Annotated in this window: 50 protein-coding genes, 1 tRNA gene, 1 pseudogene and 1 riboswitch (1 of these 53 running past the window's edge); of the genes and pseudogenes, 33 read left to right on the forward strand and 19 right to left on the reverse strand. The window is 66.4% G+C overall.

Going from position 1 to position 56,855, the window contains the following annotated elements:
* Positions 1-353 precede the first annotated feature (353 nt).
* From MLE18_RS09915 to MLE18_RS09925, 3 genes are read right to left on the reverse strand one after another with little or no spacing between them, the layout of a single operon-like run.
* Entirely contained in the window at positions 354-851 is a 498-nt protein-coding gene (locus MLE18_RS09915) for a hypothetical protein (protein ID WP_243438643.1), read from the reverse strand.
* Positions 852-894: 43 nt separating this feature from the next.
* A complete protein-coding gene (locus MLE18_RS09920; protein WP_243438644.1) occupies positions 895-1,842 on the reverse strand; it encodes an ABC transporter ATP-binding protein in 948 nt (315 codons plus the stop codon).
* Positions 1,839-2,816 (reverse strand): ABC transporter ATP-binding protein, encoded by a 978-nt coding sequence (locus MLE18_RS09925; RefSeq protein WP_243438645.1) that lies wholly within the window; start codon positions 2,814-2,816, stop codon positions 1,839-1,841. Before MLE18_RS09925 ends, MLE18_RS09920 begins: the two co-directional genes overlap by 4 nt.
* 71 nt (positions 2,817-2,887) lie before the next feature.
* On the opposite strand from MLE18_RS09925, the gene trmFO reads away from it, so the two are divergent.
* Positions 2,888-4,216 carry a methylenetetrahydrofolate--tRNA-(uracil(54)-C(5))-methyltransferase (FADH(2)-oxidizing) TrmFO gene (gene trmFO / locus MLE18_RS09930; protein WP_272881585.1) on the forward strand — a complete coding sequence of 443 codons (1,329 nt, stop codon included), beginning with the start codon at positions 2,888-2,890 and terminating at the stop codon, positions 4,214-4,216.
* A 160-nt stretch (positions 4,217-4,376) separates the two neighbouring features.
* On the opposite strand, the gene MLE18_RS09935 is transcribed toward trmFO, so the two are convergent.
* The 6 genes from MLE18_RS09935 to MLE18_RS09960 form a co-directional block, all read right to left on the reverse strand.
* The gene (locus MLE18_RS09935) at positions 4,377-5,153 is read right to left on the reverse strand and encodes a substrate-binding periplasmic protein (protein ID WP_243438646.1); all 777 of its coding nucleotides are present in this window, start codon (positions 5,151-5,153) and stop codon (positions 4,377-4,379) included.
* A 24-nt stretch (positions 5,154-5,177) separates the two neighbouring features.
* Positions 5,178-5,897 (reverse strand): orotidine-5'-phosphate decarboxylase, encoded by a 720-nt coding sequence (pyrF, locus tag MLE18_RS09940; RefSeq protein WP_243438647.1) that lies wholly within the window; start codon positions 5,895-5,897, stop codon positions 5,178-5,180.
* On the reverse strand, positions 5,897-8,128 hold the full coding sequence (locus MLE18_RS09945; protein ID WP_243438648.1) for a DUF3536 domain-containing protein: 2,232 nt from the start codon (positions 8,126-8,128) through the stop codon (positions 5,897-5,899). Before MLE18_RS09945 ends, pyrF begins: the two co-directional genes overlap by 1 nt.
* Before the next feature lie 36 nt (positions 8,129-8,164).
* Entirely contained in the window at positions 8,165-10,474 is a 2,310-nt protein-coding gene (locus MLE18_RS09950; RefSeq protein ID WP_243438649.1) for a hybrid sensor histidine kinase/response regulator, read from the reverse strand.
* Between the two features lie 247 nt (positions 10,475-10,721).
* A complete protein-coding gene (locus MLE18_RS09955) occupies positions 10,722-11,600 on the reverse strand; it encodes a DNA polymerase III subunit delta' (RefSeq protein ID WP_243438650.1) in 879 nt (292 codons plus the stop codon).
* Between the two features lie 19 nt (positions 11,601-11,619).
* Positions 11,620-12,900, reverse strand: coding sequence for an adenylosuccinate synthase (locus MLE18_RS09960; RefSeq protein WP_243438651.1), 1,281 nt, complete (start codon positions 12,898-12,900; stop codon positions 11,620-11,622).
* Positions 12,901-13,106: 206 nt separating this feature from the next.
* Between MLE18_RS09960 and MLE18_RS09965 the strand changes: the two genes are divergently transcribed.
* The 4 genes from MLE18_RS09965 to MLE18_RS09980 all read left to right on the forward strand — a co-directional run bounded on the left by MLE18_RS09965 (position 13,107) and on the right by MLE18_RS09980 (position 17,995).
* Positions 13,107-14,459: an SAM-dependent methyltransferase gene (locus MLE18_RS09965; protein ID WP_336605571.1), complete on the forward strand. Its 1,353-nt coding sequence runs from the start codon at positions 13,107-13,109 to the stop codon at positions 14,457-14,459.
* Positions 14,460-14,836: 377 nt separating this feature from the next.
* Positions 14,837-15,721 carry a phosphate ABC transporter substrate-binding protein gene (locus tag MLE18_RS09970; RefSeq protein WP_243438652.1) on the forward strand — a complete coding sequence of 295 codons (885 nt, stop codon included), beginning with the start codon at positions 14,837-14,839 and terminating at the stop codon, positions 15,719-15,721.
* A gap of 12 nt (positions 15,722-15,733) precedes the next feature.
* Positions 15,734-16,585, forward strand: a complete 852-nt coding sequence (locus tag MLE18_RS09975; RefSeq protein WP_243438653.1) for a phosphate ABC transporter substrate-binding protein — start codon at positions 15,734-15,736, stop codon at positions 16,583-16,585.
* A gap of 54 nt (positions 16,586-16,639) precedes the next feature.
* Positions 16,640-17,995 carry a TAXI family TRAP transporter solute-binding subunit gene (locus MLE18_RS09980; protein WP_243438654.1) on the forward strand — a complete coding sequence of 452 codons (1,356 nt, stop codon included), beginning with the start codon at positions 16,640-16,642 and terminating at the stop codon, positions 17,993-17,995.
* A 311-nt stretch (positions 17,996-18,306) separates the two neighbouring features.
* Here MLE18_RS09980 and MLE18_RS09985 read toward each other — a convergent pair whose 3' ends face one another.
* Positions 18,307-18,690, reverse strand: a complete 384-nt coding sequence (locus MLE18_RS09985; RefSeq protein ID WP_243438655.1) for a hypothetical protein — start codon at positions 18,688-18,690, stop codon at positions 18,307-18,309.
* Between the two features lie 122 nt (positions 18,691-18,812).
* Between MLE18_RS09985 and MLE18_RS09990 the strand changes: the two genes are divergently transcribed.
* From MLE18_RS09990 to MLE18_RS10025, 10 genes are all read left to right on the forward strand, one after another.
* Complete coding sequence (locus MLE18_RS09990; RefSeq protein WP_243438656.1) at positions 18,813-20,090, forward strand: IMP cyclohydrolase; 1,278 nt, start codon at positions 18,813-18,815, stop codon at positions 20,088-20,090.
* 420 nt (positions 20,091-20,510) lie between these two features.
* Positions 20,511-22,634 (forward strand): ribonuclease catalytic domain-containing protein, encoded by a 2,124-nt coding sequence (locus MLE18_RS09995; protein WP_243438657.1) that lies wholly within the window; start codon positions 20,511-20,513, stop codon positions 22,632-22,634.
* Between the two features lie 3 nt (positions 22,635-22,637).
* Positions 22,638-23,234 carry a glycerol-3-phosphate 1-O-acyltransferase PlsY gene (gene plsY, locus MLE18_RS10000; protein ID WP_243438658.1) on the forward strand — a complete coding sequence of 199 codons (597 nt, stop codon included), beginning with the start codon at positions 22,638-22,640 and terminating at the stop codon, positions 23,232-23,234.
* A 119-nt stretch (positions 23,235-23,353) separates the two neighbouring features.
* Positions 23,354-23,515: riboswitch (cobalamin riboswitch) on the forward strand.
* A gap of 218 nt (positions 23,516-23,733) precedes the next feature.
* Positions 23,734-24,411, forward strand: coding sequence for a radical SAM protein (locus MLE18_RS10005; RefSeq protein WP_243438659.1), 678 nt, complete (start codon positions 23,734-23,736; stop codon positions 24,409-24,411).
* A gap of 1 nt (position 24,412) precedes the next feature.
* Positions 24,413-26,500, forward strand: a complete 2,088-nt coding sequence (locus MLE18_RS10010) for a ribonucleoside triphosphate reductase (protein WP_243438660.1) — start codon at positions 24,413-24,415, stop codon at positions 26,498-26,500.
* Between the two features lie 260 nt (positions 26,501-26,760).
* Positions 26,761-26,883, forward strand: a complete 123-nt coding sequence (locus MLE18_RS17955) for a hypothetical protein (RefSeq protein ID WP_272881586.1) — start codon at positions 26,761-26,763, stop codon at positions 26,881-26,883.
* A gap of 83 nt (positions 26,884-26,966) precedes the next feature.
* Complete coding sequence (locus MLE18_RS18185) at positions 26,967-27,194, forward strand: DUF2188 domain-containing protein (protein ID WP_419714890.1); 228 nt, start codon at positions 26,967-26,969, stop codon at positions 27,192-27,194.
* Between the two features lie 117 nt (positions 27,195-27,311).
* Positions 27,312-28,004, forward strand: a complete 693-nt coding sequence (locus tag MLE18_RS10015) for a FlgO family outer membrane protein (RefSeq protein ID WP_243438661.1) — start codon at positions 27,312-27,314, stop codon at positions 28,002-28,004.
* Between the two features lie 253 nt (positions 28,005-28,257).
* Positions 28,258-29,373, forward strand: coding sequence for a serine hydrolase (locus tag MLE18_RS10020; RefSeq protein WP_243438662.1), 1,116 nt, complete (start codon positions 28,258-28,260; stop codon positions 29,371-29,373).
* A gap of 128 nt (positions 29,374-29,501) precedes the next feature.
* Positions 29,502-30,872: an NAD-dependent succinate-semialdehyde dehydrogenase gene (locus tag MLE18_RS10025; protein WP_243438663.1), complete on the forward strand. Its 1,371-nt coding sequence runs from the start codon at positions 29,502-29,504 to the stop codon at positions 30,870-30,872.
* An 8-nt stretch (positions 30,873-30,880) separates the two neighbouring features.
* On the opposite strand, the gene MLE18_RS10030 is transcribed toward MLE18_RS10025, so the two are convergent.
* Positions 30,881-32,068 (reverse strand): GGDEF domain-containing protein, encoded by a 1,188-nt coding sequence (locus MLE18_RS10030; RefSeq protein ID WP_243438664.1) that lies wholly within the window; start codon positions 32,066-32,068, stop codon positions 30,881-30,883.
* 307 nt (positions 32,069-32,375) lie between these two features.
* On the opposite strand from MLE18_RS10030, the gene MLE18_RS10035 reads away from it, so the two are divergent.
* Positions 32,376-33,509, forward strand: a complete 1,134-nt coding sequence (locus MLE18_RS10035) for an MFS transporter (RefSeq protein WP_243438665.1) — start codon at positions 32,376-32,378, stop codon at positions 33,507-33,509.
* Between the two features lie 107 nt (positions 33,510-33,616).
* Entirely contained in the window at positions 33,617-34,696 is a 1,080-nt protein-coding gene (locus MLE18_RS10040) for an NAD-dependent epimerase/dehydratase family protein (RefSeq protein ID WP_243438666.1), read from the forward strand.
* Positions 34,697-34,876: 180 nt separating this feature from the next.
* Here the strand turns inward: MLE18_RS10040 and MLE18_RS10045 are convergent, their stop codons facing one another.
* Entirely contained in the window at positions 34,877-35,395 is a 519-nt protein-coding gene (locus MLE18_RS10045; RefSeq protein WP_243438667.1) for a hypothetical protein, read from the reverse strand.
* Between the two features lie 476 nt (positions 35,396-35,871).
* Between MLE18_RS10045 and MLE18_RS10050 the strand changes: the two genes are divergently transcribed.
* The 4 genes from MLE18_RS10050 (at position 35,872) to MLE18_RS10065 (ending at position 38,776) form a co-directional block, all read left to right on the forward strand.
* Positions 35,872-36,108, forward strand: coding sequence for a hypothetical protein (locus MLE18_RS10050; protein WP_243438668.1), 237 nt, complete (start codon positions 35,872-35,874; stop codon positions 36,106-36,108).
* 71 nt (positions 36,109-36,179) lie between these two features.
* Positions 36,180-36,395, forward strand: coding sequence for a hypothetical protein (locus tag MLE18_RS10055; protein ID WP_243312079.1), 216 nt, complete (start codon positions 36,180-36,182; stop codon positions 36,393-36,395).
* A gap of 9 nt (positions 36,396-36,404) precedes the next feature.
* Positions 36,405-37,139 carry a lysophospholipid acyltransferase family protein gene (locus MLE18_RS10060; protein ID WP_243438669.1) on the forward strand — a complete coding sequence of 245 codons (735 nt, stop codon included), beginning with the start codon at positions 36,405-36,407 and terminating at the stop codon, positions 37,137-37,139.
* Positions 37,124-38,776, forward strand: a complete 1,653-nt coding sequence (locus tag MLE18_RS10065) for a ribonuclease J (protein WP_243438670.1) — start codon at positions 37,124-37,126, stop codon at positions 38,774-38,776. Before MLE18_RS10060 ends, MLE18_RS10065 begins: the two co-directional genes overlap by 16 nt.
* A 154-nt stretch (positions 38,777-38,930) precedes the next feature.
* Here the strand turns inward: MLE18_RS10065 and MLE18_RS10070 are convergent, their stop codons facing one another.
* Positions 38,931-39,584, reverse strand: a complete 654-nt coding sequence (locus tag MLE18_RS10070) for a periplasmic heavy metal sensor (RefSeq protein ID WP_243438671.1) — start codon at positions 39,582-39,584, stop codon at positions 38,931-38,933.
* Positions 39,585-39,924: 340 nt separating this feature from the next.
* Between MLE18_RS10070 and rpsB the strand changes: the two genes are divergently transcribed.
* The 5 genes from rpsB (at position 39,925) to uppS (ending at position 43,567) form a co-directional block, all read left to right on the forward strand.
* On the forward strand, positions 39,925-40,701 hold the full coding sequence (gene rpsB, locus MLE18_RS10075) for a 30S ribosomal protein S2 (protein ID WP_243438672.1): 777 nt from the start codon (positions 39,925-39,927) through the stop codon (positions 40,699-40,701).
* Between the two features lie 2 nt (positions 40,702-40,703).
* Positions 40,704-41,312 (forward strand): translation elongation factor Ts, encoded by a 609-nt coding sequence (gene tsf / locus MLE18_RS10080; RefSeq protein WP_243438673.1) that lies wholly within the window; start codon positions 40,704-40,706, stop codon positions 41,310-41,312.
* A gap of 248 nt (positions 41,313-41,560) precedes the next feature.
* Positions 41,561-42,274, forward strand: a complete 714-nt coding sequence (gene pyrH / locus MLE18_RS10085) for a UMP kinase (protein ID WP_243438674.1) — start codon at positions 41,561-41,563, stop codon at positions 42,272-42,274.
* A 10-nt stretch (positions 42,275-42,284) separates the two neighbouring features.
* Positions 42,285-42,839, forward strand: coding sequence for a ribosome recycling factor (gene frr, locus MLE18_RS10090; RefSeq protein WP_243438675.1), 555 nt, complete (start codon positions 42,285-42,287; stop codon positions 42,837-42,839).
* Positions 42,839-43,567, forward strand: a complete 729-nt coding sequence (uppS, locus tag MLE18_RS10095; RefSeq protein WP_243438676.1) for a polyprenyl diphosphate synthase — start codon at positions 42,839-42,841, stop codon at positions 43,565-43,567. The genes frr and uppS overlap by 1 nt, the downstream gene beginning before the upstream one ends.
* A gap of 209 nt (positions 43,568-43,776) precedes the next feature.
* On the opposite strand, the gene MLE18_RS10100 is transcribed toward uppS, so the two are convergent.
* Positions 43,777-45,150 (reverse strand): sensor histidine kinase, encoded by a 1,374-nt coding sequence (locus MLE18_RS10100; protein ID WP_243438677.1) that lies wholly within the window; start codon positions 45,148-45,150, stop codon positions 43,777-43,779.
* Between the two features lie 115 nt (positions 45,151-45,265).
* Here MLE18_RS10100 and MLE18_RS10105 point away from each other — a divergent pair, with 115 nt between their 5' ends.
* A complete protein-coding gene (locus MLE18_RS10105) occupies positions 45,266-47,005 on the forward strand; it encodes a PAS domain S-box protein (RefSeq protein WP_243438678.1) in 1,740 nt (579 codons plus the stop codon).
* A gap of 24 nt (positions 47,006-47,029) precedes the next feature.
* Positions 47,030-47,106 (forward strand) — tRNA-Pro (locus MLE18_RS10110).
* Positions 47,107-47,317: 211 nt separating this feature from the next.
* Here MLE18_RS10110 and MLE18_RS18190 read toward each other — a convergent pair.
* Together MLE18_RS18190 and MLE18_RS18195 are read right to left on the reverse strand one after the other, a co-directional pair.
* Positions 47,318-47,521, reverse strand: a complete 204-nt coding sequence (locus tag MLE18_RS18190; RefSeq protein WP_419714891.1) for an integrase core domain-containing protein — start codon at positions 47,519-47,521, stop codon at positions 47,318-47,320.
* Positions 47,522-47,528: 7 nt separating this feature from the next.
* A pseudogene (locus tag MLE18_RS18195) lies at positions 47,529-47,856 on the reverse strand (transposase); the annotation flags it as partial.
* A 103-nt stretch (positions 47,857-47,959) separates the two neighbouring features.
* On the opposite strand from MLE18_RS18195, the gene MLE18_RS18200 reads away from it, so the two are divergent.
* The 5 genes from MLE18_RS18200 to MLE18_RS10140 all read left to right on the forward strand — a co-directional run bounded on the left by MLE18_RS18200 (position 47,960) and on the right by MLE18_RS10140 (position 55,114).
* Complete coding sequence (locus MLE18_RS18200) at positions 47,960-48,091, forward strand: integrase core domain-containing protein (RefSeq protein ID WP_419714892.1); 132 nt, start codon at positions 47,960-47,962, stop codon at positions 48,089-48,091.
* A gap of 1,144 nt (positions 48,092-49,235) precedes the next feature.
* Positions 49,236-51,131, forward strand: a complete 1,896-nt coding sequence (locus MLE18_RS10125) for a hypothetical protein (protein WP_243438679.1) — start codon at positions 49,236-49,238, stop codon at positions 51,129-51,131.
* A gap of 365 nt (positions 51,132-51,496) precedes the next feature.
* A complete protein-coding gene (locus MLE18_RS10130) occupies positions 51,497-52,804 on the forward strand; it encodes a hypothetical protein (RefSeq protein WP_243438680.1) in 1,308 nt (435 codons plus the stop codon).
* Positions 52,788-53,897: a pyridoxal phosphate-dependent aminotransferase gene (locus MLE18_RS10135; RefSeq protein ID WP_243438681.1), complete on the forward strand. Its 1,110-nt coding sequence runs from the start codon at positions 52,788-52,790 to the stop codon at positions 53,895-53,897. Before MLE18_RS10130 ends, MLE18_RS10135 begins: the two co-directional genes overlap by 17 nt.
* Positions 53,894-55,114, forward strand: a complete 1,221-nt coding sequence (locus MLE18_RS10140) for an MFS transporter (protein ID WP_243438682.1) — start codon at positions 53,894-53,896, stop codon at positions 55,112-55,114. The genes MLE18_RS10135 and MLE18_RS10140 overlap by 4 nt, the downstream gene beginning before the upstream one ends.
* 67 nt (positions 55,115-55,181) lie before the next feature.
* Here the strand turns inward: MLE18_RS10140 and MLE18_RS10145 are convergent, their stop codons facing one another.
* The 3 genes in view from MLE18_RS10145 to MLE18_RS10155 are tightly spaced (each overlapping or abutting the next) and all read right to left on the reverse strand, a layout consistent with a single transcriptional unit that may run on beyond the window.
* Positions 55,182-56,000, reverse strand: coding sequence for an FAD binding domain-containing protein (locus MLE18_RS10145; protein WP_243438683.1), 819 nt, complete (start codon positions 55,998-56,000; stop codon positions 55,182-55,184).
* Complete coding sequence (locus MLE18_RS10150) at positions 55,997-56,482, reverse strand: (2Fe-2S)-binding protein (RefSeq protein ID WP_243438684.1); 486 nt, start codon at positions 56,480-56,482, stop codon at positions 55,997-55,999. Before MLE18_RS10150 ends, MLE18_RS10145 begins: the two co-directional genes overlap by 4 nt.
* Positions 56,479-56,855 carry the final stretch of a xanthine dehydrogenase family protein molybdopterin-binding subunit gene (locus tag MLE18_RS10155; protein ID WP_243438685.1) on the reverse strand. The gene runs 1,867 nt beyond the window's last position, so the window shows 377 of its 2,244 coding nt (coding positions 1,868-2,244); the start codon falls outside the window, past its right edge; it ends in the stop codon at positions 56,479-56,481. The genes MLE18_RS10150 and MLE18_RS10155 overlap by 4 nt, the downstream gene beginning before the upstream one ends.

Raw genomic sequence — 56,855 nt, forward strand, 5'->3', positions numbered from 1 at the left:
CACAGCCGCCGCTTTGAGAAGCAGATACAAAGCAACACGCCACATGGGCCAGCCGAACCAAAAATACCATCCTTCCGGAAGCGAATAAGCCCCAAAATACGATCCGTAGGGGATTCCTCTCACAGTACACCTCCAAGAGAGCGCGGAGAGGTTCCAACTCCGCTCGACAAAACTTCATGCTAACTGAATACATGCTAATCTATTTTCAGAAACAGCTCAAGAATATTTTGCACCCGCCTCTCTCCGGCCTAAAGCAATGCCATCCCCTCCCACGTTGCACAAAAAAGCGGGAGCCAACCGGCTCCCGCTGCATCCATTCTCATCTTCACCCGGGCCTTGGCCCGGCAACCGCGCTAGTGCACGGTCTTCTCGCCCGCGGGCGTATCCGCCGCCGAGGACTCCATCAGCCGCGTCCTGTAGGCGGCCACCTGCTCCAGCTTGTTCCACTCGGTGAACATCTCCAGCCAGGTGTCGAAGTCCACGTTGTGCTCGTCCAGGTAGTTCTCGTGGCCCTTGAGCCACAGACCGAACATGTGCAGTTCGATGCGGAAGTCCTTGGAGTCGATGGTCTTGGTCACAACGCCGGGGCCGTAGCGCTCGCCGTCGTAGAGGCGGCAGACGAACGCGCCCACGTTCTGGCAGGAGGACTCGTAGGTCAGCTCCTGGTTGTTGGTCTCGTCCAGCAGGGGGGCCAGGTCCGGGTGTTTCTTGCGGCACTCCTCCACCACTTCGGCGGGAACCTCCAGGAAGGTTTTCCCGTCGCGCTCGACGGTGTAGTAGAATCTGGCCCAGTGCTCGAAGCTGAACACGCGGGAGAGGTCGCAGATGACGTTGTTGCAGGCGTTGGACATGCTCTATCGCTCCTTAACGTGATATCGAAGTGGTGTGTGCGCCTCAGGCCCGGTGGCAGCGCACAAGATGCCCGGGCGCGGCCTCCCGCATGGGGGGCTCCTGGGCGCAGTCCGGCCCGGCCAACTGGCACCGGGGGACCAACGGGCAGGCCCCGTCCCCGGCGCGCTCCCGGGCCTCGGGCGCGGCCCCGCGCTCCTGCCTGACGGCCGGGTCCGGCACGGGGATGGCCGCCAGCAGCATCCGCGTGTAGGGGTGCAGGGGCGCCTCGTACAGCGTCGCCGCGGGAGCCAGCTCCACCAGCCGCCCCGCATACATCACGGCCACCCGGTCGCTCAAGTGGCTGACCACGGCCAGATCGTGCGAGATGAACAGGTAGGTCAGGCCCAGGCGCTCCTTGAGGTCCTGGAAAATATTGATGACCTGGGCCTGGATGGACACGTCCAGGGCGGAGACGGGCTCGTCGCAAACCACCAGCCTGGGGTTCAGGGCCAGGGCCCTTGCGATGGCCGCGCGCTGGCGCTGGCCGCCGGAGAACTGGTGCGGATAGCGCCCCGCGTGGTCGGGGGAGAGGCCCACCATGTCCAGCAGCTCGGCCACGCGGGCCCGGCGGGAGGCCTTGTCGCCCACCTTGCGCGCGTCCAGGGCCTCGCCCACGGACTGGGCCACGGTCATGCGCGGGTCCAGGGAGGAGAACGGGTCCTGGAAGACCATCTGGACCAGCTCCGGCAGGCGGTCCGTCACCCCCTCGGTGCTCCAGAGGTCCATGCCGTCCATGAGCACCTGGCCCGAGGTGGGCGCGTCCAGGCGCACGGCCATGCGCGCAAGCGTGGACTTGCCGCAGCCCGATTCGCCCACCAGCCCCACGGTCTCGCCGTGGGCCACGGCCAGGTCCACCCCGGCCACGGCGTGCACCGGCACGGCCCGCGAGAAGGCGCCGCGCCGCACGTAATAGGTCTTGCGCACGTCGCGGAACTCCAGGCAGGCGCTCATGCCCGGCCCCCTTCGACGTGCAGCCAGCAGCGCGCCTCGCGCCCGGGCTCGGGGCGGAACACGGGCGGGATCTCCCGCGAGCAGCGCTCCATCACGAAGGGGCAGCGCGGGTGGAAATGGCAGCCCGAGGGCAGCGCGGTGAGCGGCGGCACGCTGCCCGCCACCGGGGTCAGGCGCTCGTGGCGCGAGCCCAGCCGGGGCAGGGAGGCCATGAGCCCCTGGGTGTAGGGATGCAGCGCCTTGACGAACAGCGCCTCCACGGGGCTGACCTCCACCAGGCGGCCGGCGTACATCACGCCCACGCGGTGGCAGGTCTGGGCCACCACGCCCAGGTTGTGGGTGATGAAGAGCATGGCCAGCCCGCGCTCGGCGGCCAGCCCGGCGAGCAGCTCCAGGATCTGCTTCTGGATGGTCACGTCCAGGGCGGTGGTGGGCTCGTCGGCGATGAGCAGGCGGGGGCCGCAGCCCAGGGCCATGGCGATCATCACCCGCTGGCGCATGCCGCCGGAGAGTTCGTGGGGGTAGGCGCGCAGCACGGCGCGCGGGTCGGGCAGGCCCACCTGGTCCAGCAGCTCCAGGCAGCGGGCCTCGGCCTGCTTCTTGTCCAGGCCCTTGTGCAGCAGCAGGGGCTCGGCCAGCTGGACGCCCACGCGCATCACGGGGTTGAGCGCGGTCATGGGCTCCTGGAAGATCATGGCGATCTCGGCCCCGCGCAGGGCGCGCAGCTCATCCTGGCTCATGGCGGTCAGCTCGCGCCCGGCGAAAAAGGCCCTGCCCCCGGAAATCCTGCCAGGGCGCGGGATCAGCCCCAGGATGCCCAGGGAGAGCACGGTCTTGCCGCAGCCCGATTCGCCCACGAGCCCGAAGACCTCGCCGGGGGCGAGGTCGAAGCTCACGCCGTCCACTGCCGGGGCCAGGCCCCTGGCGGTGTCGAATGCGGCGCTGAAATCCTGAAGGCGCAGAAGCGGGTCCATTTTTCCCTTGTGAGCCAGGCGTTCGGCCCGTACACCTACGGCTTTCGTAAAACTTAGGCAAGGAGCGCGCGTTGAGCCTCAACACCGTAGCGATTGTCGGCGGCGGCCTGGCGGGCTGCGAATGCGCCATGGCCCTGGCGCGGGCCGGGGTGAAGGTCACCCTGTACGAGATGCGCCCCCTGCGGCGCTCCCCGGCGCACACCGGGGACGACCTCGCGGAGCTGGTCTGCTCCAACTCCCTGCGCTCCGACGACCCTGACGCCGCCATCGGCCTGCTCAAGCGCGAGATGGAGTCCCTGGGCAGCGTGGTCATGCGCGCGGCACGGGCCACGGCCGTTCCCGCGGGCAAGGCCCTGGCCGTGGACCGCGAGCTTTTCGCCCGCGAGGTGACCCGCCAGGTGGAGGCCGAAGCCAACATCACCCTCGTCCGGCAGGAGGTGGCCTCCCTGGACGACCCGGCCCTGCAAGGCTTCGACGCCGTGGTCATCGCGGCCGGGCCCCTGGCCAGCGAGAGCCTGGCGGGCAGCCTGGCCCAGGCCGTGGGCGCGCAGAGCCTCTATTTCTACGACGCCATCGCCCCCATCATTTTCACCCACTCCATCGACTTCAGCAAGGTGTTCTCCGCCTCCCGCTGGGAGGAGGGCGAGGGCGACTACCTCAACAGCCCCATGGAGAAGGACGAATACCTGGCCTTCCACCAGGCCCTGCTGGACGGCGAGAAGGTGGTGCCCCGCGAATTCGAGAAGGAGATCCACTTCGAGGGCTGCATGCCCGTGGAGGCCCTGGCCGAACGCGGTGTGAAGACCCTGGTCTTCGGCCCGCTCAAGCCCGTGGGTCTCACGGACCCGCGCACCGGCAGGCGGCCCTACGCCGTGGCCCAGCTGCGCCCCGAGAACGCGGAGAAGACCTGCTACAACCTGGTGGGCTTCCAGACCAAGCTCAAATACCCCGAGCAGGAGCGCATCTTCAGGATGCTGCCTGGGCTCGAAAATGCCGAGTTCGCCCGCCTGGGCTCCATCCACCGCAACACCTACGTGGACGCGCCCAAGGTGCTCACGGACGGCCTGGAGCTGGCCGCCCGCCCCGGGGTGTTCCTGGCCGGGCAGATCACCGGCGTGGAGGGCTACCTGGAGAGCGCTGCCTGCGGGCTCTGGCTGGGCCTGCACCTGGCCCACGGCCTGAGCCTGCCCCCGCGCGAGACGGCGCTGGGCGCCCTGCTGGGGCACCTGCGCACGCCCGTGAAGAAATTCCAGCCCTCCAACGTGAACTTCGGCCTGAGCCCCGACCTGACCGAGCGCGCCAAGAAGGACAGCCGCAAGGCCCTGTACGCCGCGCGGGCCAGGGCTGCCTGGAAGCAGTGGATGGAAGGCGGAGAAGAACCGGAAGAGAAGCAGGAATAGAAGCAGGAAGAAAAGATCGGGGCGCTGCCCCGAACCCCGCCGGGGGGAGGCCCTCCCCCCGGACCCCGGCGATGGGGTGGTCCGGGCTGGCAAGCAACCGGGCTGATCCACCGAACCGTCCTGGGGCCATGCGATCACCACCGACAGGAGCCGAACAGGCTCAGGGATCGACCTCCAGGCCGAAGCGCACGGCCAAGGCCTCATACTCGCCCGAGGCCCGCAGCGCGCGAACGGCTTCATCGAACCGCTGCAGCAGGGCCTTGGCGCCCGGATACCTCCGCGAGACGATGAGGCCCACCGGCCGCCTCTTGAACTCCTTGACCGTGACGAGCCTGAAATCCCTGCCTTGCGGGTCGATGTGCACGGAGTGCAGCAGGACGTCCTGGTCGTCCACCACGCAGTCCAGCCGGCCGGTGCGCAGCATGTCGAGCAGTTGCTCCGTCCTGGGCGCCTGCTTCACCGCGACGCCCGCCCCTTCCAGGAGTGACGCCTGGACGCTGCCGATCAGGGCTCCGCAGGCCAGTCCCTTCATGTCAGCCAAGGTAAGGCCCCCCGCCAGAAATTGCCGCAGCTTCGCGTTGTCTTCCCGAACCAGGGCCGCCGATAGGCCATAGAACAACGGTTCGGTGAAGTCGTAGTTTTCAGCGCGGGCGGGGGTCCGGGCATAGGGGAACGCGGCGAATGCCGCACCGGAAGCCACGCCCGCCTCGGCCCTGGCCCAGGGGAGGAAATCAAAGCGCGGCTCGATGCCCGCCTTGGCGCACACGGCGGAGACCAACTCCACGACGAAGCCGTGGCCCTGCAAAGCCTCGGAAGTGTAGGGCCGCCACTCCCCGGTGTTGAACACCACGGCCTGCCCTGCCAGGCATGGGCCGCAGGCCGCCAGCAGGACAACACAGACGCCCAGCGCCACATCGAGCAGACGGCTCGCGGCCATGAAGCACCTCATTGTTGACGCGGCCTATCCCGCGCTCATGGCCTCCAACGTCTCGCCCACTTCCTCGAGCATCCGCTTCGCGGTCTCCACGGGTGCGTCCGACTGGCTGATGGGCCGCCCCACCACCAGGTGGTCCGCACCGGCGGCAATGGCCCGCCCCGGGGTCATGACCCGGCGCTGGTCGTCCTTGCCGTGCTGGGCGGGGCGGATGCCCGGGGTCACGATCAGGAAGTCCGGCCCGTAGGCCTTGCGCAGCAGGGAGGCTTCCCTGGCGGAAGCCACCACCCCGGCGCAGCCCGCGCCCAGGGCGATGCCCGCCCTGGCCTCCACCAGGCTCTCCACGCTGCCGGGAAAGCCCAGCTCGGCGAGTTCCTCCTGCCCGTAGCTGGTGAGCACGGTGACGCCGAGCACGCCCACGCCCCCGGCCTCGGCCACGGCCGCCCGGGCCACGCTGGAGACGTGGGCGTGGATGGTGGCCAGGTGCACGCCGCGCAGCGCGGCCTCGCGCATGGCCAGGCCCGTGGTCTGCGGGATGTCCAGGAACTTGAGGTCGAGCATGAGCTTGTGCCCGCGCTCCAGGATGCGCTCCACCAGGGGGAAGCCTTCGGCCAGGAAGAGCTGCAGCCCCACCTTGAAGTAGCCCAGGCTGCCCTCCAGCGTGTCCACCCAATGCAGGGCCCTGGCCGCGTCGGGCACGTCGAGCGCGAAAATGATCCTCTCGCGCAGGGGAATGTCTTTGGTCATTACGCAAATCCGATGAGTTGAGCGAAGGCGCGGCCCGCGCCGGCGTGCAGGGAGCCCTCCCAGAGGACGTTCTGAACCGCCCACCAGTTTTCCGGCAGGCCCAGTTCCCTGACGCGCAACGCCATGCGGCACAGCGCCTCCCAGTCGGGAAGGCCGGTGCAGATTTCCTGGAGCGCGCGCCGCCTCACCCGCTCCATCAGCCCGTCGCGCTCCCAGCCAGAAACGGAGGCCTGGACCAGGAACACCCGCAAAAGTTCGCCCTGTTTCGGCGAAAGGTCAAGCCCCCACAGGTAGGCCCAGGCAAGCTGCTGCCACATGCCGGCCCAGAGCTGGGCCATGATCAGGGTGGTCTGGGCCTCCTGCAGCTCCGCGACCAGGTGCGCGCCCTGGCCCATGCGCGCAAGGGCGCACTCCCAGGCGATTTCCGACGCCTTCCCCGCCCAGGCGTTGGCCAGCGCCTGCCGTTTGTTCACCGGAAGGACAGCCGGCAGGAACTCCTCACATCCGGCGGAGTGCTCCACGCTCACGGCGCACAGCAGCGGATCCTCTCCGTTGACGGGACGCCGCCATTCCCAGCTGGCTTCGTCCTCACCGCTCTCCAAGGCCCAGGAGATGCGCACCGTGCCGCTGGAGGCGCTCTGCGCCGCCACCTCCACCCCCACGCCCGGCCAGGAGACGCAGACGCTGCGCTCAGGCTCGGGGAAGCGCTCCTCCAGGTGCAGGGTCAAGAGCGCCTGTGCCGTAAGGGAGGCCTCGGATTCGCGCCTGGGCGCGACCATTGTGCGCCAGATCACCTCGGCGTTGCCGTACTCCGGCAGGTTCGACACCGCCTGGCGCAGGACGGGCAGAAGCTCCGGCTCCATGTCCGGGCCGCCGGTGCGCCGCGCCAGCTCCATGGAGCGCAGGGCGAAGGTCAGGGCGTTCACGGGCTCGATGCGGGAGACCTCGTCGAAGAACCAGGCGCAGCTGGCCAGGGAGGCCAGTCCCCACTGCTGCATGGAGAGCAGCCTCCAGGCCGTGGCCTGCTGCGCGGCGGGCAGGCCCTGGCGGAAGTGGCCCTTGGCGAAGGCCTCCTGGCTTGAGAGCCCGGCCAGCACCTTCCCATAGGCCACCAGGGCTGAGCGCGGGTCCTTGAAGCACTCGGCCCCGCGCAGGAAGTAGTGCGTGTCCGTCGCGTCCTTCACGCCCTGCAGGGCCCGGCGCAGGGGGCCGCGCCAGCGCTGGTGCCAGCCGGGATGCCCGCCGGTGGTGCAGCCGCAGTCCGAGCGCCAGCGATCCACCCCGTGGGCGCAGCTCCAGGCCGAGGGCTCGTGCAGCCGCACCTGCATGGCGGGCGGGTTGGCCTCCAGGTAGGCGGCAAAGTTGGTCAGGGCCACTTCGTCGCGGCCCTGGCGGGCCTGATCAAGCACGAAGGCCAGGGCCATATCGCCGAACTTGAAGTGGTGGCCGTAGGTCTCGCCGTCGGTGGCCAGGGCCAACAGGCCCGGGGAGCAGGCTCCGGAGAGCCGCCGCCAGAAATTCTCGCCGTCCGCCAGCAGGCCCTCGAAGGCCACCGCCTGCGAGAGCGGGCCGTCGTAAAAGAACACGCTCACCGTGCGGCCGGAGGGCAGCTTCACCAGGTAGGGCTGGCGGATATCCAGGCTGGAGGCGTCCACGGGGCTCCAGACCGGCTCCCCCAGCGAGGCAACGGCCTGGGCCTGGCCGGGGGCCAGCACGGTGAAGCGCACCCCGTGGCGGGCCAGCGCCTCAAGCGAGGCGGTGTCCACGGCGGTCTCGGCCAGCCACATGCCCTCGGGAGCGCGGCCGAAGCGGGCCGTGAAGTCGTCCACAGCCCAGGCCACCTCAAGCTCCTTGTCCAGCTCGCTGGCCAGGGGCAGGATCTGGTGGTGGTAGACCTGGGCCATGGCGTTGCCCTTGCCCAGCCTGCGGATGCTGGCCGCGTCGGCCTCGCGCATGAGCCGCACGGTGTCCGGGTCGGCCCCGGCCATCCAAGAGAGCAGCGTGGGCCCCGCATTGAAGGACATCCACTCGTAGCAGTTGAGCAGCCCTGTGATGCGCCCTGAGCCGTCCAGCCGTCTGGCCCGGGCCAGCGGCGCGTAGGATTCGCCTGTGATGCGCTGGTTCCAGTTCAGGCTCGGGGCGGCGCTGCCTTCGGGAAGGATGGCGCCCAGCCAGGGGTCTTCGCGGGGAGGTTGGTAGAAATGGCCGTGGATGCAGAGATGCTTGCGCATGGTTGGCCCGGAGGGGGCGGGCGTGGTTGCTCCAGGTCAGCTGAGCCTTCGCCGGGCAGGGTTGCCCATGACCCTGGCCAGCACCATCTCCAGGTGCTCGAAATCCACGGGTTTCGCAAGATAATCGTTCATGCCGGCGGCCAGCACGCGCTCCCTGTCGCCCGGGAGGGCGTGCCCGGCGAGGGCGATGATGGGGATCTCCGCCTTGAGCCCCAGATCCGAATCGGACCGTATGACCCTGGTGGCGGTTATGCCGTCCATCTCGGGCATCTGGAGATCCATGAGCAGGCAGTCGAAATCCTCCTGGGAGAGGGCCTTGATGGCCTGGCTGCCGTTCTCCACGATGGTGGCGCGGTAGCCCAGGCTTTCGAGCATGTCCATGGTCAGCACGGTGTTGATGGGGTCGTCCTCGGCCAGGAGCACGCGGCCCGCGCCCCGCGGAGCGGCCAGGGTGGCCGGTGCGTGATGCGGGGCCTCGATTCCGGGCGGAGCCGGGCGCGCGGGGATGGTGACGGACACCGTGGTCCCCCTGCCGGGGGCCGAGGCCATGTCCAGGCGGCCGCCCCACAGGGACACGAGGCGGCTGACGATGGCCAGCCCCAGGCCCGCGCCCTGGTAGCGCCTGGTATGCGAGCCGTCGGCCTGGGTGAAGGGCTCGAAGACGCTGCGCAGCTTGTCCGGCCCGATGCCGATGCCCGTATCCGACACCTCGAAGCGCAACAGCGCGGCGCCGTCGGACGTTTCGCCCGCCATGCCCACCTTGAGGGTGACCGAGCCGCTCTGGGTGAATTTCACCGCGTTGCCCACAAGATTGAAGAGCGCCTGGCGCAGCCTGCCCCCGGCCCCGATCATGGTGCCGGGCAGCCCCGCCTCGGGCACCACGGCGAGCAGGATGTCCTTGTCCTGGGCCTGGTGGGAGAAGAGCTGCGCCATTTCGAAGAGCAGCCCCGCCGGGGAGAAGGGTTCCTCCGCGAAGCCCGCCCCGTCCGACTCCAGCGAGGAGAAGTCCAGAATGTCGCCCAGCAGGATATACAGCGACCGTCCGCACTCCAGGGCGTTGCCCACCCAGTCCATCTGGCGCGGCTCCAGTTGGGAGCGTTCCAGCAGCTGCAGCATGCCCAGCATGCCGTTGAGCGGGGTGCGTATCTCATGGCTGACGTTGGCCAGGAACTCGCCCTTGGCCCGGTTGGCCGCCTCGGCCGCGTCCCTGGCCTCTCTCAGGTCCCGCTCCGTGTTCTGCTGGTCGGTCACGTCCATGACCGCCGCGAGCACCACCTGCCGCCCCACGGGGTCTTCCGTGAGGAGGGCGTTCAGGAGCGCCCGGCGTTGCTCCCCGCCCTTGAGCCGCAACAACACCGGGACCTTCCGCATGGACAAGCCGGACCACAGCCCCCGCAGTTGTCCGGGCTCCATCAGGACCAGCCGTTCGGCCTCCATGCCCACCAGGTTCTCGCGCGAATAGCCGCCATGCTCGCAGAGCATGCGGTTCACGTCGCTCAGCCGGCCGTCTTGGGTCACTGAGAACATCATCACCGGCGCGGCCTCGAACATCTGCCGGTACCATGTGCGGCTGACACGCAGCTGCCTGTCGCGCTCCTCAAGGGAATCCATGACCTTGCCGATGGACTCGGCAACCGCCGAGAACTCCTCGATGCCCTTGTAGCCGGGGCGCTCGCCGCGCTGCAAGGCGTCCCTTATGCTCTCCAGCGGCTCGGAGACCGTGCGCCGGGTGTAGTGCAGGTAGGCAAGAAGCCCCACGAGCAGGAACGCCGCCCCCCCGAGGGATATGTTGCGGATGTCGGCAGCCATGAACTGGTAGCCGGTGCTCACGTCGCCCAGGACCACCCGCCACCCCCAGGGCTGGAAAGCAAGCTCGATGGCGTGGCCCGTGAGGCCATCCATTTTCATGGGCATGGTGGTCATTTGTTCCGTGAGCTCCACGGGCACCCTCAGGCCGCCCGGGGCGTGGCGCAACAGTTCGGAGCCGTTGGCGTCCAGCACGACAGCTGGAACGTCCTCTATGCGGTAAAGCCTGAGGAGCCTGTCCAGGGCCTGCCGCCTGGCTCCGCGTTCCGCGGCCGCGGCCTGGGCCTGGGCCTGGGCGGGATTCTGGGTGGAATTCTGGGCCAGCTTCTGAGCCAGGGCGCGCATGGACGCCATCTCAAATTCGTTGCTCTCCGTCAGGATGTTCCTGGTCTCCCGGGCGTAGCTGCGCAACTGGTGATCCGCGTGGTCGGCGACCACTTCAGAGATGAGGTTCAAGGCCACGGCCAGCAGTCCGCCCCAGAGGAGCAGCACTCCCCCCACCACGGGTATGGCCAGACGACAGAAAAGGCGGTTGCGCAAAGAATGTCTCCCCTGGCGCGTCAACTGGATTAAGCCCTCGGCAACCTGTGACAGCGTACAGCAGCGGATCACGGAGGCCGAAATTCAGGCGTTTGAATATACCCGCCGGATACGGTCGATATTATTATACCCCAATCGGATGAAAAAAAACAAGAGAGAATCCGATTAAGGGCATGACCTTCAACATTGCCGGGGTTTTCAGGGAGTTGGCTGGCGGGGGGGGCCTGACAGGCGGGTTTCCGGGCGCTCAGCGCACCCAGAGGGCCACGCGGGTGGCCATCCACTCGATGGACAGGGCCGGGTTGGCCTGGCCCACCAGGGCCTCCTGGGTGGTCTCCAGCAGCAGGTCCAGGCTGCGCAGGCCCTGCAGGCCCAGACGCTCGCCCAGGAACCGGCCCAGTCTGGAGCACTCCCGCCCGGCCAGCACGTCGGCCAGTTCCTTGGAGAGGGCCAGCACCACGGCCAGGGCCACGTTGCGCGTCAGGCGTGTCTTGGCGGAGGTCAGGCCGAAGAGGCCCTGCCCGGTGCGCCAGAAGCGTTCCAGGGCTTCGAGCCATATGGTGTTGTCGCAGGTCTCGGAGTCCACCGGGCAGGCCAGGGAGCCCCCGGCCTCGGGCCAGGCCAGGGTGAGCGTCCAGGAGCGGGAGACGAGGGTGGGGAGAAGGCGCTCGCGCTGCGGCGCCAGAAGCAGGAAGCAGTTGCCGGGGCGCGGCTCCTCCATGGACTTCAGCAGCGCGTTGGCCGCCGACGGCGTGAGGGCCTGGGCCTCGGTGAACACCACCACGCGGTGGCCGGAGCCGCGCGGGGGCTCGCCCACCTTCTGGCGCACCTCGCGCACGTCGTCCACCTTGATGGACTGCTCCGCCCCGTCCAGGAAGATGAGGTCCATGAAGATCTTGTCGCGTATCTGCACGCAGGCCGGGCAGGCTCCGCAGGCGCCTGCCCCCGGGCTCGCCCCGGAACCGGCGCAATTGCAGGCCGCGGCGAAATAGAGGGCGGCCGCCTCCCTTTCGGGAGCCAGTCCGCCCTCCAGCACGAGCACTTGCGGGGGGTTCGCCGCCAGCCGGTCAAGCTGCAGGCGGGCGCGGTCCTGCCTGGGGCCGAGTCCGAAGAACGCTGCGTCCATGCACTGACCGTCCGTGGGGTTAGCCCCTGTAGATGGTCTGCTCCCGGTCCGGGCCGACGGAGATGACGCTCACCGGGGCCCCGGCCAGCTCCTCCACCCGCTGCAGATACTTGCGGGCGGCCTCGGGCAAGGATTCCCAGGTGCGGCAGCCGGTGATGTCGTCCTTCCAGCCGGGCACGGTCTCGTAGATGGGCTCCACGTGGGCCAGCGCGCCTTCGCGCTGCGGCGGGTAGAGGATGGTCTCTCCCTGGTAGAGGTAGCCTATGCAGATCTTGATCTTGTCCAGCCCGCCCAGCACATCCAGCTTGGTCACGGCCAGGCCGGTGGTGCCGTTGAGGCGCACGGCCTCGCGCAGGAGCACGGCGTCCAGCCAGCCGCAGCGGCGCTTGCGGCCGGTGGTGGCCCCGAACTCGGCGCCCACGCTCTGCAGGTGGTCGCCCTGGGCGCAGGTCAGCTCCGTGGGGAAGGGGCCGGAGCCCACGCGGGTGGTGTAGGCCTTGACCACGGAGATTATGGAGCCCATGTCCTTGGGGCAGCAGCCCGATCCGGCCGCGGCGTTGCCCGCCAGGCAGCTGGAGGAGGTTACGAAGGGATAGGTGCCGTGGTCGATGTCCAGGTGGGTGCCCTGAGCGCCCTCGAAGAGCACGCCTTCGCCGCTCTTCAGGGCCTCCTGCACCATGCCGGGCACGTCGGCCAGGTAGGCGGCCACGCGCTTGGCCAGGGGCCTCAGGTCCGCCAGGACCTTGGCCGGGTCCAGCGGCTCCAGGCCGTAGAGCCCCGCCAGCAGGGCGTTTTTCTCCTTGAGGGCGTGGGCGACCTTCTCGGCCAGCAGCTCCTCGTCGAGGAAGTCGCCGGCGCGGATGCCCACGCGCGACGCCTTGTCCTCGTAGCAGGGGCCGATGCCGCGCCCGGTGGTGCCGATCTTGGCTCCGGCCTTGGCGGCCTCGCGGGCGGCGTCGAGCATCTTGTGATAGGGCATGATCACATGGGTGCGCAGGCTCACGGCCAGGCGCGCGGGGGACATGTCCACGCCCTTGGCGGCCAGCTTGTCCACCTCCTGCAGGAAAACCTCGGGGTCCAGCACGACGCCGGCGCCGATCACGCAGCGCTTGCTCTGGTGCAGGATGCCGGAGGGAATAAGGTGCAGCACCGTCTTCTCGCCGCCCACCACCAGGGTGTGCCCGGCGTTGTTGCCGCCGTGGAAACGGACGATGATCCCCGCCTTTTCGGTGAGGAGGTCCACGATCTTGCCTTTGCCCTCGTCGCCCCATTGGGCGCCGTGCACCACGATGCCAGCCATTGCTCCTCCAGGAGTGTGGCCGCGCGAAAGCCTTCTCCGCGCGGCCGCCGGGGTTCGCAGGACGCCCCCGGACCTCGGATGATATTGTTGCCCCGGCTTGCCCTGGCCGGGGCGGGAAGTTAGCACTTTCACAAAAGGCTTTTTTGCGTAAAAAACCGCACCAGCGTTGTCAACGAAATACCTTGGCCGCCGGGAGGCCGACACACATGGATTTCACTGTCTATCTCGCCCCAAAGGGCTTCGTGAACGAGCTCGTCTACGAGCTGGGCGACGTTTCCGAGGTGGTGGACCGCCTGGTCTTCGCCCCCGGTCCGCCGCGCCGCGTGGCCTGGGCCCAGAACATCTGGCTCAACCCCAGGCGCATCCCCATCACCTCCATCGGGGACGGCGTGGCAAAGCTCAAGTCCCTGCAACGCAACTGGGCCTTGTGGTCCGTGCGCCACCACCGCCGGGCCAAGCTCATCGAGGAGCAGCTGCCCGCCGTGCGCCCCAAGCCCGTGGCCATCGGCACCCAGCCGCCCCGCTCGCCCCTGGGCTCCTGGACCATGCTGGACCGCGACACCATCATCGCCTCCCCGGCCTGCTCCAGCCCCTTCCCGCACGGTGAGGTGGAGTTCCTGGAGAACAAGGTCGATCCGCCCAACCGGGCCTACCTCAAGCTCTGGGAGCTGTTCACCCTGCTGGAGACCGCGCCCAAGCCCGGCAGCTTCTGCCTGGACCTGGGCGGCAGCCCCGGCGGCTGGACCTGGGTGCTGGCCAGCCTGGGCTGCAAGGTGCTCAGCGTGGACAAGGCCCCGCTGGAGCCGCGCATCGAGGCCATGCCCGGCGTGGAGTTCCGCATGCTCTCGGCCTTCGCCCTGGACCCGCGCGAGACGGGCCCGGTAGACTGGCTCTTCAGCGACGTGATCTGCTACCCGGACCGCCTCTGGCGGCTGGTGGAGCGCTGGCAGAACTTCGGCAAGGCCCGCAACTTCGTGTGCACGCTCAAGTTCCAGAACCCCACGGACCACGAGACCGCCGCGAAATTCTGGGGCTTCCCCGGCTCGCGCCTGGTGCACCTCTACAACAACAAGCACGAGCTGACCTGGGTCTACCTGGATCCCGAGGAATACCCGGACTTCGCCCCGCCCGACAACAGGACCCCCCTGGCCAGCCCCTTCGTGGCCCCGAGCGACCGCCCGGTGACAATCGACACGCCCCCGGCCCCGCTGGACGGCGAGGAGGCCCCCGCCCCCGGGGCGGAGCCTGCCGGGGACGCGCCGGATGCGCCGTCCGATAACGCAACGAGCCCTGCGCCCGCATCCGATGCCCAGACGGCCGGGGAGGACGGCGACGCGCCCAAAGCCCGGCCCGCATCCGAAGATATGTCCGGCGCTGAACCCGGCGCCCCCTCCGATCCGGCGGCCACATCCGAGGCCCAGCCAGAGGCGCCGTCCGGCGAGGCCTCGAAAGTCCCGGCCGCCCTGGAAACGCAGCCCGGCGGGGCAGTTCCCGCTTTAGGGGACGCCGAAGCCGGGGAGGGCAAGCCCCTCCACCCAGGGGGAGGCGAAACCAAATAAGCTGCAATGATGCTCGCCCCGGCCTGCCTGGAGGATCAGCCACCAGGCCTGGCCGGGTTTTTGCCGCCATCGAAGCCCCCCTCGGGCTGCTGGCGGCCCTCTTCCCACAGGTCGCCGCGTGGCGGCGCGCAAACTCGACGGCCGGCAGGCCGCTTCGGCCCGAGCCGACACCACCGATTCCTTGCTCCTGATCGCGTATTTCGTAATTCTAACGAGTTACGTGATGTTTAGGCGGCTATATATTTTCCTGTAATATTTCGCCTTCCCCGGAACGGCACTTTCATATTAAGCTGCTCCCCTACGCTTTCTGCAAGCTGCCTCCGACGGCAGCCGCGACCGGCGTCGTTCTCCAACCTACCGCATCCGAGGTTGTACCAATGCTCCAACACTCCTCATGGCGCGAAGCCCTCCCGGGCCTCCGTCGCGGGCTGGCGCTCATCGCCCTGGCCGCAGCCCTCGTCCTCCCCGCGGCCATCCAGGCCTTGGCGGCCGGTGGCTCGCAGAGCGTCCACGTCGCGGGTTCCAACACCCTGCGCCTCTTCACCCAGCTTTCTGCCGAGCAGTACATGCGGGAGAACCCCGGGACCATAGTCACCGTTGCGGGCGGCGGCACCGCGCGCGGGGTGAAGGCCTTGATCGACGGCACCGCCGAGGTCGCGTTGATTTCCTCTGAAATCCCGGAGGAGCTGGAGCGCAAGGCCAAGGCCGAAAAAATCCACCTCAAGACGATCCCCCTCAGCAGCGACGCGGTGGTCCCGGTGGTCAATCCGCAAAACCCCGTGTCGGCCCTCACGATGGACCAGCTCAAGAAAATCTACTCCGGCAAGATCACCAACTGGAAGGACGTGGGCGGCGACAACGCCCCCATCGTCGTCACCACACACGACGGGGTCTCCGGCACCTACGAGCTCTGGAAGGACAAGGTCCTGGGTACGGACGCGGCCATCACCCCCCAGGCCAAAACCCTGGAGATGCAGCCCATGCTGCGCGCCGTGGCCGCCGACAGGAACGCCATCGGCTACGTGGCCTGGAGCCTGCTCAACGACAACGTCAAGGCGCTCACCGTGGATGGATTCGCGGCCGACAGGGAGACCATCCTGAACGGCGGCTACCCGCTGATGCGCGTCCTGGCCGTGGTCGTCAGGGAAAACCCCTCAGAGGGGACGCAGGCTTTCGTCCGCTTCCTGCAAGCTCCCGGCAAGGGCCAGGAGCTGGCGAAGCAGCTCAGGATGCTCCCGATCAGCACCAACCCCGCCCAGTAGGAGGCCGCCGCAATGTCCGCACCCATTTCCTCGAGCCGCCGGACCGGCCGCGCCGCGCGGGCGCTCCTCCGTTTCAGCCTGCTTGCCGTGCTGTGCCTCTCCCTGCTTGGTCTGGGCTGCCAGCGCGAAAAGGCCGACAGGTCGCTGCTCATAGCCGGGTCATCCACTGTGCAGCCCTTCGCCAAGCATCTCAGCGAGGCCTTCGCCGCCAAGAACGAGGGCCTGCGCGTGGTGTGCGACGGCGGGGGCTCCACCGCCGGGCTCCTGGCCGTCAAGACCGGGGCCATCGACGTGGCCGGCCTCTCCCGCGACATGAGCCGCAGCGAGGACAGCGACAAGGTCCGCAACTTCCTCCTGGCCAAGAACGCCATCGCCATCATCGCCCACCCCGACAACCCGGTGTCCAACCTGACCATGAAGCAGGTCAAGGACGTGTTCTCCGGGCAGGTCACCAACTGGAGCGAGCTCGGCGGGCCGGACATGCCCATCGCGCTGCTTTCGCGCAAGTCCTCCTCCACCACCCGGCGCGGCCTGGAAGAGGCCGCCCTGGAAGGCGAGGACATGGCCAAGGGCGCCAAGCTGCTCGAAAGCGGCAAGCTGATGGCCGGGGAGATCCAGGCCAACCCTTGGGCCATCGGGTACGCCGCGCTGCCCGACCTGGGCGGGGAGATCAAGGTGCTTACCATCGACACGGTGGAGCTCAACCGCGAGACCGTGCTCTCGGGCCGCTACCCCCTGGCCCGGGCCTACTATTTCGCCATCGGCCAGACCGCCACCCCCTGGGCAAAGCGGTTCGTCGAGTTCGCCATCAGCGGCGAGGGCCAGGCCCTGCTCGAAAAAGAGCAGCTCGTCCGCGTCTACTAACAGCCCGGAACATTACGCGGAACTCGCGCAACCCAAGGTTCTCAAGGAGCGACCATGGCGTCAGAAGCTCAAGACGTACTCAACAAATATCTCGTCAGACTGCAGAAAAACGTCTGGTTCAGGCGCGTGCTGGGCGGCCTCATCGTGCTGGCCCTGGCGGGCTGGTGCGGCTACTCCGTCTGGGAGCTCTGGCCGCGCAGCTACACCCTGCGCATCACCGGCGGCGACATCCTTGGCAACCGCCACAAGCTGGCCACCGTACTGCGCCAGGAGGCGGCCAAGCGCTCCATCAACCTGGTGATCGAGCCGATTTCCGGGTCCTTCGCGGCCCTGGAGGCCGTGGACAAGGGCGAGCTGGACCTGGCCATCATCCAGGGCGGCCTGGACGTGCACCTGCCCAACGTCCGGCACGTCACGGCCATCATGCCCGAGGTCGTCCACCTGCTGGTGCGCCCCGAGATCAAGGACATCAAGGACCTCAAGGGCAAGGTCATCAACATGGGCTCCAAGGAGGGCGGCACCCGCATCGTGGCCCAGACCGTGCTCAACTTCTCGCAGCTCGAACACGGGGTGGACTACGCCGAGACCAACTTCTCCTCCGAGAAGCTGACCGCCCTGCCCCCGCGCAAGATGCCCGACGCCATCTTCGTGCTCTCCACCCTGCCCTCCTTCCTGGTGGAGCACCTGATCAAGCACTACGGCTACCAGATGATGGAGCTGCCCTTCCCGGCCTCGCTGTCCCTGCGTTTCGGCTGGGTCGCCAACGCCACGATCCTCAGCTACACCTACAGCGTCAACCCGCCCATACCCGCCAAGGACATCAAGGCCCTGGGCGTGAACATGTTCATGGTCGCCAACGCCAAGTGCCCGCCAGCGGCCGTGGCCGATCTGCTGGAAGTGCTCTTCAGCGTGGGCATGGAGACGTCGCTGCGCCAGAAGCTCGACCCGAAACTGGTCACGACGCCCTCGGGCTTCCCGATCTCGGAAGGCACCACCGCCTACCTCAAGCGCCAGGATCCCGTGTTCTCGGAGAAGACCTGGAAGAAGGTCCAAGGCATCTTCGGCCTGGTCATGAGCCTTGCGTCCGGCTTCCTGGTGATCACCCGCTGGCTCATGGGCGCGGGCTCCACCAGGGAGGAGGCGGACAGGGAGTTCAAGCGCTATCTGGGCGAGGTGGCCGCGCTGGAGCGCGAGCTTACCAGGCTGGAGGGCTCGGGCGGCGCGGACGAGGCCGCGTTGGCCGCGCTGGCCCAGAAGGCGGACACGCTCTACGCCACCGGCATCGAGCGCTACACAAAGATGAAGATGGGCGACCCCAACCTGATGACGCGCTTCCTGCTGGCCATGCAGGAGACCAGGGGCCGCATCGAGCGCGCCCAGGAGCACCTGGAGCCCAAGGCCGCTGTTTAGGAGAGGCCGAAATAACGAACGAGGAAGGGCCCGCGCTTATGGCGCGGGCCCTTTTGATTCTCCGCGCCTTTCACGGCAGCTGGCAAGGGGCGGATGCGAGGTGCGCCCGTCATGCGCGAGGTTTGACGCGTGGGGGGCCGGGAAGCGGCGACCGCAGATGATCGTCACGCGCGCCGGGCTGGGGCGACGGTAATTCTTGTGCTCTATCCGGAATAACTGGAGCAGACAAATCGGGGCAGGGCCTCCGGCGGCCAAAGGGACTTCGTCCCTCCGGACTCCCCTTCGACTACGCGCCGGGAGCGAATACGGGGCTACTGGCCGTCGTCCTCGGATTCGTCGCGGGTGACGATGGTTTCGCTCATGGCGTCCTCCTTGTGCTTGAAGGAGAGCACCCTGCCCTTGGGCTTTGGCGATACGTGGCTCTGGGGGGCGTGGCCGGGCTGGTGCACGGCCTCGATGAGGGATTTTTCCGGCTGGGCCTCGCCGGGGGCGCGGCCCTCCGACCAGTGCAGGTTGAAGAGCTGGTTCTTGAAGCGCACGGCCTGGATCATGGAGAGGATCAGCACGGACTCCTCCCAGCGGCGCGAGGGCTCGAAGCGCTTGACCTGCTCGGCGTACTTCTCCCACAGGTTGATCAGCGACGCCTCGTCGTAGTTGTTGAGCTGTTTGGCCAGCTTCACGAGCACTTTTTCCACACGGCCTCCACGTTCGTACCCGCACCGCCTAGCACGAAAAACCGGCGCGGCCAATGCCCGTTTGCCGCCCACTCCCTGCTGTGCTAGGGTGCCCACCTCAGCACGCCATACCGGAGCAGACCATGAGCGATCTCAAGAAGATGTACACCACGATTTCCGAGGACCCCTTCCCGCAGGACATGACCATCACCATGGGCGGGCAGACCCTGACCTTCACCAAGCGCAGCTGGACCATCGACGGCGAGGCCAAGGGCCTGCGCTACGGCGAAAACCCTGACCAGCCGGCCGCGCTCTACCAGCTCACCTCCGGCGCGCTGGAGCTGGGCGGAATCCGCTTCAGGGGCGCGGGCCAGGGCCTTGTCTCGGCCATCACCGAGGAGCACCTGATCCAGTCCGGCAAGCACCCGGGCAAGACCAACCTCACCGACGTGGACAACGGCCTGAACATCCTCCAGTACCTCTCGGCCAAGCCCGCCGCCGTGATCCTCAAGCACAACAACCCCTGCGGCGCCGCCTGGACGGACGAGGGCCTGGCCACGGCCTTCGAGCGCGCCAACCTCTCCGACCGCATCGCCGCCTTCGGCGGTGCCATCGTGGTCAACCGCACCCTGGACAAGGCAACGGCCGAGCGCATCGTGGCCAACTATTTCGAGGTGGTGGCCGCCCCGGACTACGAGCCCGCCGCCCTGGAAGTGCTCAAGACCAAGAAGAACCTGCGCATCATCGCCCTGCCCGGCATCGCCCGCCTGTCCGAGATGGTGGGCCAGCCCTTCCTGGACATCAAGTCGCTCATGGACGGCGGCATGGTCATGCAGTTCTCCTTCCGCAACCGCATCCTGAGCCAGGACGACTTCATCCCGGCCCAAGGCTCCACCAAGGACGGCAAGACCTTCATCGCCCGCGCCCCCAGCCCGCGCGAGGCCGACGACCTGCTCTTCGCCTGGGCCGTGGAGGCGGGCGTGACCTCCAACTCCGTGATCTTCGTGCGCGACGGGGCCACCGTGGGCATCGGCACCGGCGAGCAGGACCGCGTGGGCGTGGTCCAGCTGACCATCCACAAGGCCTACACGAAGTACGCCGACCTGCTGGCCTGGGAGCGCCACCAGCTCTCCATCCACGAGCTGCGCGAGAAGGCCGCCGCGGACACCTCCCTGGCCAAGGTCCTGGAGGGCATCGAAGCCCAGACCAAGGCCGACCGGGGCGGGCTGCCCGGCTCCGTGCTGGTCTCGGACGGTTTCTTCCCCTTCCGCGACGGCGTGGACCTGGCCCTGGCCCAGGGCGTCACGGCCATCGCCCAGCCCGGCGGCTCCATCCGCGACTGGGAGGTGGTGCAGGCCGTGAACGAGGCCTCGCCGCAGGTGGCCATGGTCTTCACCGGGCAGCGCTCCTTCAAGCACTAAGGCGCTTGCCGCGAAGCCGTTTCGGGTGTCCAGAGGGGCGAAGCCCCTTTGGCCGCCGGAGGCTTTCCTGTTTCCAGCCCCCGCGAAGGAAGGAAAGCCCTGTATATTCGCCACGTTTCAATCGCGGCGGACCGTGCTGGGGCCTGCCGGTGCCTCCCCCGCGTCGAACTGGCTGATGTTCTTCAAATACAGCGGACAGTTCGACGCGGGGGAGGCACCGGCAGGAGCCGAGAACAGCGAAAAGCCTCGCATGGTTGCAGTGTTTCAGACGCGGTGAACCGTAGCGGGTCCAGCCGTGACATATGGAAGCCTCCGGCGGCCAAAGGGAGTTCCTCCCTTTGGGATCCCTCCCGGCTTCGCGCCGTGCGCAGTGAATACAGTTTATGACGGGCGGCCCGTCCCGGCCGCCGGAGAATGTTTTTGACCAAGCATCCGTCCATACAGTCCATGGCCAGCGCAGGCTGCATCGTGGAGTTCCTCCAGGGCAACGAGCCCCAGCTCGCCTGGGTGGAGCAGGCCACGGGGGACAAGCTGCACCTGTTCACCCTGAACAAGCGCGAGAGCAAGCTGGCGGCCTCGCGCATCCTGCCCTGGATCGGTCCCCGCTTCGAGGGCGCGCACAACCGCGAGTCCATCCTGGAGAAGCTGCGCGAGCACTCCCGCCTGCGTGAGGAGCTGGCCCAGGGCATCGACCCGCTGGAGATCTGGGAGCTGGCCCAGGGCGAGGTCACGGTGTCCTCCCCGGCCTGGTTCGCGGGCCTGAGCTTCGAGACCCCGGACGTTGACCGCGTTGCCGCCATGGGCCGCGCGCTTTTGGCCGTGAAGACGCACTTCAAGTTCCAGCCGCCCAACTTCGAGGTCTACCCCGCCGAGGTGGTGGAGCGCCGGCTGGCCGAGCAGGCCGCCGCGCGCGAACGCGAGCTGGTGGTCACCGCCGGGCAGTCCTTCTTCCACGAGCTGTGGACCGGCTGGGCTTCGGGCAGGCGCAAGGACGCAGCCAAGCTGGCCGCCCAGCTGGACCCGGCAGCGGCCGCCAAGCTGAAGGAGATGCTCAAGGCCCTGCTGGCCGACCAGGAGAGCCCCCAGTGGGCACCGCTGTGGCAGCAGCTGCGCAAGGGCCTGCCCGAGCACCCGCAGCAGCCGCTGATCCTGGCCCAGGAGTGGGGCTTGGTGCCCCCGCACCACAACTTCCTGCTGGACCAGGCCGGGTACGATCCCGGCGACGCCTGGAGCGAGGCGTTCTCCGGCGAGATCGAAGCCATGCGCGCCCGGATAGAGGCCATGCGCGGCGAGCCGGACCCGGCCCGCTTCCTGAGCGTGGACTCCCCCACCACCCGCGACATCGACGACGCCTTCCGCGTGGAGCCCCTGCCCGGCGGGGGCTGGAAGGTGCGCATGGCCCTGGCGCGGCCCACCGCCGCCTGGAATTTCGAGAGCCCGCTGGGCCAGGCCGTGAACGACAGGGCCACCAGCCTCTACCTGCCGGAGCAGACCAGCCACATGCTCCCCGAGGCCCTTGGCTGCGGCCTGCTGAGCCTCAACGCCGGGCAGGTCAGCCCGGCCCTGCTGCTGGACTGGGAGCTGGACGCCCAGGCCGCGCCGCAGAGCTTCGAGCCCCGGCTCGGCTGGGTTCGCGTGGAGGCCAACCTGACCTACGAGTCCGTGGAGCGGGGGCTGGAGTCCGGCCAAGGGGACCCCGACGTGGCCGCCGCCCACCAGGTGGCCCAGGCCCTGCGCGCCGCGCGCATCGTGCGCGGGGCAGTGATCCTGGACCGGCCAGAGCCCAAGATGTCGCTGTGCGGCCCGCCCGAGGCCCTGCGCGTGGAGCTGTGCAGGCAGGAGGAGCACCCCAAGGCCCAGATGACCGTGAGCGAGCTGATGATCCTGGCCAACGCCTCCATCGCCGCCTGGGCCAGGGAGCGGGAGATCCCCCTGCTGCACCGCGTCCAGGACGTCTCCATCCCCCACGGCTACGCCGGGGTCTGGACCAGCCCGGTGGACATGCACCGCGCCGTGAAGCAGCTCAGCGGGGCCACCCTGGAGGCACGCCCGGGCAGGCACGCCTCCATCGCGGCCGAGGCCTACGCGCCCATCACCTCGCCCCTGCGCCGCCTGAGCGACCTGGTGAACATGGCCCAGGTGCAGCATTTTCTGGAATCCGGCGACCCGCAGCACAGCCGCGAGGCCCTGGCGGAGCTGCTGCCCCGCATCGCGGCGCGCCTGGACGCCGTGGGCCAGGTGCAGCGCTTCCGCCCACGCTACTGGAAGCTCCTGTTCATGCAGCAGAACGCCCGCGAGCGTGAGTTCGAAGCCGTTGTGGTCGAGGAGTGCGGGCAGCTGACGGCCTTGAGCCTCACGGAGCTGCAGATGTACGTGCGGGTGGGCCGCGAGATGCTCGGCGGCCATGCCCAGCCCGGCCAGCGCTTCTGGGTCAAGCTCGGCAAGGTGGACCCGCTGACCAACGAATTCCGCGTGATGAGCGCGAGAGAGGAAGAAGAAAAGCCCGACGTTGGGGACTGGTTCCCCATGGACGGCAAGGAGTAGACCATGTTCGCCAAGATCGCCTGGCTGGCCCTGGCCTATCTGGCCGGCTCGTTCCCCTTCGGACTGTTCATAGCCCAGGCTGCCCGGGGCATCGACCCGCGCACCGCCGGCAGCCGCAACATCGGCGCCACCAACGTATCGCGCCTGTGCGGCACCAAGCTCGGCGTGCTGACCCTGGTGCTGGACGCCCTCAAGGGCCTGCTGCCCGTGGCCGTTGCCTGGCAGATGAGCTGCGGGGGCTTCTACCCTGGGCTGGTGGCCCTGGCGGCCGTGGCCGGGCACATGTTCCCGGTGTTCCTGCACTACAAGGGCGGCAAGGGCGTGGCCACCACCATCGGCGCGTTCCTGGCGCTTTCGGTTCCCGCCACGCTGGTCTCCGTGGGCTTGTGCATTGCCGCCATCGCGATCTCGGGCTTCGTCTCGCTGGGGTCGCTGCTGCTGGCGGTGAGCCTGCCCTTCACGGTCTGGTGGTTCGGGCCGGGCAGCGTGGTGCCCGTGACCTTCGCGGTCTCCGGACTGGTGGTCTGGAAACACCGGGAGAACATCGAGCGACTGCGCCAAGGCACTGAAAAACCTTGGAAAAAGAAAAAGGAAGACTGAGCCGGAGCGCGAGCTGCCCGGCCGTTATCGGCTGAACCGCAGCCCGCTCAAAAAAAAGCCCTGCTGTATCAAAGGGTTGTAATTTGTCTCTTGACAGATTTCTCTGGTAATCTGTAAGAATAATTCCTGTACGCCCCGGGAAACGGAAGACGGTGCAAGTCCGTCGCAGGCGCGCTGCTGTAACCGGCACATGGGCGGAGGCCACTGGGTAGACACCTGGGAAGGCCTCCGGGCACCACCCCGCCGGAAGCCAGAAGACGTCCCTGGGGAGATCAGGCCATGCCCCGCGAAACGGGCACGGGCTCCCGCGAATCGCCCGCCGGAAATGATCCGGCGCGCGTCCACCACCTCGCACCGGGCGTGCTGTTTTTTATCATTTTGACAACTCCTTTATTGTCGAGCCGTTGCAGTTTTTGCATTGTAAGCGTTGCATATCACGGCGCATTTTTCTCTTTTTGCGTGCGCCCCGATATGCTAGCGGTAAGGGAATCGTTCGCCTATGGAAAATCTCGCCCGCACCCTGACCACGGCCCCGTGCCCCGGAGCGCCCCTGGCGCCCGAGGCGCGTCTCAGGGCCTTCACGCCCTTCTCCCTGTGCGACTGGCCGGGGCGCAGCGTGAGCGTGGTCTACCTGGGCGGGTGCAACCTGCGCTGCCCCACCTGCCACAACCAGAGCCTGGCCTTCACCCCGGAGAAGCACCCCGAACTGGACCGCAAGAGCGTCCTACGCACATTGACACAGCGTTCGCGTTGGCTTGACGGCGTGGTGGTCTGCGGGGGCGAGCCCACGCTGGACCCAGGCCTGCCCGGCCTCGTGGGCAGGCTCGCCGGGCTGGGCCTGCCAGTCAAGGTTGACACCAACGGCATGCTGCCCGGGGTGGTGGAGCACATTTTGGCCCTGCACCCCGGCACGCTCTTCGCCGTGGACGTCAAGGGCCCCTGGGAGCGCTACCCGGAGCTGACCGGCGGCGCGGCAAGCCCGGAGGCGGCGCGCGCCGCCCTGGAACGGATTTTCGCCCTGGCCGAGGCCCGGCCCGGCTCGTTTCTTTTCAGAATTACGCTCGTTCCGGGGCTTACCCCGGAGGATGTCCGGCGGGTGCGCGATTGCCTGCCCCCCGGCCACGAGCTTACGGAACAAACATACATCCCCCCGAAGTTCGAGGGGAAGGGAGCCTGACATGCCCCAGCAGATAATGAAGCGCGACGGATGCCTGGAAACCTGGTCCCTGGAGCGCATCGCCCAGGCCATCCTCAAGGCCCTGCGCGCCAGCGGCGTGCAGGACCCGCTGCTGGCCAAGCGCCTGGCCCGCAAGGTGGAGGAGAAGCTCGAGGGCGTCGACGTGCCCATACAGGAGCACGTGCAGGACATGGTCGAGCGCGTGCTCATGGACTCGCGCATGTTCGAGGTGGCCAAGCGCTTCATCATCTACCGCGAGAAGCGCCGCACCCTGCGCGAGCAGAAGGCCGCCTTCCTGGACATCGCGGAGACCATCGACAACTACATCTCCAAGGCGGACTGGCGCGTGGCCGAGAACGCCAACATGAGCCACTCCTTCCAGGGGCTGATGCTGCACCTCTCCGGCACGGTGCAGGCCCGCTACGCCCTTGAGAAATACCCTGAGGAAGTGCGCTCCGCCCACGACCACGGGTATTTCCACATCCACGACCTATCCTTCGGCCTGGCGGGTTACTGCGCGGGCTGGAGCCTGCGCGACCTGCTGCTGGAGGGCTTCAACCTGGAGGGCCGCTCCTCCGCCGGCCCGGCGCGACACTTCGACTCGGCCCTCGGGCAGATGGTCAACTTCCTGGGCACGCTGCAGAACGAATGGGCCGGGGCCCAGGCCTTCAACAACGTGGACACCTACCTGGCGCCCTTCATCCGCCACGACGGGCTGGACTACCGCCAGGTGCGCCAGGCCGTGCAGAAATTCGTGTTCAATCTGAACACCACCTCGCGCTGGGGCGGCCAGACGCCCTTCACCAACCTGAGCTTCGACCTCACGCCCCCCAAGCACATCGCCAAGGAGGCCGTCATCATCGGCGGCACGCTGCAGGACGCCAACTACGGCGAGTTCCAGGCCGAGATGGACATGTTCAACCGGGCCTTCCTGGAGGTCATGGGCGAAGGCGACTACGCGGGGCAGATCTTCTCCTTCCCCATCCCGACCTACAACGTCACCGAGGACTTCCCCTGGGATTCCGAGATCGGGGCCAAGCTCCTGGACCTCACCGCCCGTTACGGCGCGCCCTACTTCCAGAACTTTATCAACTCCGACCTCTCCCCCGAGGACGTGCGCTCCATGTGCTGCCGCCTCCAGATGGACCTGCGCGAGCTGCGCAACAAGGTGGGCGGCCTGTTCGGCGCGGGCGACCTCACCGGCTCCATCGGCGTGGTCACGCTGAACCTGCCCAAGCTGGCCTACCTCTCCCACGGCGAGGAGGACTTCCTGGACCTGCTCACCGAGTACGCCACCATGGCCAAGGACGCCCTGGAGTTCAAACGCAAGATGATCCAGGAGCACCTGGACCGCAAAATGTTCCCCTGGAGCGCCCGCTACCTCAAGAACGGCTACAAGGGCCACTTCGCCACCATCGGCCTGGTGGGCGGGCACGAGGCCTGCCTGAACATCCTGGGCAAGGGCATCGAGACCGAGGCGGGCGTGCGCCTGATGACCCGGGCGCTGAACCACCTGCGCGAGCTGACCTCCCGCTTCCAGGAGGAGACAGGCAACCTCTACAACCTGGAGGCCACCCCGGCCGAGGGCACCAGCTACCGCCTGGCCAAGATCGACAAGTCGCTCTACGCCGACATCCAGGCCTCGGGCGACGGCACCCCGTACTACACCAACTCCACCAACCTGCCCGTGGGGTTGAGCCAGGACGTCATCGCCTCGCTCGAGCACCAGAACAAGCTGCAGCCGCTCTACACCGGCGGCACCGTGTTCCACACCTTCCTGGGCGAGGCCGTGTCCGACCATGAGGCGCTCAAGAACTTCATCGTGCGCGCCTTCAGGATGACCAAGATCCCGTACCTTTCCATCACGCCCACCTTCAGCGTGTGCAAGGAGCACGGCTACATCTCCGGCGAGCACCACTTCTGCCCGAGCTGCGGCAAGGATGCCGAGGTGTTCACCAGGGTGGTGGGGTACTACCGCCCGGTCTCGCGCTGGAACAAGGGCAAGCAGGCCGAGTACGCGGACAGGGTGACGTACCAGGGAGTGTGCGAGGCCGAAGTTGCCGCGCAGGCCAAGGAAGAGACCGCGTAGGCTGTGAGCGGCGAATCCTTGCAACGGGCCGCCCGAGAGGGCGGCCAAGAAACATGGATTCTTGATCTGGGATTAACCCAAGAATGATGAGGAAAGCCCTCCAGATGTTGGCGCATCTGAAGGGCTTCTGAAAAAAACTTCCCCGAAATCCAAACCAGGGCCGGATCGGGGACTCAAGGTGGAAAGAACCACTAATCAGGGGTGAATTTATCACTCCGGTTCCTTTCCGTCAAGAGAGGCCAGAAGAAAGGAGGTTCCCCATGAGTTCTGAAAAAGAACGCGCAGGGAAACGCCTGATCTTCCGCTGGACGCGCATCGACAAGCGCACCGGGAAGGTCATCCGTGCACACCGCCGCCCCTTCCCCATGTGGGTGGACGCGTAGGCTAGCCCGGCTGGCAGGACTCAGCTTGGGAGGAGGCAACTCCTTCCAAGCGGCTTTAGTACCCTCTAACTAGGAAAGGACACATGAAGAAACAAAACCTCTACGTAGTTAAGCATGGTGACGACTGGGCTGTCAGACGTGAAGGAGCCCAGCGGGTCTCCTCCACACACAGCACCCAAGCTGATGCCATCAATACAGCCAGGGACCGTGGGATTAATCACGGAAATACTTCGGTCAGAATTCAGGACTCCAAAGGTAAATTCCGTGATGAAAGGACCTATGGGCCTGACCCCAATCCTCCGAAGGGTTAACCTGTCTTGAATGCGGGCCGCCCACCTGGGCGGCCCTTTCATTGGAGCTAGCCCCCTCCCCCCCGCCTTGCGTCCCGCCTCGTATCGCTGTATGGTCCGCGCGGTTTGGAGGCCCCTATGCCCATACGTGCCCTCTCGCTCACATTCGTCCTCGTTCTGGCCTTGGCCGTATCCGTGATCGGCGGTCCCGCCGCCGCGCAGCAGCCCCCGCAGGCCAAGCCCTTCAAGATCGCCATCCTGGAATTCGACGCCGTCACCGACGAGGCCCTCAAAGAGAACCTCGGGCGCGTCACGGCGGAGTTCCTCATCACCAGCGCGGTGAACTCCGGCTCCTTCAGCGTGGTGGAGCGCGCCGCGCTCAAGAAGGTGCTGGACGAGATGCAGTTCGGCCAGGGCAGCAACGCCCCCGGCACCGTGGCCCAGGCCATCGGCTCCATGGTGGGCGCGCAGGGCGTGCTCACCGGCTCCGTGGCCAAGACGGGCGCGTCCGTGCGTCTGGACGCCCGGCTCGTGGACGTGGCCACCGGCAGCATCGTTGCCGCGCGCAACGCCTACGCCAAGGGGGACCTGCGCTCCATCGCCACCGCGGCGGAGCTGCTGGTGAGCCAGCTGGAGGGCGACCTCTCGCGCCTGACCCCCCCGGCCCCCAAGCCGGAGCCAGACGTCAAGGCTGAGGCCAAGCCCGAGGCCAAGCCCGAGCTCAAGCTGGAGCAGAAACAGCCCGAAGCCAGGCCCCAGGCCCAGGACGATCAGGCCCGCAACGTCCCTCCCCAGGGGGAGCAGGCCCCGGCCTCCTCCGCCCAGCAGTGAGAGGCCGAGCTCCAGTTTTTGGATGCAGTAACGATTGCAACGCTTGCAATCCGCTCGTGCAGCCATTGCAGCTGCACAGAAAGTGGTTGCGCGGCGCGTTGCACTTGCGCTAGGAAAACCCCAGTCCGTTGATCGGAGGCTGGCGCATTCCTCCACCGGGCCGCACAGCGAAGCGACCGGTTCCCGGAAAACGCCGCGCCGCCGTACCATAAGCGACGTCAACCGGCCACGCGCCGATATGGAGACCGATGGAATGCGCATTTGGAAGGTGTTCGCAACCCTCTTGACCATCCTCAGCCTGATCCTGCCAGCCGACATCACCCTGGCTGCATCATCCAAAGACGGCAAGAAAAACTCCTCCCACTCCCAGACGCAGACCAAGAAAGCCTCCTCCCCCGCCAAACAGGCCAAGAGCAGCGGCCAGAAACAGTCCACATCCTCCAAGCCTTCTGAATCAAAAGCCAAGCACGGCGGCAAGAAAGCCACCAAAAAGAACTCTAAGGCCCAGGCCCTCGAGGCCAAGGCCCCGGTCAAGGTGGTTGCGCAGCCCGAGTCCAACAAGGGCGAGTTCGGGGTGGACACCAAGGCCGCCCTGGTCATGGACATGGAGACCGGGCACATCCTCTTCGCCCAGGAGCCCGACCTGGCCATCCCCCCCGCCTCCCTGACCAAGGTCCTGACGCTCTACATCCTCAACGAGCTCATCCAGTCGGGCAACCTCAAGCCTGAGCAGGTCATCCCCGTCAGCCAGGAAGCCAGCCACGCGGGCGGCTCCACCATGCGCCTGCGCACCGGCGAGCAGGTCACGCTCGACGAGTTGATGAAAGGCATCGCCATAGCCTCCGCCAACGACGGCTGCGTGGCCGTGGCCGAATACCTGGGCAAGGGCGACACCCACCCCTTCGTTGAGGCCATGAACCGCAAGGCCAAGGAAATCGGCATGGCCAACTCCCAGTTCTTCAACCCCAACGGCCTGCCCGCCGACGGCCAGTTGACCACCGCGCGCGACATGGCCCTGCTGGCCCAGGCCTACCTCAAGCGCTTCCCGCAGACCCTGACAATGCACTCCATGACCGAATTCACCCACAACAACCGCGTGCGCCACAACTCCAACAGCCTGCTGGGCAAAGTGGAGGGCGTGGACGGCCTCAAGACCGGCTTCGTCTGCGCTTCGGGCTTCAACATCGTGGTCACGGCCCGGCGCGGCGACACCCGCCTGGTGGCCGTGGTGCTCGGGGCCAAGAACCGCCGCATCCGCGAACGCGAGGCCACCCGCCTGATCGAGGAGGGCTTCAAGATCGTGGCGGCCCAGAAGCAGCACGAGGTCAAGCACGTGGCCATGAACCCCGGCGCCAGCTCGCCCCAATAGCGCCGCCCCCGCCCGCGCGGGCGAACATCCCTGCCATCCGACGAAGCGCGCCGCATCACGCGGCGCTGGACGTCCGCCCCGATACGCAGTAACCGGAGCGCCCGGCCTGCGGGTTGGAGGTTTTCCCCATGGACAAGTCATTCACCAGCGTCAACCCAGCCACCGGGGCCGTGATAGCCAGCTACGGCGAACACACGGACCAGGAGTTGGAGGCCATACTCACTCAAAGCCACGGCGCGCTGCGCTGCTGGCGCAAGTTCCGCATGGACGAACGCGCGGCCTGCCTGCACAAGCTGGCCGATATGCTGGAGGCCGCCACCGACGAGCTTGCCGCCCTGATCACCGCCGAGATGGGCAAACCCGTGGGCGAGGCCCGGGCCGAGATCAAGCGCTGCGCCTCGGGCTGCCGCTTCTACGCCGACCACGCCCCGGAGATGCTCGCCCCCGAGACGCCCCCCGGCGCGCCCGAGGACGCCCAGATCGTCTACGACCCCATCGGCGTGGTGCTCGGGATCATGCCCTGGAATTTCCCCTTCTGGCAGGCCCTGCGCTGCGTCGCGCCGGTGCTCATGGCGGGCAACAGCTTCCTGCTCAAGCACGCGCCCAGCGTCACGGGCTGCGCCCTGGCCATCGAGGACCTCTTCGCCCGCTGCGGCGCGCCCGACGGCCTGCTGCGCGTGTTGCGCATCAGCGAGGAGCGCGTGGCCTCCGTGATCGAGGACAAACGCGTGCGCGCCGTGAGCCTCACCGGTTCCTGCCGGGCCGGGTCCGCCGTGGCCGCCGTGGCCGGGCGGGCCATCAAGAAGTGCGTGCTGGAGCTGGGCGGGTCGGACCCGTTCGTGGTGCTGGAGGACGCCGACCTGCACCTGGCCGCCACCACGGCCGTGGCGGCGCGCTTCTACAACGCGGGGCAGACCTGCGTCTCGGCCAAGCGTTTCCTGGTGGCGCGCAAGGTGGTGCGGGAATTCGAGGAGAGGATGGTCCACGCCGTGGGGCTGCTCAGGATGGGCGACCCCTGCGACGCGGCCACCCGCGTGGGCCCAATGGCCCGGGCGGACCTGCGGGACACGCTGCACGCCCAGGTGAGCCGCTCGGTGGAGATGGGCGCGAAGATGCTGCTGGAGGGCGGCCCCGTGGAGGGGCCGGGCTTCTTCTACAGCCCGGTGGTGCTGGGCGACGTGCGCCCCGGCATGCCCGTGTTCGAGCAGGAGGTCTTCGGCCCCGTGGCCAGCATCACCAGCTTCTCAAACCCGGAGGACGCCCTGCGCCTGGCCAACCAGACCCCCTACGGCCTGGGCGGCAGCGTCTGGACGCGCAACGCGACCCTTGGCCGCAAGCTGGCCAGCTTCATCGAGGCGGGCACCGTGGCCGTGAACGCACTGGTGAAGTCGGACCCGCGCCTGCCCTTCGGCGGGGTGAAGAACTCGGGGTTCGGCAGGGAGCTGGGAAGGCAGGGATTGCTCGAGTTCGTCAACGTGAAGGTGCTCAGGATTCCGTAGCCCCGGGCTCAGCCCCGCCCGGGCGACTGGGCTCTCACCCGGTTGCGGCCGTCCCGCTTGGCCTCGTAGAGGTAGGCGTCGGCGCGCAGCAGCAGCCCCTCCACGTCCTCGTCGCCCGTCAAGGAGGCCACGCCGAAGCTGGCCGTGGCCGCCATCTCGCCGGCCTGCCCGGCCCGCTGCCCCTCAAGGCATTCGCGCAGCCGCTCCGCCGTCTCCATGGCCCCAGCCAGCCCGGTCTGGGGCAGCAGCACCGCGAACTCCTCGCCGCCCCAGCGGGCCGCCACGTCCGCCTGGCGCAGCACCTTCCGGCAGGTCTCGGCCGCACCGCGCAGCACGTCGTCCCCCGCGGCGTGGCCGAAGGTGTCGTTGATGTCCTTGAATCCGTCCATATCGAAGAGGATCACGGAGAGCGGCTGCCCGTAGCGTTTTGCCTGGCGCGCGGCCTGGCTGGCCAGCTCGGAGAAGTGCCGCCGGTTGAGCAGGCCCGTCAGCCCGTCGTGCTGAGCCTGCTCCCGGAGCTGCTCCTGGGTCTGGAGCAATTCTTCCTCCAGGCGGCAGCTGGTGAGCGTGATCAGGCAGAAGACCATGACCACGATGCTCAGAATGTTCCCCGCCAAAAGGGGCAGGATGCCCGAACCCTGGCGCAGGATTTCCGAGTCGGGGTTCATGGACCAGACCATGATCCCCCTGGCGACAAGGAGCGCCGCCAGTACGCAGAAGCACCCCGAAAGAAGCCTTTGGATCGGCAGGCACCGGCCGTGCGAGCCCCGCAGGGCGTCCAACCCCGTACGCACCATCAGCGCGCCCATGGTCAGGCTGTTGAGCAGAACGCGCATGTGGAGGTCGTTCTTGAGGAAAAGAAAACCCAGCACCACTGCGTACATCATCAAGGCGACGAGGAGGTTCTGACGCTGCCGGACGCGGTCCCTGTCGAAGCCGTAGAACCGGGCCAGCCCGCTGTAGAACAGCAGGATGCTCGCGAAGTAGAGCCCGTTGGTAAGCACCACCGAGGGTATCTCGCCGAGAATCCCGCGGGCGTAGAAGCTCCCCCCGGCGAAGACCCAGCAGACCAGGGCGATGGTCCAGGAGCGGAACCCGGGATAGGCCGTGCGCAGGGTGTAGGCCAGCACCATGATCATCGCCATGGCGAATTGCAGCAGGAAGCCCAGGAGCAGGGCGGTGTTCAGGTCGATCATCGGATGGGCCGGGCTGATGGTCCGGCGCGGCGGGAACTTCGCTGAGCCGCACGGCGCGTCTCGCCGGTGGCATCCAGAAAACAAGCCGCATCCGCAAAGGCGGAAATAACGCAGGATGCGCATTCCATGAATGACGTCTAAAACCCGCGCCGCGCGCTGTCAACATGACCGCCAGGGCGGCGGCCCGCTGCGTGACAGACTCCCTTCCCCGGACTTGCGGCGGCGGACGCCTTCAGGCTCGACCGGGGCGCCGTTTTCTGGCAGGAATCTTCGGCCTACACGCAGCTTTCGACCAACAGGCGGCCTAATGTCCATACCCCAGCGCCGGATGTACCTGTTCCTGCTTGTCACCGCAGTGGCCTCCCAGATCGGGATGCAGGGCTGGGTGACGCTCATCAACAACTTCGCGGTGGAGGCCGCGGGGCTCGGCCCCTTCGAGATGGGCATGGTCCACTCCGTACGCGAGATCCCGGGCTTTCTCTCCCTGCTGGTCATCTACCTGCTGCTGCTCATGAGCGAGCACCGCGCCGCCGCGCTCTCCGTGCTGGTGCTGGGGGTGGGCGTCTCGGTCTCGGGGCTGGCGCCCAGCTTCTGGGGCGTGGTGTTCACCACGCTGCTCATGTCCACGGGCTTCCACTTCTTCGAGCCGCTCAACCAGTCGCTCTCCCTGCAATACTTCAGCCTGGAGATGGCCCCGGTGATCCTGGGGAGGCTCCGGGCCGCCTCGGCCATCGCCAACATCGCGGTGGGCGTGTTCATCTACGCCCTGGCGGGCAGCCTGGGCTACCCCACCCTGTTCGGGCTGGTGGGCGGCTTCGTGGCCCTGCTGGGCCTCTGGGCCCTGTTCCAGGACCCCTCCGACAAGGACATGCCCCCCCAGCACAAGAAGATGGTCCTGCGGGCCCGCTACTGGATCTACTACGCCCTGACCTTCCTCTCCGGGGCGCGCCGCCAGATCTTCATGGTCTTCGCGACCTATCTGCTGGTGAAGAAGTTCGAGTACTCCCTGGCCGCCATGAGCGCGCTGTTCGTGGTCAACAACCTGGTGGCCTGGGTGGCCAACCCGATCATCGGGCGCATGATCAACCGCTTCGGCGAGCGGGCGCTCATGACTATCGAGTACGTCTGCGCCATCCTGGTGTTCATCACCTACGCCTACACCGAGTCGCACATCGTGGCCGGGGCCATGTTCATCCTGGACAGCCTGGCCTTCAACTTCGTGGTCTGCATCCGCACCTATCTGCAGAAGATAGCGGACAAGCCCGACATCGCGCCCTCCTCAGCCGTGGGCTTCACCATCAACCACGTGGCCGCGGTGTTCATCCCGGCGCTGGGCGGCTGGCTCTGGACCTTCAACTACCGCATCCCCTTCATCACGGGCGCGGCCCTGGCCGTGGCCTCCCTGGCCCTGGCCCAGCTGGTGCGCACGGAGAGGGCCTGATCGCGGCCCTTCCCTTCCCGGCCCGCACCTGATACGCGGCCCACGAAACCAAGCCGCACATCACATCCGGCCCGCAAGGCGCGGGCCGGCTCCACGCAGAGGGAAACATGAAGAAATACGACGGCGCCATCCTGGTCACCGGCGGAGCCGGGTTCGTGGGCTCCAACCTGGCCATGACCTTCAAGGCCCGCTACCCGGAGCAGGAGATCATCGTCCTGGACAACCTCAAGCGCCGGGGCTCGGAGTTCAACCTGGGCCGCCTGGCCGACGCGGGCATCCGCTTCGTGCACGGCGACATCCGCAACCCCGAGGACTTGAGCTTCGAGTCCAAGATCGACCTGCTGCTGGAGTGCTCGGCCGAGCCCTCCGTGCTGGCCGGGTTCGGCGGCAGCCCCGAATACCTGATCAACACCAACCTCACGGGCACCATCAACTGCCTGGAGGTCTGCCGCAAGCACAAGGCGGACGTGGTGTTCCTCTCCACCAGCCGGGTCTACGCCTACGACCCGCTCAACGCCGTGCCCGTCACCGAAGGGGCCACCCGCCTGGTGTGGTCCACCGAGGACGGCCCCCAGGGCTGGAGCCCGCGCGGCGTGGCCGAGGACTTCCCCATCTACGGGGCCAAGTCCATGTACGGGGCCACCAAGCTCTGCTCGGAGTTCGTGCTGGAGGAGTACCGCGCCATGTACGGCGTGCGCGGAGTGGTCAACCGCTGCGGCGTGATCGCGGGGCCCTGGCAGTTCGGCAAGGTGGACCAGGGCGTGTTCTCGCTGTGGATGCAGGCCCACTATTTCAAGCGCAAGCTCAAGTACATCGGCTTCGGCGGCTCGGGCAAACAGGTGCGCGACCTGTTCCACCCGGCTGACCTCTTCGATCTCATCGAGCTGCAGCTGGCGGATTGGAACAAGGCGGACGGGGGCATCTTCAACGTGGGCGGCGGCCTGGAAGTGAGCCTCTCGCTTCTGGAGACCACCATGCTCTGCGAGCAGATCACCGGCAACCGCATCGAGGTGCTGCGCGACCCCGAAAACCGCCCGGCTGACATGGCCATCTACCTCACGGACACCGCCAAGGTGCGCGAGACCTTCGGCTGGACGCCCAAAAAGAGCGCCCGCGACATCCTGACGGACCTGTTCGACTGGGTGCGGGAGCACGAGAAGGAGCTGGAGCTGCTGGGGAAGATGTAGCGCAGCGGGCGAACACGCTTCACAATGGATCAGCCCCGCGCCGACTCTACGGCTGCGGGGCTTTTTCTTGCCCGCCGAAAAGGCTTCCAGCAGGCTCGCCGGAATGCCCGGGCATCCAAAAATAAAAAGCCGCCGCGGGGTCACCCCCGCGGCGGCTTGGAACTCGAAGCGAAGCGGCCGTTACTGCCGCACGGACCTCTCGAAGCGCGACTCCTTGCGTTCGATGAGGTAGCGGGCGAAGTCCGAGGCGTCCATGAACACCACGTCGGGCGAGCCCTGGGTGGCGGCGATGGGCGCGAACTGGCCGAGCATCCCCGCGTCCTCGTGGATCCACCACTTGCCGGCCGGGATCTTCGTGCCGCAGCAGGGGGTGGTCATATCCTTAGCGGCGTAGCCCCAGCGCTGGCCCTTGAACTTGGGCATGTTGGTGCACACGCTCTCCACCAGGGCGTCGATGTCCGCGTCGGAGATTTCGGACTTGCGCTTCCAGTAGTCCAGGCGGCGCACCTCCACGGCCAGCTTGCGGATCTCGCCGTACAGCTCGTCCAGGGTGGGCGTGGCGTGTGAGAAGGTGCGGCGGCGCTGGGCCGGGTCGGTGACGTAGAAATAGGCGTAGCCGCCTTCAGGCTCGTCCTGCCCGGCGCGGGCGACTTCGAAGCCCTTGGGCAGCACGTCGGCCACCAGGCGGCGAAGGTTCATGGGAACTTGGTTCATCGCTATCAACCTGATATATATGCAAATTTGCTTTACATGCGTTGTTCAGCAGGAGGTTATTATGCACTTTTTGATTACTTGTAAAGGTCACAACAGTGACATTCGCGCGGCGGGGCCTGCAAAAGAGCAATTCTTCCGTTTTTGCGGCGTGCTCGCCGGGTAATGCTCCAATTGCTTCCGCACCTGGCCGGCGGCGACAAAAACCGTTTCAGCCTTCGTATGGAGAATCCGGGAGGGCGTCCGCCCTTTGGAAAACCCATGCCAGGCCGGACATGCTCTTGAGTTTCGGGCTCAAGCAGCGAGTGCCCTGAGAGGCTGCTCCACCCGGGCAAAACAACGTGCGACCGGCCGGCGTCGCCCCTTCTGCTTCCGCGACCATGCCCATGCTGGGAAACCGCTCCCACGCCCTGCCCCGTGACAACTGGCCTAAAAAAACCTACCAATATCCCCGGAGGACGACCATGAAGTACATCATCTTCGAGGATTTCGCGGGGCATCCGGCCCCGATTCTCTTCCCCGGCCGAGTCAGCCACGGCGAGATGCGCGAACTCGTCCCCTATTCGTCCGTTCTCTCGGCCGGATATGTGGAGTTCGCGGGCGGAAGCCTGAACGTGCACGGCCACTCAGTTTCGCTGGGCGTCAAGTCCCGCGCGGCGGACCTGGAGATCATCCTGCGCCACCTGGCCCCGGAGGCCTAGCTTTTTGCTCGTGCGGAGGGTAGAGACCCGTTGTTCACATCAAATCCGCACCCAATCGCAAGGAGAATACCGTGGAAGAAGAAACCTTCGAGATCGATCCCCAGGATCTGCTGCTGGAAAACGCCATGCGCGTGGTCTTCAAGGCCGCCGAGCTGCTCGACGCCGACGACCTGACCCCCGCCCAGCTCAAGGACCTCTCCGGCGCCCTGCGTGACGCCACCGAGATCGTCGTGACCATCGAGAGCGCCTGCGGCTGCGACCACGACCACGAAGGGGACGTCGCGTAGCGTAACCCGATGACGATTCTGTACCGCATCACGTATCTGGCGTTCTTCCTGCCCCTGCTCATCGCCGTGTCCTGCCTGTGCTGGCTCACGGCCGGGATCGGGAAGAACGCCCCCGTGGCCCACTGGTTCATGTGCCTGTGGGCCCGGTTTTCCCTGGCCGTTTCGGGCGTTGAGGTCCGCGCGGACCTCTCCGCCCTGAAGCGGGGCGTGCCTTGCGTGTTCCTGGCCAACCACCAGAGCCAGTTCGACATCCTGGTGCTGGTGCACGCCCTGCGTGACTGGAACGTGCGTTTCGTGGCCAAGGAGAGCCTGTTCAAGATACCCATTTTCGGGCCAGCCATGCGCCGCACCGGGCACATCCCCATCCTGCGGGAGAACTCGCGCAAGGCCATGAAGTCCATCGACGACGCGGTGGCGGCCGCCAGGAAGGGCATCTCCGTGGTGGTCTTCCCCGAAGGCACCCGCAGCAACGACTTCAGCCGCCTGGGCGAGTTCAAGATCGGCGGCATGATCATGGCCCTCAAGTGCGGGCTGCCCGTGGCCCCGGTGATCGTCTCCGGTTCGGGAGACGTGCTGCCACGGGGCAAGTGGATGCCCAAGCCCGGCGTGGTGCACGTCAAGGCCCTGCCCGCCTTCGACCCGGCCGAGCGCTTCACCATCCGCGAGCGCGAAGCCTTCCGCACCTGGCTGCAGGACTACATGGGGGCAGCATACCAGGAGGTTCGCCAATGTCCGCCGCGGTGACCATCTATCCCCTGGGCGGCCTGGGGGAGATCGGCATGAACTGCATGGGCCTGAGCTGCGACGGCAGCCTGGTCATGGTGGACTGCGGCCTCATGTTCCCCGAGGACTACCTCTTCGGCGTGGACGTGGTCATCCCCCGGTTCGATTTCATCCTGGCCCGCAAGGAGCAGCTCAAGGCCATCGTGCTCACCCACGGCCACGAGGACCACATCGGCGCCCTGCCCTGGCTGCTGCCCTACGTGGACGCCCCCATCTACGGCTCGCCCTTCACCCTGGCCCTGGTGGCCAAGAAGCTCGAGGAGCACGACCTGCTCAAGCACGCGGACCTGCGCCCCGTGCAGAAGAACGAGCGCGTGGAGATCGGCCCGTTCGCCTTCAATTTCTTCCAGGTCTGCCACTCCATCGTGCACAGCTACGGCCTGGGCATCGAGACCCCGGCCGGGCGCATCGTGCACACCGGGGACTTCAAGATCGACCGCTATCCGCTGGACGGCCACCAGACCGACCTGGACGCCTTCCGCGGCTTCGCCGAGCCGGGCGTGCTGTGCATGATGTCGGACTCCACCAACGTTGAGCGCGAAGGCTTCGCCCTCACCGAGATGGAGATCAAGCAGAGCCTGGGCGAGATTTTCCGCAAGGCCACCGGGCGCATCGTGGTCACGCTGTTCTCCAGCCACATCCAGCGCATGCAGGAGATCTTCGACCTGGCCCACGACACGGGCAAGCGCGTGGCGGTTTCCGGCAGGAGCCTGGCCACCAACATCGAGCTGGCCCGCGACCTGGGCTACCTGCGCATGCCCGCCGGGGTCTGGGCCGACATGGACGAGCTGCCCGCCATGCCCCTGGACAAATCCGTGCTTTTGGTCACCGGCTCCCAGGGCGAACCGCTCTCGGCGCTCTCGCGCCTGGCCACCGGCGAGCACCGCCAGCTGCGCGTGCACCCGGGCGACCTGGTGCTCATGAGCTCGCGCTTCATCCCCGGCAACATCCGGGCCATCCACAAGCTCATCGACAAGCTCTACCGCCAGGGCGCGGAGGTGCTCTACGAGCGCGTCCAGGGCATCCACGCCTCGGGGCACGCCCACCAGGAAGAGCTGGCCATCATGCTCGACACCGTACGCCCCAAGTTCTTCATCCCCGTGCACGGCGAGTACCGCCACCTGGTCAAGCACCGCCGCCTGGCCCTGGAGCACGGCGTGGCCCCGGAGCGGGCCATCATCATCGAGGACGGCCAGCCCATCACCTTCCTGGGGGAGGGCGGCATCCGCCTGGAGGACCCCATCCTCGTGGAGCAGGTCTACGTGGACGGCAAGGGCGTGGGCGACGTGGGCCAGAGCGTGCTCAAGGAGCGCCAGCTCCTGGCGGGCGAAGGCATGGTGGTGGTGATGCTGGTGTTGGACGACAAGACCGGCGAGGTGATGATCGGCCCCAACCTGATCTCCAAGGGCTTCGTGTTCGAGCAGCAGTATTCCCACGTTCTGGAGGACGCCAAGTGCGTCATCCTGGACACCATCGACAGTGTGCCCCCCGGCAACACGGACAAGCTCAAGGAGCGAATCCGCTCCTCCCTGCGGCGCTTCTTCCGCAAGGTCCTGGAGCGCGACCCCGTGGTGGTGCCGGTGGTCATCTCGCTCTAGCGCACGGGCCGCCGCGAGGCGCGGCCACTCTCCGCCTTGCCCACCCTTCAGTTCCCGCAGCACGGAACGGCGCTGCGGAGCCCAACGCAAGACGGGCCACGACTCAGCGCCGTGGCCCGCCAATGCGAGGGATGGAGGGAAAATCCGCTATCAGTTAGTTGTGGGAGCCGTGCCCGCCGGGCTGGGCGCCGCCGGTCTTGGGCTTGTCGCCGCCGTGGCCCCCGTCATGGCCCGAGGAATGGTCCATGCCGCCCATCATGCCGCCCATTTGGCCGCCCATCTTGTCCATCTTGCCGCCCATCTTGTCCATCATGCCGGACATGCAGCCTTCCTTGCCGCCCATGTTGTCCATCATACCGTCCATGCGGCCCCAGGTGGGAATGCCTTCTTTCTCCAGCTTGCGGCGCAGGGCCACCTCGGCCCCGAGCAGCTTCTCCTCCTGAGAGGCGACCTCCTTGACCAGGGCGGCCACGGCCTTGTCGTCAGCGTTCGGCATGGCCAGGAGCGCGTTGAGCTCATGGCGCTTGGCCTTGAGCATCTCCTTGTGGGCCACGACTGTGCGGCCTTCGGTGAGCCAGATCTTGCGGGCGGTCTCCTGCTGGTCGGCGGGCAGGTGCTTCATCCAGCCAGGCAGGCCCGGGGCGTAGGTCTGGGGCTTGGAGGGCGTGGACGCAGCGGCCGGAGCCTGGGCCTGCGGGGCGGCCTTGGGGGCGGTGGCGGCGTCCTGGGCGGCCATGGCGCCCAGGCCGATCAGGAAAGCCAGGGACATGCCGCCCACGGCCTGAAGGTAACGGGAAGTCTTGGACATATTGCGGTACTCCTTTGGGGGTTCAATGCCTACCTGACAGGTAGCATTTGGCGTGCCAACCTGGAACACCTCGAAACTACAGGCATCTTAACCCGTTGCGGCCCTGCGAGGCGCGCACAGCCTTGCACATGCCTGCACATGCCCGTGCAAGGGCTTGCACACCCTGCGCGCCGGGCGCCGAAAATCGCACCCTATGGCCGCTACCCCCTTGCCAACTCGCGCATTGCGTAGTAGCTAGTCCCGCTTCCCAACATCACACACGCCGTCATCGCCGCCAAGGGTGCCCTTACGGGCCGGCAGCGGGGCCCGGCGTGGAGGAAAAACCCAAAGGAGAGGACTCATGGCTTACGTCACCATGAAGCAGCTGCTCGAGACCGGCGTCCACTTCGGACACCAGACCCGCCGTTGGAACCCCAAAATGCGCCCCTTCATCTTCGGCGCGCGCAACGGCATCCATATCATCGACCTGCAGCAGACCGTGAAGCTGTTCCAGAAGGCCCACGACTTCCTGGTCGAGACCGTGGTCAAGGGCGGACGCATCATCTTCGTCGGCACCAAGCGCCAGGCCCAGGAGGCCGTGCGCAAGGAAGCCGAGCGCTCCGGCCAGTACTTCGTGACCCACCGCTGGATGGGCGGCATGCTCACCAACTTCCAGACCATCCGCGGCTCCATCGACCGCCTGAAGAAGCTGGAGACCGCCTTCGAGGACGGCTCCATCCACAAGCGCTACCACAAGAAAGAAATTTCCATGTACGGCCGCGAGGTGACCAAGCTCAACGCCACCCTGGGCGGCATCAAGGACATGGACGGCCTGCCCGCCGCGGCCTTCATCATCGACCCCAAGCGTGAAGAAATCGCCGTGCAGGAGTGCCGCAAGCTGGGCATCCCCGTCGTGGCCGTCGTCGACACCAACTGCGACCCCGACCTGATCGACTACATCATCCCCGGCAACGACGACGCCATCCGGGCCATCAAGCTCTTCGTCACCTGCGTGGCCGACGCCTGCCTCGAAGGCCAGGCCGCCTCCAAGGACGAGGGCGCCGCCGCCGAGAAAGAAGACGTGAAGCCCGAAGCCGCGACCGTCGAGGAAGCCGCCGGGGCACAGGAGGAGAAATAATCATGGCTCAGATCAGCGCCAGTGTTGTCAAGGAACTGCGCGACCGGACCAGCGCGGGCATGATGGACTGCAAGCGGGCCCTCGAAGCCTGCAACTGCGATACCGAGAAGGCCATCGCCTGGCTGCGCGAGAAGGGACTGTCCAAGGCCGCCAAGAAGGCCGGACGCTCCACCTCCGAAGGCGTCATCGGCTCCTACATCCACTCCAACGGCAAGATCGCCGTGCTGGTGGAAATCAAGTGCGAGACCGACTTCGTCGCCCGCGGCGAGAAGTTCCAGGAGTTCGCCAGGAACGTGGCCATGCAGATCGCCGCGGCCAACCCCCTGTGCGTCTCGTCCGACCAGGTGCCCGCCGACGTGCTGGCCAAGGAGAAGGACATCTACGTCGCCCAGACCAAGGCCGAGGGCAAGCCCGACAACATCGTCGAGAAGATCGTCGATGGCCGCATCAAGAAGTACTACAAGGAAATCTGCCTGCTCGAGCAGCCCTTCATCAAGGACGACAAGCTCACCATCCAGACCTTGCTGAACGACCTGGTGGCCACCCTGGGCGAAAACATCCAGATCGGCCGCTTCGTCCGCATGCAGCTGGGCGAAGACGCAGCCGAGTAACTGCCGAAGAAACGGGCCGCAAGGCCCGTTTTTTTTGATCTCAAGTGCGGGGCGGGAGCTTTGGTCCAGCAAAGTTTCCCCTCGCGCTTCTTCAAGAAAACCATTACGTAGCTTCGCGTCGATCGCGTCATTTTTGTAGCACCCCCCTGCCCCGGCCAGCCGGGATTCGGGGTGGGCGCTGCGCACCCGCGCCGCGTGGCCAGGCCCGCGGCCGGCGGCCCATCGCGCCCTCCCCAGGATGAATTCATATGGAAAACCTTCGTTTCAAGCGCGTTCTGTTCAAGCTCTCCGGCGAGGCCCTGGCCGGGAATAAAGGTTTCGGCATCGACCCCGAGACCGTCTCCGCCTTCTGCGGCCAGATCGTCGAGGCAGCGGAGATGGGCGTGCAGCTGGCCATGGTCATCGGCGGCGGCAACATCTTCAGGGGCATGTCCGCCTCCGCGTCGGGCATGGACCGCGCCAGCGCCGACTACATGGGCATGCTCGCCACCGTGATGAACGCCGTGGCCGTGCAGGACGCCCTGGAGAAGCTCGGCCTCTGCACCCGGGTGCTCTCCGCCATCACCATGCGCGAGGTCTGCGAGCCCTACATCCGCCGCCGCGCCATCCATCACCTGGAGAAGGGCCGCGTGGTCATCTGCGCCGCCGGAACCGGCAACCCCTACTTCACCACCGACACCGCCGCCGCCCTGCGCGCCATGGAGCTCAAGACCCAGGCCATCATCAAGGGCACCAAGGTGGACGGCGTCTACGACAAGGACCCCAAGACCAACCCCGACGCGGTCATGTTCGACCGCCTCACCTACATGGACGTGCTGGAGAAGCAGCTCAAGGTCATGGACTCCACCGCCGTGACCCTGGCCATGGACAACAGCATGCCCATCGTTGTCTTCAACATGTTCGTGCCCGGCAACCTGAAAAAGGTAGTCACCGGCCAGAAGGCCGGCACCATCGTGGAATAAGGAGAGACGCATGGACGCCGTGATCGCTGACGTCAAGACCCGCATGGAAAAGGCCTCCGCGGCCCTGGACAAGGAATTCTCCCACCTGCGCACCGGCAGGGCTTCCGTGGCCCTGCTCGACGGCATCAAGGTGGACTACTACGGCACACCCACGCCCATCGACCAGTTGGCTTCCGTCTCCACGCCGGACAGCCGCACCATCACCATCCAGCCCTGGGACCGCGCCGCCTTCGGCCTGATCGAGAAAGCCATCCAGAAGTCCGACCTGGGCCTCAACCCGGTCAACGACGGCAAGGTCATCCGCATCGGCATGCCTCCCCTCACCGAGGACCGCCGCAAGGAGCTGGTGAAGGTCGGCAAGAAGTACACCGAGGAGGCCAAAGTCGCCGTGCGCAACATCCGCCGCGACGCCAACGACTCCCTGAAGAAGAAGCTCAAGGACAAGTCCCTCTCCGAGGACGACGTGCGCAAGGGTGAGGCCGAAATCCAGAAGATCACCGACTCCTTCGTGGCCAAGCTGGACCAGCAGTTCGCCAAGAAGGAAAAGGAAATCATGGAGATCTGATGACGGGTCCGGTTTCGGCGCTGCCGCGCCACCTGGCCGTCATCATGGACGGCAACGGACGCTGGGCCGAACGCAAGGGCCTGACGCGAAGCGAGGGGCACGACGCGGGCACCCGCAACGCCAAGGCCCTGGTGACCCGCTGCCGGGAGCTTGGCATCGGGCACCTGACGCTCTACACGTTCTCCACCGAGAACTGGGGGCGCCCCAAGGATGAGGTCAACTTCCTGTTCGACCTCATCGTGCGTTTCCTGAACAACGAGCTGTCCTCCCTGGTGGAGCAGGACATCAGGCTGCGCGTGTTCGGCGCGATGGACCAGTTTCCGTTCACCATGCGCCAGGTGCTCAAGCACGTCATCAAGAAGACCGAGAAGTGCGCCTCCATGTCGCTCAACCTGGCCCTGAACTACTCCGGCCGGGAGGAGATCCTGCGGGCCTGCCGCAGGCTCATGGAGCGCGGCGTGGGGCCAAAGGGCGTCACCGAGGAGAGCTTCTCGGCCGAGCTGTACACCGTGGGCCAGCCCGACCCCGACCTGGTGATCCGCACCAGCGGTGAGGTGCGCATCAGCAACTACCTGCTCTGGCAGAGCGCCTACGCGGAGTACTACTTCACGGACGTGCCCTGGCCGGACTTCGACGCCGCCGAACTGGACAAGGCCCTGGAGTCCTACGCCGCCAGGCAGCGGCGCTACGGGCTCACGGGAGCCCAGGCCGAAGAGGCCGGAAATTAGCCGAGAAACGAAACGCCCGCGCAAGCGGGCGTTTTTCTTTGAATCGTCAAAAGTTGCCTCCGGCGGCCAAAGGGGCTTAACCCCTCTGGACTCCCACTCCGCTTCGCGTCGGCTGCGGTGGCGATTTCCGGGTTGAAACCTCCGTTCATCCCCCAAGGCGACGCGCCTTCGCGGCGCCCAGGGGACAGGGGCGAAGGCCCGAAAAGCCGTCACCCCCTCGGCAACCGCACCCTGACCGTCGTGCCGCTCCCGTTGCCGGTGCTCACCGCCACGTCGCCGCCGTGGGTCCTGGCGATGAGCCGGGCAGAGTAGCCCCCCAGCCCGGTGCCGCCCAGCTTGCCGTGGGTGGCGTACTTCTCGAACAGGCAGCCCCGCATGGCCTCTGGCACGTCCCGCACGTTGCGCACCTCCACCACGTCCCAGCCGTCCTCGCGCAGCAGGTTCACGCCCACCCTGTCCCCGGGTGAGGACGCCTCCAGCGCGTTTTTGATCAGGTTGGCCAGCATGGTGTAGCAGAGCAGCTCCTCGCCGCGCACCATGAACGGCTCCTCCTGGGCCACGAACTCCAGCAGGATGTCCGAGGCGCGGTACGGCCCGCCGGATTCGTCCCAGATGGAGCGCACAAGCCCCGCAGCGTCCACGGGGCGGGCGTCCAGGTCGTATTCGCCCCGCTCCATGCGGTAGATGGAGAGCGACAGCGTGATCATGTTCTGCATGCGCCGCCCGGCCTCCAGCATCAGGCGGATCATCTCCTTCTGGCGGGCGGTGATGTTGTCCGATTCAAGCAGCATCTGCGGCAGGGTAAGGAAGGCCGACAGCGGGGACTTGAGATCGTGCCGGGCGATGCGCTCCACGTCCTCACGCAGGTTCTCGGCGCGCTTGTGCTCCGCGAGGCCGGAGACAGCGCTGGCCAGCACGTCGCTGAAGTGCTCCATGTAGTCCGTGGCCATCTCCGGGCGGTAGCGCTGCGAATTGGCGTCCGCCAGCACCAGCACCCCGGCCCACTCGCCTTCGCGGAAGCGGTCCTTCAGGGGATAGACGAAACAGGAGCGCCAGCGCCTGGCCTCCTCCTCGCTCAGCACCCCGGCGGGCGCCTGCGCCGTGGAGCCCAGATAGGCCTTCGCCTTCCCGGCCAGCACCTTGGCGGCGATGTCCCCCAGGCACCCGCGCTCCATGAGCGGGAAGCCCTCCGGCAGCAGGGGCTCGAAATCCACCCTCTCCAGGCTCAGGCGCATCAGCCCCACGCGGAACAGGCGGCGCAACTGCTCCACGAGCTGGGGCAGGCGCTCCAGGTCGCGCAGTTCCTCCACCAACTGGAAACCCTGCCGGAAGCGGTCGAAGGATCGCAACCCGCCCTCGTAGAGCTTCTTGTTGCGCTCCAGCGCGGCCTCCAGCTTCTCCACGCGCAGGGCGGCCATCATGGCCCGTTCCTCCACGGCCTCGCGGTCGGCCAGAAGGCCGAGCACCGCCTGGCGCAGGGCTTCGGCCTGACCCACAAGCAGGGGGATCTGCTCTTCGCGCGCGGAGCGCTCCAGAGCCTGGAGCTGCCCGAGCACCGCCGCCAATAAAGGATGACCGTTCATGGCCACATGCTAGCCCACGGCCGCACTTCTGAAAAGGCTTACCACGCAGGGGCAAAGCCCAGGGTTGTGTCTTACGGCGTTCATGGTTAAAAAAACAATAATCAGGGGACGCTGCATGAAAAAACTCTTCGGCGCCCGCATCAAGGCGCTCAGACACCAGGCTGGCTTGACCCAGGCCGAGCTTGCCTCCCAGGCAGGCATCTCCGACCGTTTCCTGGGTAGGCTCGAACGCGGCCTGGCTGCGCCTTCATTCGAGAGTGTGGTCATCCTGGCGCGCACCCTGGGGGTCGATCCCGGGGAGCTGTTCCAACCCGCTCCGCGAAAGAGCGCACGGGGGAAGCCGCCGGAAGGGCCGCCCTCTCACCCCGTTGGCGGGCCCGGCGATTCCCCTGTCTCCGGAGTCCCCAGCCAAGCTGATTTCCTCAAAGGCATCGACGGCATCACCATAAAATGCGTCGATCCCGAGATGAAGCTTCTGTGGATGTTCTCCAACAACCCGTTCATGCAGGAGAGGATCCAGGGCCACCAGGGCCGGAAATGCCACTCGCACCTGCACGGCTTCGAGTCCCCCTGCCCGGGCTGCGAACTCCCCGAATCCATCCGCGCCCTCAGGCCGCTCAGCGGGGAGCTCACTGTCCCCGAGGGGCTGACGTTCCTCACGCGCAGCGCCCCGGTATTCGACGAGACAGGCCGTCTGGTCTGCGCCATCCACCTGACCGTGGACATCACCGAGCGCAAGCACATGGAGGAGGCGCTGCGCCTCACCCAGGCCCGCCTGGAGCACCTGCTCGCCTCCAGCCCCATGGTGCTGCGCACCTGTTCGCCCGACGACCCCTTCACGCCGACCTATGTTTCTGAAAACATCCGCGACATCTTCGGCCATTCGCAACTGGACCTTATGGAGGCCTCCTTCTGGCTTTCGCAGGTGCACCCCGTCGACGCCGAGAGGGTACGCCGCGCCCAGGCCGGGCTGGCCGCCAGGGGCCGTCTGTTGCAGGACTACAGGGTGCGCAACCGGGAAGGCGTGTGGCGCTGGGTGCGCGACCACCAGAGGCTCGTCACCGACTGCGAGGGCCGCCAGTTGGAGATCGTCGGAGCCTGGCAGGATATAACCGACTCCAAGGCATCGGAGATCGTGCTGCGCTCCTCCGAATCGCGCTACCGCGACCTGTTCCTCACCAACTCCACGGTGCAGCTGCTCGTAGACGGCGACACCGGAGCCATCCTGGACGCCAACCCGGCGGCCCAGGCTTTTTACGGCTACACCTGCGGCGAACTGCGCTCCATGAACATCGCCGACATCAACACCCTGGAGCTGCCCGTGCTTGGGCAACGGCTGCGGGAGGCCTCCAGCGCGAGGACGCGCGTTTTCCGCTTCCGGCACAAGATTGCCTCAGGAGCCCTCCGCGACGTGGAAGTGCGCGTCTCCCCCCTGCTCCAGGGCAAACGGGTGGTTCTGCACTCGCTGATCTTCGACGTCACGGACAGCCAGACCGCCATGCAGTCGGTCAAGCCGGGGAGGGACTGCGCGGCCCTGCTCGGCATGATCTCGGACATGGCGGCCGTCCTGGATTCGGGGGAGAAGCTGCTGGCATGCAACGAGCCCCTGGCGCAGGCGCTGGGCTCCACGCGGGATGCGCTGCGGGGAGCGCCCTGCCCTCCCGAACTCAGTGACGTGCTGCACCGTTGCCAGCAGCGGGAGGCCCAAGCCGGCCTGGCGGACGAAACATGGCTGCGCTGCACCTTCGCGGGCAGGGAGGCGCAGGCGCGGGCCACCACCATCTCGGGCCAGGGCCAGCCGGACAAGATCGTCATCGTGCTGCGCGACTCTCCCGGCTTGCCAGGCGGGCGATAATTCTCTAGGGAACTCTCTTCCAGTCGGGGCGTAGCGCAGCCTGGTAGCGCACCTGCCTTGGGCGCAGGGGGCCGTGAGTTCAAATCTCGCCGCCCCGACCAATAGAATCAATGGGTTACGATGAAAATCGTGGCCCATTTTTTCTTTGGAAAATTTCGGGATACAAACTGGGTCAAACAATGGAGTCGTAGGAGCCTTAAGGGGAATCGTCCTTCGCGAGCAAGGCGTGATGCCGGTGCAAACTTCCAGAGTCTAGTACGTTTCGAAAGTATAGACCTCGGGCAAGTTGACGGGAGGCACCCGGGGGGAAGGTCACTCCGAGCGGCTTATGTGCCTCTGCTCATTGTACGGCTTTACCCAGTCCTGCACGATCTCCATGACTTCGCCCAAACTGTTGAAAACATGAAAATGCAACACGCCGTGACGAGAGGTGCGGTTGAGCCTCCCGTCATACGAGTTCTGAGTGGGCCTGCCTGGCTGATGCGCTCCAATTCCACTCCGTGCTTCTCGGCCCAATCTGCCAGCGCAGGCTCAGCCCGTGATCGAGACAGAGGTAGGTGATCAACTCGCACTTGTCGGCCGGCCTTACAACTTTTTGCGATCACATCCTTCAGCTCCTGGTTTTCCAGGCTCAGCTCAGCAAACATCGGCTTCGGCCTGTTGTGTTCGGACTCAAGCTCCTTCAGGCGTCGCACATCAGACGCCTCCATGCCGCCGTATTTGGCCTTCCACTTGTAGAACGTGGTCGAACTGACCACGTTCTCACGGCATATGCCCGAGGCTGGGCGACCAGCCTCTTCCTCTTTGAGCATCTTGACGATCTGGCTTTCTGAAAATCGAGATTTCCGCATCGTTCCCTCCGGGGCTGCTTTGCCAGAAATCTCAACTTTTGGCTGGTCCTATTCTAGGGGAGGGTTACACATGGAGTGAATTCGATTCAGGTTGGAAGCCAAGATGGTCATTGAAGACTGGCGCAAGCAGCACAACGAGGTCCGGTCCCACTCAAGCCTTGGAAGGATGACCCCCAAGACCTTCGCCGGAATGATCGGCAACAACCTGAATCAGGGGGCCACTCTCAAATATTGAGTGGTCCGAAGTGACCCGGCAGGCTAGGCCATGCCGGAGCGAACACTGTTTCAACGACTTGAACAAGATATATACCCAAGCATAATTTTAAATATGTCACGCAAATAACTGCACATTACAAGATGTTCACATGAATACGGCAGGATCAATCCAGTATCATTAATGAATGTGGGAGTTGATTAGCACTCAATAAACCAGGAATAGTTTGACTGAGTCAAAAAGCCTGTTAAAATAAGAATGAAAAATACCATACTGATTTAGTTGTGAACGGATCTTGCTGGGTTCATTCGAAATATTTTACCGGACACCACGGAGTGCCATTGAAACTATACGGCGGGCCACAACGGATTCGCTGCCGCATGCGGCCAGGAAAGATGTCTACAGCCCCCCTGAGCGGCTTAAAGGGGTAAAATATTAAAAGTCATCGATGCGGATCATTGATGAGATAGGCTTTCAGCCTTTGCCCCATGGCGAAGCTGTTTCATGGTTCCGGGTGGTTAACTGACGCTACGACACAGGCAGTACGGCCATCCCGACGAACAAGTTAGTCAAAGATTATCCGGAGATTTTAGCCGGTGACGGTACGATGGCCACGACAAATTGATCGATTGCCGCACGGGAGTCACGTCCTGGACGTCACAGGACGTTCATACAGGCTCAAGGCATTAGAGAGCATGCTCAAGTAGAAGTCCGGTACTTCAAGGCGTTTTGATGAAAGAGGACGCTGGAAATGGTCCGGCGGGCAATCAAAACAACCAGGAGTCGTAAAGACTCATGTCCCCGATCTTCATAAAAACTCCCGCCCCTGGACACCTCTGAGTGGTTCTGAGCTTAGGGGGCCTCAAGAATTCAGGGATATATTCTTCGATGGGCGGAACTAGCGCTCACATGCCGCCGACTAGAGCGTTCACTTCCTGGAGCAGAGTCTTTTGCGGATTTTGCTGAAGCCACAAGGCCCAAAAAACAGTTTTTTGGCAATAGCACTCTTAACCCTGGATTACATGCAGTTCCAACTGGACGGCAACAGGGAACAAGACAGAGTTTTCGACACTGGGTTCTATATTCGCAACATTTCTGGATAAAGGCAATTTGCCTTGAAGTTAACAAAGATGTTCACACGTTATGCCTACCACAGGAGGTAGTTATGAAGTGGAAACATATGTTTCACCGGAATACTGGCGTCGTGGTTATCTTGATCTGTCTTGATTTTCTTGGATTTAACGTCCATGCCACAGCTCAGCACCCTGCAACAGACCCCAACTACCAAGCATCAGACTCCGGTGAAGATGGAATATCCTGCTATGACCCTCTCCAGGTATTCGCCTTTAACGACCTGGGAATGCACTGCTACGACCAAGACTTCTCTGTTTTTTCCCTCCTGCCGCCTTTTAACGTAGTCCACTCCCAGGTTGTCATCAAAGGGGCCAAACCCAGACTATTGAATGACACCCAGGTCAACCTCACTTATCGCGCCATAGCCGACCCCAGTGGATCCATCAATACCACCAGCATCGGCAAGACCAACTTTTGGACATATATCACCAAGCTCTATGGAGTGACTCAGCCCCCGGACACAGGAATCCTGGGTTACAAAATGCCCAACGCCAATTTCGGACCGCAGGCTCTGACGCCATACGACCCTAACTATAAATGGTTCAGCGCTACCGGTATTCCCACGACCAACATTGACGATAAGCTCAACATCAATTCCTTCACCATGATGAAAGTTCGGGCCGTGCACAAGATTGCCTTCCTCAGGCCCAAATCCCTCGACATCGTACTTCCAGCCTCAAGCGAGATGAATTGCGCATCTTGCCACGAGACCGCCGCTTTTGTCCCGCTCAACCCCGGCAGCGCCAGCGATGCCTCACCGCCGCCACGGCTCACCTCGCTGACGCCTGACAGCTTCAGCACCAATCCGGACGCCAACATTCGCTTCCGTGAGAATATCCTGATCCTGCACGACGCTTTGAACGCCACTACCCTGTACGCCAAGTATCTTGCCGGCAACCCGACGCTCTGCGCCTCCTGCCATTATTCCAAGGCGCTGGATCTGGGGGGGACCGGTCCCCAGGGGCCTCAGCTGACCCACATCTATCTCTCCAGGGGCATGCATAAACATCACGGCACCTCCTGGCCCATGCTGGACGGCATGGGAACCTATGTGGTCCCGATTCCGGGGACCGGGGTGACGCAATGTTATTACTGTCATCCCGGCAACGACACCCAGTGTCTGCGTAGCGTCATGGCGGTCAAGGGCATGCAGTGCCAGAGCTGCCACGGTGAATTGCTGCAGGTGGGCGGCTTCACCCCGAATTTAGGGCAGCCGGGCTTCGTAGATCCCTACCTGCCGGACGTTAACGCCCCGAACCTGGTGGTCAACCTGACTACCACCGGAGCCCAAAGGCGCCCCTGGGTGGATATGCCCAAGTGCCAGTCCTGCCACTCCGGTGACGCCCTCAGCCATCTGGGAGACAATCTCATCGGCCAGACGGCATATGATCCCAACGACCCGGCCGCGACGTCCCTCATCGCGCCCAACCAGCGCTTTGCCGAAAATCCAGGGCAGCTCTTCCGCTTCAGCGGGACGCATGGGGGCATGGCCTGCCAGGCCTGCCACGGCAGCCCCCACGCCGAGTGGCCGGCCCGGTCCAGCACCAACGACAACATCACCGCAACACAGATCCAAGGCCACACCGGCGAAATCGCCGAATGCGGCGCCTGCCATCTTCCCCTGCTGCGCCCAAGTTTAGGAGGGCCTCACGGCCTCCACAACGTTAATGACGCTGGCTGGATGAGACAGCACGGCTTCTTTATGCGGCGCGACCGGACCACCTGCATGGCCTGCCACGGCACGGACCTGAATGGCACGGCACTGAGCCGGGCCAAAGACAACCGGACTCTTCACCGGAGCAGGAGTCTGGGCGGCGTGGTCAACTACACCACGGGAACACAGGTGAGCTGTTATAGCTGTCATACCAACATCATCTTTCACACCTATCTCCCCCAGATCAATTTATTGCTTCAGAACGGCAAATAAAACCCAGGAGAACCATAAAATAATACATTGTAATCGCCTCAGGCCTGCAACTCTTGCATGATGCATTATAACTCTGGGCAGCCGCGGAGGTTAACAATGGCCAATCTCAACCTATTGCCCCGGTCACCACCAAGTTCAGGATGCAATGACGGCTAACGTACTTGAGGGATGAATCGGGATCGGTCACCTTTGAAGTCTAGTCCACTCGAAACCTGCGCTAGCGGTCCAGATCGTGGCGCCGAGGGAAGCGTTTGCCTCGGCGCCACGTTCACGCTAAGCATCTGCTGCGACGCGTCCACGGGCTGGGCGCCGCGCCTGCTCCGCGCGCTGATCCGGGGCGAAACCGTGACGAAACGGCGGTTGAGATGGACACCATTCTTTCCCTGGAGACCCCACCGGAGATCGGGTACGCCCGCGTCCTGACCTTCGCAGCCGAGACGCTGGCCCGGTCGCGGGGGCTTGCGGCGCGCGAGCAGACACGCTTCCAGCTGGCGGTCGAAGAGTTCTTCACCTACCTCGCCAAAACCGTACCCGGCCATGCCCCCATCAAGACCGTCCTGACGGGCAAGCCCTACCAGGTCTGCGCCTCCATCCGCTTCAAGGCGGCCAATCTGTGCCTGGGGGCGCTCAACGCGTGCTGCCCCGCCGCTCCGGCGGGCGACCTCGAGGCCGGGGAGCCCCTGAGCCTCATCCTCGCGGGGCGTGTGGCCGACCGGTTCCGCATCGACTGCGAGGGCGGCGACGCGTTCGTCCTGCACGCCGAGGTGGACAAGGTCTATCCCAAGGCCGACACGCCGGACCAGCACATCATCATCCGGCCGCCCTACCGCGCGGCCGCCCAGGACGACCCGGGCCTGCTCGTGCTCGCGGCGGGCCTGGCGGCGGCCAGCTACCCGGCTTGGCACTGCCCGGCCAGCTTCCAGACACCCGGGAAGTTCGCCGACATGAGCCAGGCCGGCAGGTTCCAGAGCATCATGGCCCTGGACGCGGCGTCCCATCCCGCGGGGCTTTTGTGCTGGACCAGGTCCGGCGACAAGGGGTTGTCCTTTTCAGGCCCGTTCGTGTTCGCGCCCCCCGAGGACGGAGCCGAGGTGGCCCGCTTGCTCATGGACGCGTTCCTGGCAGCCGTGGCCCGCGAAACCGCCGAGATCGTCTTCAGCGAGCGGGCCACGCCGGACACCCCACCGGGCTACTTCGAGCCCCTGGGGTCGCTCACCCTGCACGCCCCGGGCGGCACGATCGAACAGCCCGTACTGTACCGCCACCTGCGGGAAGACACGGGCGAGACGGTCTGGGCGGCCCCTGAACTCGCGGATTTCCTGCATGGCGCCTACGACCGGCTGGCCATGTGCCGCAACGTCATGACGGCCCACCCCGCGACCTCCGCCGAGCGAGAACGATCGCTCTTTTCGGCCACAGTGGACAAATACAAGGCGACAGCGGCGCTGCGCCCCTTGCTGGACGGCGAGGACACCCAAGCCAACCTCGCGGCCCACGTGGGGGCCTTGTCCGGGAAGGGCGTCGCGAACATCTTCCTCTACATCGACCTCTCCCGCTCCTGGGAGGCCGCATTGGCCGGGGCGGCCCTGCGGGCAGGTTTCAGGCCGAGGCTCGTGCTTCCCTTCGCGGGCCGCTCGGACGTCCTGGTGCTCCAGCATGACCAGGCTGATTGACCTCGTCCCGCCCCACGTCCTGGGCTTCGAGAGCTACGTCCCGAGCCGCCCGGACGAGGTTCTCAGGCGCCAGTACGGTGTGGACGCGCTCCTGCGCCTCAACAACAACGAGAACGCCCTGGGGCCGCCGCAGGCCGCCCGCGAAGCCTTGGCGGCCTTTCCGCCCGTGCAGGGTGCGGTCTACCCCAACGGCGACTGCCACTTCCTGCGCGAGGCCCTGGGCCGCGCCTTCGGCAAGGACCCCGGGCAGTTCCTGGTGGGCAACGGCTCCTGCGAAGTGATCACCTCCGTCATCAAGGCGTTCTGCCAGCCGGGAGACGCCATCGTCACGGCGGACAAGACCTTCGCCGTGTACGAATGGGTGGCCGCCTTCTCCGGCATAGAGACCAGGCTGGTCCCGCTCAAGGATTACGCCCTGGACCCCGAGGCCATGCTCGAAGCCGTGACCGAACGGACCAAGATCGTCTTCGTGTGCAACCCCAACAACCCCACAGGCTCCTGGTGGGACAAGGCCGTTCTGGAGCGTTTCCTGGAAAGGCTCGCCGGGCGCGCGGTGGTCGTGCTGGACGAGGCCTATCGCGAGTTCGCGGAGTCCCCCGACTTCCCGGACGGCATGGACGTGCTGGAGCGCCACCTCAACGTGCTCGTGTTCAGGACGTTCTCGAAGATGTACGGGCTGGCCGCGTTGCGGGTGGGGTACCTGTGCGGCGCGGTCGAATCCGTGGACTTCGTGCGGCGCACGCACCTGGTCTACTCGGTCAACGCCCCGGGGCAGCTGGCGGCCCGGGCCGCCGTGGAGGACGGAGCCGCCCACGTCAAGGCCACGCGCAGGATGGTGGCCCAGGCGCGCGGGTACCTGCGGGGCGTGTTCGACTCGCTCGGCCTGGAGCACGTCTCGGGCGAGGGGAACTACATCATGGCCCGCGTGCCCGTCCCGGACACGCTGCTCTACCGGCTCCTGATGCGCCAGGGGGTGATGGTGCGCACCATGACGGGCTTCCGCTTCCCCAACTGGATACGGGTCACCCTGGCGGAGCAGCCCGCCATGGAGGCCTTCGCCGCGGCCTTGCGCAAATCCCTGGACGGCAGATGAACGATCCCGCCGTGGAAGGGCCGCAACGCCTCTTCACCTATGATTTCACGGTGCTCACCCTGGCGGCGGCTTTCGGCTTCTGCAACATCGCCGTCTTCTACGGGCTCGCCAGCTGGCTCGAGCGCATAGGTGTCGACCCAGCCTGGCGCGGGGCCGTGATCGCGGCCGAGCCGCTGGCCGCGCTACTGGCGCGGCCGGTGTTGAGCGCGCGGCTCACCCCCCGCCATGCGCTCGCCCTGGCGCGGATCTCCATGGCCGGCATGGGGGTCGCCCTGCCGTGCTACCAGTTCGCGCACGGGGTTCCCGCTTTGCTCGCCGTGCGCATCCTCCACGGATTGTCCTTCGTCTGCCTGGTGAGTTCGGTCATGACGCTGCTCGCCAGGGCCGTGCCTCCCCGGCTTGCCGGGCGGGCGTTCGGCTACTTCTCCCTGTCGTCCCTGGTGCCCTACGCCCTCATGCCGCCCTTGACGGAGTGGCTCCTGCCGCGCGTGGGGGGCGAGGCCCAGGCCTACGCCTGGACCGCGCTGCTGGTCCTGCCCGCCCTGGCGCTCATGCTGCCGCTCAGCGCGAGCCTGGGGCCCTCCGCGCTGTCCGGGGAGGAGTGCCGGCCCCCTTCCAGGGGCGACATCCTGAGCAACCTGGGCAGGCTACCGATCCAGCTGCTGCTCGGCTCCAACCTGCTCGTGTTCGCCGCCACCACGCAGGTCTTCTTTTTCATGAAGCCGTATGCCCTCTCCCTGGGGCTGGCCGACCCGGGGCTCTTCTTCACGCTGTCCACCGCCGCGTCCATAGCCGTCCGGGTCCTCGCCGGGTCCTTCTACGACAGGCTCCCCCGGCGCGCGGCCGCCACGCTGGCCATGCTGGCCCTGGGCGCATGCATGGCGTCGTTCCTGCCGGCCGGGGGCGGGGCGCTGTTCTTCGTCCTGGCCGGGGCCTACGGCCTGTGCCTGGGCGTGGCCCTGCCCCTGCTCAACGCCGCCATGTTCCTGGAGTCCGAGCCGCGCCTTCGGGGCATGAACATGAACCTGATGCTCTTCATGATGGACGCCGGGTATGTGCTGGGGCCGCTGGCCGGCGGGGCGCTCGTGGCCGGAGCCGGCGGCTACGGCGCGCTGTTCGCGGTCAGCGCGGCAAGCGCGCTGGCGGGTGCCGCGATGCTCGCGCCGCTGGCGGTCAGGGAGCTCAGGGAGCGACGCGGCGGCCGGCACGCACCCTGAACCTGCTTGCGGGATCAATGTTCCGGCGGCGGCACGCCCAAGGCAGGCGAACGCGGCGGGGGGAGGTTCAGACGGCGAGGCGCAGCGGGAGATTCCCGGCCACGGTCCGGCGGTACGCGGCGGTTGCTCGCAGATCGTCGATGGGCGAAATTTCTTCCCGAAGGGTCTCGCCAACGGCCAGGAGGGTTTCCCGGTCGAGGCGGCGGCCCGTGAGCATGGCCTCGGCGCGGGGGCAGCGCAGCACCGTGGGGCCGACGCTGCCGAGCGCCAGGCGCGCCGACGCGACGGTGCCCGAACCGTCCAGGCGGAGCACCGCCGCCAGGCTGACCACCGAGATGGCCAGGGCCTTGCGCCGCCCCACCTTTTCAAAATGCTGGACCTCTCCCGCTGCCGGGATGCGCGCCAGAACGGCCGACACGATCTCCCCCTCGCCGAGGGCGGTGCGGCCCGGCCCCAGGATGAACCCGTCCAGGGGGACCCGCCTGGTCCCCTGCCTGGAGGCCAGTTCCACCACGGCGTCCAGGGCGTAAAGGGGCGGCAGGGTGTCCCCGGCCGGAGAGGCCGTGACGATGTTGCCCCCGATGGTGCCCATGTTGCGGACCAGCGGGGAGCCCAGCACGGAGAGCGCACGCGCCAGCACCGGCAACCCCGAAGCCGTCAGGGGGTGGCGCAGGAGACGCGAGTGCGTCTCGCACGCGCCCATGCGCAGGAGACCTTCCTCCTCGCGGATGCCCTGGAGGCCCGCGATGCGCTCCAGGCAGGCGACGCGCCCGGGCGCGCCACGGCGCGCCAACAGGTCCGTTCCTCCGGCCATGACCGCGAACCCGTCTTCCAACAGGGGCCACAACTCGGCCAGGGAGCCGGGACAGCGCACGTCAGCGTTCACTTCGTTTCCTTTCCCATGGCCTGGGCCGCATCCATCACCGCATCCACGATCTTCACGTACCCCGTGCAGCGGCAGAGGTTGCCCGAAATCGCCTCGCGCGCCTCATGGCGCTGCGGGCTGGGGTTGCGGGCGAGCAGCTCGGCGACAGCCACGGTCATGCCCGGGGTGCAGTAGCCGCACTGCACGGCTCCGGCGGCGGCGAACGCCGCCTGGATGGGGTGGGGGTCATCGATGGTGCCGAGGCCCTCGGCCGTGACGACCTCGCGCCCTTCCAACTGGGCCGCCAGCATCAGGCAGGAAAGCCTGGCCACGCCGTCCACCAGCACGGCGCAGGCCCCGCACTCGCCCGAGCCGCAGCCCTCCTTGACGGCGGTGAGCCCCAGATCCTCGCGGATCAGGTCCACCACCCTCCTGCCGGGGCTGGTCTCGATGCGGACGGGTGCACCGTTCAGGGTGAACGTCAAAGTCACCATCCCGCTCATGGTTTTTCGCCTCCCATCGCCTCAAGCACCTCCTGCGGGTTCACGGGCAGCCGCCGCGCGACAAGGCCGACGGCGTCCTCCAGGGCCTGGGCCACGGCCGGGGCCGGGCCGTGCACGCCCACCTCGCCCATGCCCTTGAGGCCGTGCGGGCCGGTGGGCTCGTCGCCCTCCACGCTGACGCACTCCAGGGGGGGCAGGTCCAGCGCGGTGGGGATCAGGTAGCGGTCCAGGCCGTCCGCCCGGATGAGCCCCTCCTCCACGTGAAGGTCCTCCAGCAGGGCGAACCCGGCTCCCTGGGCCGCCGCGCCCTGCACCTGGCGTTCGACCCCCAGGGAGTCGAACACGCGCCCGCACTCCACGGCGGTGACGCAGC

This window comes from Fundidesulfovibrio soli, from assembly GCF_022808695.1.
In the GTDB taxonomy this organism is placed as follows: domain Bacteria; phylum Desulfobacterota; class Desulfovibrionia; order Desulfovibrionales; family Desulfovibrionaceae; genus Fundidesulfovibrio; species Fundidesulfovibrio soli.

Coding starts and splice junctions, on each gene's coding strand:
- MLE18_RS09915 (WP_243438643.1), bottom strand. CDS start 851: ATGTCCAACGCCTGCAACAACGTCATCTGCGACCTCTCCCGCGTGTTC.
- MLE18_RS09920 (WP_243438644.1), bottom strand. CDS start 1,842: ATGAGCGCCTGCCTGGAGTTCCGCGACGTGCGCAAGACCTATTACGTG.
- MLE18_RS09925 (WP_243438645.1), bottom strand. CDS start 2,816: ATGGACCCGCTTCTGCGCCTTCAGGATTTCAGCGCCGCATTCGACACC.
- MLE18_RS09935 (WP_243438646.1), bottom strand. CDS start 5,153: ATGGCCGCGAGCCGTCTGCTCGATGTGGCGCTGGGCGTCTGTGTTGTC.
- pyrF (WP_243438647.1), bottom strand. CDS start 5,897: ATGACCAAAGACATTCCCCTGCGCGAGAGGATCATTTTCGCGCTCGAC.
- MLE18_RS09945 (WP_243438648.1), bottom strand. CDS start 8,128: ATGCGCAAGCATCTCTGCATCCACGGCCATTTCTACCAACCTCCCCGC.
- MLE18_RS09955 (WP_243438650.1), bottom strand. CDS start 11,600: ATGGACGCAGCGTTCTTCGGACTCGGCCCCAGGCAGGACCGCGCCCGC.
- MLE18_RS09960 (WP_243438651.1), bottom strand. CDS start 12,900: ATGGCTGGCATCGTGGTGCACGGCGCCCAATGGGGCGACGAGGGCAAA.
- MLE18_RS09965 (WP_336605571.1), top strand. CDS start 13,107: ATGGATTTCACTGTCTATCTCGCCCCAAAGGGCTTCGTGAACGAGCTC.
- MLE18_RS09970 (WP_243438652.1), top strand. CDS start 14,837: ATGCTCCAACACTCCTCATGGCGCGAAGCCCTCCCGGGCCTCCGTCGC.
- MLE18_RS09975 (WP_243438653.1), top strand. CDS start 15,734: ATGTCCGCACCCATTTCCTCGAGCCGCCGGACCGGCCGCGCCGCGCGG.
- MLE18_RS09980 (WP_243438654.1), top strand. CDS start 16,640: ATGGCGTCAGAAGCTCAAGACGTACTCAACAAATATCTCGTCAGACTG.
- MLE18_RS09990 (WP_243438656.1), top strand. CDS start 18,813: ATGAGCGATCTCAAGAAGATGTACACCACGATTTCCGAGGACCCCTTC.
- plsY (WP_243438658.1), top strand. CDS start 22,638: ATGTTCGCCAAGATCGCCTGGCTGGCCCTGGCCTATCTGGCCGGCTCG.
- MLE18_RS10005 (WP_243438659.1), top strand. CDS start 23,734: ATGGAAAATCTCGCCCGCACCCTGACCACGGCCCCGTGCCCCGGAGCG.
- MLE18_RS10010 (WP_243438660.1), top strand. CDS start 24,413: ATGCCCCAGCAGATAATGAAGCGCGACGGATGCCTGGAAACCTGGTCC.
- MLE18_RS17955 (WP_272881586.1), top strand. CDS start 26,761: ATGAGTTCTGAAAAAGAACGCGCAGGGAAACGCCTGATCTTCCGCTGG.
- MLE18_RS18185 (WP_419714890.1), top strand. CDS start 26,967: ATGAAGAAACAAAACCTCTACGTAGTTAAGCATGGTGACGACTGGGCT.
- MLE18_RS10015 (WP_243438661.1), top strand. CDS start 27,312: ATGCCCATACGTGCCCTCTCGCTCACATTCGTCCTCGTTCTGGCCTTG.
- MLE18_RS10020 (WP_243438662.1), top strand. CDS start 28,258: ATGCGCATTTGGAAGGTGTTCGCAACCCTCTTGACCATCCTCAGCCTG.
- MLE18_RS10025 (WP_243438663.1), top strand. CDS start 29,502: ATGGACAAGTCATTCACCAGCGTCAACCCAGCCACCGGGGCCGTGATA.
- MLE18_RS10030 (WP_243438664.1), bottom strand. CDS start 32,068: ATGATCGACCTGAACACCGCCCTGCTCCTGGGCTTCCTGCTGCAATTC.
- MLE18_RS10035 (WP_243438665.1), top strand. CDS start 32,376: ATGTCCATACCCCAGCGCCGGATGTACCTGTTCCTGCTTGTCACCGCA.
- MLE18_RS10040 (WP_243438666.1), top strand. CDS start 33,617: ATGAAGAAATACGACGGCGCCATCCTGGTCACCGGCGGAGCCGGGTTC.
- MLE18_RS10045 (WP_243438667.1), bottom strand. CDS start 35,395: ATGAACCTTCGCCGCCTGGTGGCCGACGTGCTGCCCAAGGGCTTCGAA.
- MLE18_RS10050 (WP_243438668.1), top strand. CDS start 35,872: ATGAAGTACATCATCTTCGAGGATTTCGCGGGGCATCCGGCCCCGATT.
- MLE18_RS10060 (WP_243438669.1), top strand. CDS start 36,405: ATGACGATTCTGTACCGCATCACGTATCTGGCGTTCTTCCTGCCCCTG.
- MLE18_RS10065 (WP_243438670.1), top strand. CDS start 37,124: ATGTCCGCCGCGGTGACCATCTATCCCCTGGGCGGCCTGGGGGAGATC.
- MLE18_RS10070 (WP_243438671.1), bottom strand. CDS start 39,584: ATGTCCAAGACTTCCCGTTACCTTCAGGCCGTGGGCGGCATGTCCCTG.
- rpsB (WP_243438672.1), top strand. CDS start 39,925: ATGGCTTACGTCACCATGAAGCAGCTGCTCGAGACCGGCGTCCACTTC.
- tsf (WP_243438673.1), top strand. CDS start 40,704: ATGGCTCAGATCAGCGCCAGTGTTGTCAAGGAACTGCGCGACCGGACC.
- pyrH (WP_243438674.1), top strand. CDS start 41,561: ATGGAAAACCTTCGTTTCAAGCGCGTTCTGTTCAAGCTCTCCGGCGAG.
- frr (WP_243438675.1), top strand. CDS start 42,285: ATGGACGCCGTGATCGCTGACGTCAAGACCCGCATGGAAAAGGCCTCC.
- uppS (WP_243438676.1), top strand. CDS start 42,839: ATGACGGGTCCGGTTTCGGCGCTGCCGCGCCACCTGGCCGTCATCATG.
- MLE18_RS10100 (WP_243438677.1), bottom strand. CDS start 45,150: ATGAACGGTCATCCTTTATTGGCGGCGGTGCTCGGGCAGCTCCAGGCT.
- MLE18_RS10105 (WP_243438678.1), top strand. CDS start 45,266: ATGAAAAAACTCTTCGGCGCCCGCATCAAGGCGCTCAGACACCAGGCT.
- MLE18_RS18200 (WP_419714892.1), top strand. CDS start 47,960: ATGGTCATTGAAGACTGGCGCAAGCAGCACAACGAGGTCCGGTCCCAC.
- MLE18_RS10125 (WP_243438679.1), top strand. CDS start 49,236: ATGAAGTGGAAACATATGTTTCACCGGAATACTGGCGTCGTGGTTATC.
- MLE18_RS10130 (WP_243438680.1), top strand. CDS start 51,497: ATGGACACCATTCTTTCCCTGGAGACCCCACCGGAGATCGGGTACGCC.
- MLE18_RS10135 (WP_243438681.1), top strand. CDS start 52,788: ATGACCAGGCTGATTGACCTCGTCCCGCCCCACGTCCTGGGCTTCGAG.
- MLE18_RS10140 (WP_243438682.1), top strand. CDS start 53,894: ATGAACGATCCCGCCGTGGAAGGGCCGCAACGCCTCTTCACCTATGAT.
- MLE18_RS10150 (WP_243438684.1), bottom strand. CDS start 56,482: ATGAGCGGGATGGTGACTTTGACGTTCACCCTGAACGGTGCACCCGTC.